Source organism: Dactylosporangium darangshiense (assembly GCF_039537565.1).
Lineage (GTDB): Bacteria > Actinomycetota > Actinomycetes > Mycobacteriales > Micromonosporaceae > Dactylosporangium > Dactylosporangium darangshiense.
Genome location: NZ_BAABAT010000011.1, coordinates 227031 through 280665 on the forward strand (window position 1 = coordinate 227031; position 53635 = coordinate 280665).

At 67.9% G+C, this 53635-nt stretch carries 54 protein-coding genes and 5 pseudogenes (1 of these 59 running past the window's edge); 29 read left to right on the forward strand and 30 right to left on the reverse strand.

From position 1 onward, the window contains the following. The 5 genes and pseudogenes from ABD901_RS22400 to ABD901_RS22420 all read left to right on the forward strand — a co-directional run. Positions 1–149 carry the end of a hypothetical protein gene (locus tag ABD901_RS22400; RefSeq protein WP_345129063.1) on the forward strand. Its footprint begins 676 nt before the window's first position, so 149 of the gene's 825 nt are visible here — the last part of the coding sequence; its start codon lies off the left edge, out of view; the stop codon is at positions 147–149. Positions 150–376: 227 nt separating this feature from the next. Continuing rightward, a pseudogene (locus tag ABD901_RS22405) lies at positions 377–778 on the forward strand (transposase); the annotation flags it as partial. A 157-nt stretch (positions 779–935) separates the two neighbouring features. Then, positions 936–1748 (forward strand): dienelactone hydrolase family protein, encoded by an 813-nt coding sequence (locus ABD901_RS22410; RefSeq protein WP_345129064.1) that lies wholly within the window; start codon positions 936–938, stop codon positions 1746–1748. A gap of 274 nt (positions 1749–2022) precedes the next feature. After that, the gene (locus tag ABD901_RS22415; protein ID WP_345129065.1) at positions 2023–3090 is read left to right on the forward strand and encodes a serine hydrolase domain-containing protein; all 1068 of its coding nucleotides are present in this window, start codon (positions 2023–2025) and stop codon (positions 3088–3090) included. Positions 3091–3304: 214 nt separating this feature from the next. Continuing rightward, complete coding sequence (locus tag ABD901_RS22420; protein ID WP_345129066.1) at positions 3305–3880, forward strand: uridine kinase family protein; 576 nt, start codon at positions 3305–3307, stop codon at positions 3878–3880. Between the two features lie 156 nt (positions 3881–4036). On the opposite strand, the gene ABD901_RS22425 is transcribed toward ABD901_RS22420, so the two are convergent. Then, complete coding sequence (locus ABD901_RS22425) at positions 4037–4606, reverse strand: hypothetical protein (protein WP_345129067.1); 570 nt, start codon at positions 4604–4606, stop codon at positions 4037–4039. 271 nt (positions 4607–4877) lie between these two features. Here ABD901_RS22425 and ABD901_RS22430 point away from each other — a divergent pair, with 271 nt between their 5' ends. Continuing rightward, on the forward strand, positions 4878–5159 hold the full coding sequence (locus ABD901_RS22430; protein ID WP_345129068.1) for a hypothetical protein: 282 nt from the start codon (positions 4878–4880) through the stop codon (positions 5157–5159). Between the two features lie 124 nt (positions 5160–5283). Here the strand turns inward: ABD901_RS22430 and ABD901_RS22435 are convergent, their stop codons facing one another. Beyond that, a complete protein-coding gene (locus ABD901_RS22435) occupies positions 5284–5421 on the reverse strand; it encodes a hypothetical protein (protein ID WP_345129069.1) in 138 nt (45 codons plus the stop codon). Positions 5422–5492: 71 nt separating this feature from the next. Then, positions 5493–5714 (reverse strand): PadR family transcriptional regulator, encoded by a 222-nt coding sequence (locus ABD901_RS22440; protein ID WP_345129070.1) that lies wholly within the window; start codon positions 5712–5714, stop codon positions 5493–5495. Between the two features lie 247 nt (positions 5715–5961). Here ABD901_RS22440 and ABD901_RS22445 point away from each other — a divergent pair, with 247 nt between their 5' ends. The 3 genes from ABD901_RS22445 to ABD901_RS22455 all read left to right on the forward strand — a co-directional run bounded on the left by ABD901_RS22445 (position 5962) and on the right by ABD901_RS22455 (position 8022). After that, positions 5962–6495, forward strand: a complete 534-nt coding sequence (locus ABD901_RS22445; RefSeq protein ID WP_345129071.1) for a SigE family RNA polymerase sigma factor — start codon at positions 5962–5964, stop codon at positions 6493–6495. Positions 6496–6575: 80 nt separating this feature from the next. Next, positions 6576–7676: a hypothetical protein gene (locus ABD901_RS22450; RefSeq protein ID WP_345129072.1), complete on the forward strand. Its 1101-nt coding sequence runs from the start codon at positions 6576–6578 to the stop codon at positions 7674–7676. A gap of 67 nt (positions 7677–7743) precedes the next feature. After that, positions 7744–8022: a sigma factor gene (locus ABD901_RS22455; RefSeq protein ID WP_345129073.1), complete on the forward strand. Its 279-nt coding sequence runs from the start codon at positions 7744–7746 to the stop codon at positions 8020–8022. Positions 8023–8073: 51 nt separating this feature from the next. On the opposite strand, the gene ABD901_RS22460 is transcribed toward ABD901_RS22455, so the two are convergent. The 5 genes from ABD901_RS22460 to ABD901_RS22480 form a co-directional block, all read right to left on the reverse strand. Further along, positions 8074–9621 carry a PH domain-containing protein gene (locus ABD901_RS22460; protein ID WP_345129074.1) on the reverse strand — a complete coding sequence of 516 codons (1548 nt, stop codon included), beginning with the start codon at positions 9619–9621 and terminating at the stop codon, positions 8074–8076. Beyond that, positions 9618–10118 (reverse strand): PH domain-containing protein, encoded by a 501-nt coding sequence (locus ABD901_RS22465; RefSeq protein ID WP_345129117.1) that lies wholly within the window; start codon positions 10116–10118, stop codon positions 9618–9620. Before ABD901_RS22465 ends, ABD901_RS22460 begins: the two co-directional genes overlap by 4 nt. Before the next feature lie 393 nt (positions 10119–10511). Next, a complete protein-coding gene (locus ABD901_RS22470) occupies positions 10512–10799 on the reverse strand; it encodes a hypothetical protein (RefSeq protein WP_345129075.1) in 288 nt (95 codons plus the stop codon). 453 nt (positions 10800–11252) lie between these two features. After that, complete coding sequence (locus tag ABD901_RS22475) at positions 11253–11906, reverse strand: response regulator (protein WP_345129076.1); 654 nt, start codon at positions 11904–11906, stop codon at positions 11253–11255. After that, positions 11903–13036 carry a sensor histidine kinase gene (locus ABD901_RS22480; RefSeq protein ID WP_345129077.1) on the reverse strand — a complete coding sequence of 378 codons (1134 nt, stop codon included), beginning with the start codon at positions 13034–13036 and terminating at the stop codon, positions 11903–11905. Before ABD901_RS22480 ends, ABD901_RS22475 begins: the two co-directional genes overlap by 4 nt. 163 nt (positions 13037–13199) lie before the next feature. On the opposite strand from ABD901_RS22480, the gene ABD901_RS22485 reads away from it, so the two are divergent. Next, positions 13200–13862, forward strand: coding sequence for a hypothetical protein (locus ABD901_RS22485; RefSeq protein WP_345129078.1), 663 nt, complete (start codon positions 13200–13202; stop codon positions 13860–13862). Between the two features lie 94 nt (positions 13863–13956). On the opposite strand, the gene ABD901_RS22490 is transcribed toward ABD901_RS22485, so the two are convergent. Continuing rightward, a complete protein-coding gene (locus ABD901_RS22490; protein WP_345129079.1) occupies positions 13957–14844 on the reverse strand; it encodes a fructose bisphosphate aldolase in 888 nt (295 codons plus the stop codon). A 406-nt stretch (positions 14845–15250) separates the two neighbouring features. Here ABD901_RS22490 and ABD901_RS22495 point away from each other — a divergent pair, with 406 nt between their 5' ends. The 4 genes from ABD901_RS22495 (at position 15251) to ABD901_RS22510 (ending at position 18769) form a co-directional block, all read left to right on the forward strand. Beyond that, positions 15251–15901: a cysteine hydrolase family protein gene (locus ABD901_RS22495; protein WP_345129080.1), complete on the forward strand. Its 651-nt coding sequence runs from the start codon at positions 15251–15253 to the stop codon at positions 15899–15901. A 5-nt stretch (positions 15902–15906) separates the two neighbouring features. Next, the gene (locus ABD901_RS22500) at positions 15907–16032 is read left to right on the forward strand and encodes a hypothetical protein (protein WP_345129081.1); all 126 of its coding nucleotides are present in this window, start codon (positions 15907–15909) and stop codon (positions 16030–16032) included. A 123-nt stretch (positions 16033–16155) separates the two neighbouring features. Then, positions 16156–17559 carry an ISNCY family transposase gene (locus ABD901_RS22505; protein ID WP_345129082.1) on the forward strand — a complete coding sequence of 468 codons (1404 nt, stop codon included), beginning with the start codon at positions 16156–16158 and terminating at the stop codon, positions 17557–17559. Positions 17560–17884: 325 nt separating this feature from the next. After that, a complete protein-coding gene (locus tag ABD901_RS22510) occupies positions 17885–18769 on the forward strand; it encodes a GtrA family protein (RefSeq protein WP_345129083.1) in 885 nt (294 codons plus the stop codon). A 357-nt stretch (positions 18770–19126) separates the two neighbouring features. On the opposite strand, the gene ABD901_RS22515 is transcribed toward ABD901_RS22510, so the two are convergent. Further along, complete coding sequence (locus ABD901_RS22515; RefSeq protein WP_345129084.1) at positions 19127–19759, reverse strand: DUF7003 family protein; 633 nt, start codon at positions 19757–19759, stop codon at positions 19127–19129. Between the two features lie 159 nt (positions 19760–19918). Here ABD901_RS22515 and ABD901_RS22520 point away from each other — a divergent pair, with 159 nt between their 5' ends. Continuing rightward, positions 19919–20614, forward strand: a complete 696-nt coding sequence (locus ABD901_RS22520; RefSeq protein WP_345129085.1) for a suppressor of fused domain protein — start codon at positions 19919–19921, stop codon at positions 20612–20614. Positions 20615–21103: 489 nt separating this feature from the next. On the opposite strand, the gene ABD901_RS22525 is transcribed toward ABD901_RS22520, so the two are convergent. Both ABD901_RS22525 and ABD901_RS22530 read right to left on the reverse strand, forming a co-directional pair. Continuing rightward, complete coding sequence (locus ABD901_RS22525) at positions 21104–22984, reverse strand: Hsp70 family protein (RefSeq protein ID WP_345129086.1); 1881 nt, start codon at positions 22982–22984, stop codon at positions 21104–21106. 631 nt (positions 22985–23615) lie between these two features. Beyond that, the gene (locus tag ABD901_RS22530) at positions 23616–24428 is read right to left on the reverse strand and encodes a hypothetical protein (RefSeq protein ID WP_345129087.1); all 813 of its coding nucleotides are present in this window, start codon (positions 24426–24428) and stop codon (positions 23616–23618) included. A 286-nt stretch (positions 24429–24714) separates the two neighbouring features. Between ABD901_RS22530 and ABD901_RS22535 the strand changes: the two genes are divergently transcribed. After that, the gene (locus tag ABD901_RS22535) at positions 24715–25449 is read left to right on the forward strand and encodes a hypothetical protein (protein WP_345129088.1); all 735 of its coding nucleotides are present in this window, start codon (positions 24715–24717) and stop codon (positions 25447–25449) included. A gap of 433 nt (positions 25450–25882) precedes the next feature. Here the strand turns inward: ABD901_RS22535 and ABD901_RS22540 are convergent, their stop codons facing one another. Together ABD901_RS22540 and ABD901_RS22545 are read right to left on the reverse strand one after the other, a co-directional pair. After that, entirely contained in the window at positions 25883–26137 is a 255-nt protein-coding gene (locus ABD901_RS22540) for a hypothetical protein (RefSeq protein WP_345129089.1), read from the reverse strand. A 309-nt stretch (positions 26138–26446) separates the two neighbouring features. Next, positions 26447–26725, reverse strand: coding sequence for a hypothetical protein (locus ABD901_RS22545; protein ID WP_345129090.1), 279 nt, complete (start codon positions 26723–26725; stop codon positions 26447–26449). Positions 26726–27064: 339 nt separating this feature from the next. On the opposite strand from ABD901_RS22545, the gene ABD901_RS22550 reads away from it, so the two are divergent. Continuing rightward, complete coding sequence (locus ABD901_RS22550) at positions 27065–28045, forward strand: helix-turn-helix transcriptional regulator (RefSeq protein WP_345129091.1); 981 nt, start codon at positions 27065–27067, stop codon at positions 28043–28045. A gap of 192 nt (positions 28046–28237) precedes the next feature. Here ABD901_RS22550 and ABD901_RS22555 read toward each other — a convergent pair whose 3' ends face one another. Next, positions 28238–28507, reverse strand: a complete 270-nt coding sequence (locus ABD901_RS22555; protein WP_345129092.1) for a hypothetical protein — start codon at positions 28505–28507, stop codon at positions 28238–28240. A 72-nt stretch (positions 28508–28579) separates the two neighbouring features. Continuing rightward, a complete protein-coding gene (locus ABD901_RS22560; protein WP_345129093.1) occupies positions 28580–29425 on the reverse strand; it encodes a hypothetical protein in 846 nt (281 codons plus the stop codon). A gap of 771 nt (positions 29426–30196) precedes the next feature. Between ABD901_RS22560 and ABD901_RS22565 the strand changes: the two genes are divergently transcribed. The 7 genes from ABD901_RS22565 (at position 30197) to ABD901_RS22595 (ending at position 38028) form a co-directional block, all read left to right on the forward strand. After that, complete coding sequence (locus ABD901_RS22565) at positions 30197–30766, forward strand: hypothetical protein (protein ID WP_345129094.1); 570 nt, start codon at positions 30197–30199, stop codon at positions 30764–30766. Positions 30767–31070: 304 nt separating this feature from the next. After that, positions 31071–31364 carry a site-specific integrase gene (locus ABD901_RS22570; protein ID WP_345129095.1) on the forward strand — a complete coding sequence of 98 codons (294 nt, stop codon included), beginning with the start codon at positions 31071–31073 and terminating at the stop codon, positions 31362–31364. Then, a complete protein-coding gene (locus tag ABD901_RS22575) occupies positions 31364–33052 on the forward strand; it encodes a tyrosine-type recombinase/integrase (RefSeq protein WP_345129096.1) in 1689 nt (562 codons plus the stop codon). Before ABD901_RS22570 ends, ABD901_RS22575 begins: the two co-directional genes overlap by 1 nt. A 78-nt stretch (positions 33053–33130) precedes the next feature. Beyond that, positions 33131–34285: a tyrosine-type recombinase/integrase gene (locus ABD901_RS22580; protein WP_345129097.1), complete on the forward strand. Its 1155-nt coding sequence runs from the start codon at positions 33131–33133 to the stop codon at positions 34283–34285. 18 nt (positions 34286–34303) lie between these two features. Beyond that, positions 34304–34636 (forward strand): helix-turn-helix domain-containing protein, encoded by a 333-nt coding sequence (locus tag ABD901_RS22585; RefSeq protein WP_345129098.1) that lies wholly within the window; start codon positions 34304–34306, stop codon positions 34634–34636. Between the two features lie 1588 nt (positions 34637–36224). Continuing rightward, positions 36225–37067: a hypothetical protein gene (locus ABD901_RS22590; RefSeq protein WP_345129099.1), complete on the forward strand. Its 843-nt coding sequence runs from the start codon at positions 36225–36227 to the stop codon at positions 37065–37067. After that, a complete protein-coding gene (locus ABD901_RS22595; protein ID WP_345129100.1) occupies positions 37054–38028 on the forward strand; it encodes a nucleotidyltransferase domain-containing protein in 975 nt (324 codons plus the stop codon). Before ABD901_RS22590 ends, ABD901_RS22595 begins: the two co-directional genes overlap by 14 nt. Before the next feature lie 175 nt (positions 38029–38203). Here ABD901_RS22595 and ABD901_RS22600 read toward each other — a convergent pair whose 3' ends face one another. The 8 genes and pseudogenes from ABD901_RS22600 to ABD901_RS59075 all read right to left on the reverse strand — a co-directional run bounded on the left by ABD901_RS22600 (position 38204) and on the right by ABD901_RS59075 (position 41691). Further along, on the reverse strand, positions 38204–38377 hold the full coding sequence (locus ABD901_RS22600) for a hypothetical protein (RefSeq protein WP_345129101.1): 174 nt from the start codon (positions 38375–38377) through the stop codon (positions 38204–38206). Between the two features lie 148 nt (positions 38378–38525). Further along, positions 38526–38915 carry a hypothetical protein gene (locus tag ABD901_RS22605; RefSeq protein ID WP_345129102.1) on the reverse strand — a complete coding sequence of 130 codons (390 nt, stop codon included), beginning with the start codon at positions 38913–38915 and terminating at the stop codon, positions 38526–38528. 164 nt (positions 38916–39079) lie between these two features. Beyond that, positions 39080–39550, reverse strand: coding sequence for a hypothetical protein (locus ABD901_RS22610; protein ID WP_345129103.1), 471 nt, complete (start codon positions 39548–39550; stop codon positions 39080–39082). Beyond that, complete coding sequence (locus ABD901_RS22615; RefSeq protein ID WP_345129104.1) at positions 39547–40011, reverse strand: hypothetical protein; 465 nt, start codon at positions 40009–40011, stop codon at positions 39547–39549. Before ABD901_RS22615 ends, ABD901_RS22610 begins: the two co-directional genes overlap by 4 nt. Positions 40012–40103: 92 nt before the next feature. Next, positions 40104–40697 carry a hypothetical protein gene (locus tag ABD901_RS22620; protein WP_345129118.1) on the reverse strand — a complete coding sequence of 198 codons (594 nt, stop codon included), beginning with the start codon at positions 40695–40697 and terminating at the stop codon, positions 40104–40106. A 125-nt stretch (positions 40698–40822) separates the two neighbouring features. Continuing rightward, a pseudogene (locus tag ABD901_RS22625) lies at positions 40823–40947 on the reverse strand (IS630 family transposase); the annotation flags it as partial. Positions 40948–41116: 169 nt separating this feature from the next. Beyond that, a complete protein-coding gene (locus ABD901_RS22630) occupies positions 41117–41305 on the reverse strand; it encodes a hypothetical protein (protein ID WP_345129105.1) in 189 nt (62 codons plus the stop codon). Between the two features lie 71 nt (positions 41306–41376). After that, positions 41377–41691, reverse strand: coding sequence for an immunity protein Imm33 domain-containing protein (locus ABD901_RS59075; RefSeq protein ID WP_425556708.1), 315 nt, complete (start codon positions 41689–41691; stop codon positions 41377–41379). Positions 41692–41878: 187 nt separating this feature from the next. On the opposite strand from ABD901_RS59075, the gene ABD901_RS22635 reads away from it, so the two are divergent. Further along, positions 41879–42145: a hypothetical protein gene (locus tag ABD901_RS22635; protein ID WP_345129106.1), complete on the forward strand. Its 267-nt coding sequence runs from the start codon at positions 41879–41881 to the stop codon at positions 42143–42145. A 231-nt stretch (positions 42146–42376) separates the two neighbouring features. Here the strand turns inward: ABD901_RS22635 and ABD901_RS22640 are convergent, their stop codons facing one another. Beyond that, on the reverse strand, positions 42377–42595 hold the full coding sequence (locus ABD901_RS22640; RefSeq protein WP_345129119.1) for a hypothetical protein: 219 nt from the start codon (positions 42593–42595) through the stop codon (positions 42377–42379). Between ABD901_RS22640 and ABD901_RS22645 the strand changes: the two are divergent. Then, a pseudogene (locus ABD901_RS22645) lies at positions 42528–42746 on the forward strand (IS21 family transposase); the annotation flags it as partial. The gene ABD901_RS22640 and the pseudogene ABD901_RS22645 overlap by 68 nt on opposite strands. 414 nt (positions 42747–43160) lie before the next feature. On the opposite strand, the pseudogene ABD901_RS59080 reads toward ABD901_RS22645, so the two are convergent. From ABD901_RS59080 to ABD901_RS59085, 3 genes and pseudogenes are all read right to left on the reverse strand, one after another. Continuing rightward, positions 43161–43357: pseudogene (locus tag ABD901_RS59080) on the reverse strand (ATP-binding domain-containing protein); the annotation flags it as partial. Positions 43358–43474: 117 nt separating this feature from the next. After that, the gene (locus ABD901_RS22655; protein WP_345129108.1) at positions 43475–44053 is read right to left on the reverse strand and encodes a hypothetical protein; all 579 of its coding nucleotides are present in this window, start codon (positions 44051–44053) and stop codon (positions 43475–43477) included. Positions 44054–44251: 198 nt separating this feature from the next. Next, positions 44252–44417: pseudogene (locus tag ABD901_RS59085) on the reverse strand (transposase); the annotation flags it as partial. 157 nt (positions 44418–44574) lie between these two features. On the opposite strand from ABD901_RS59085, the gene ABD901_RS22660 reads away from it, so the two are divergent. Further along, the gene (locus tag ABD901_RS22660; RefSeq protein ID WP_345129109.1) at positions 44575–44829 is read left to right on the forward strand and encodes a hypothetical protein; all 255 of its coding nucleotides are present in this window, start codon (positions 44575–44577) and stop codon (positions 44827–44829) included. Positions 44830–44968: 139 nt separating this feature from the next. Here the strand turns inward: ABD901_RS22660 and ABD901_RS22665 are convergent, their stop codons facing one another. Continuing rightward, positions 44969–45262 (reverse strand): hypothetical protein, encoded by a 294-nt coding sequence (locus ABD901_RS22665; protein ID WP_345129110.1) that lies wholly within the window; start codon positions 45260–45262, stop codon positions 44969–44971. Between the two features lie 119 nt (positions 45263–45381). Here ABD901_RS22665 and ABD901_RS22670 point away from each other — a divergent pair, with 119 nt between their 5' ends. Next, positions 45382–51909 carry a polymorphic toxin-type HINT domain-containing protein gene (locus ABD901_RS22670; RefSeq protein WP_345129111.1) on the forward strand — a complete coding sequence of 2176 codons (6528 nt, stop codon included), beginning with the start codon at positions 45382–45384 and terminating at the stop codon, positions 51907–51909. A gap of 122 nt (positions 51910–52031) precedes the next feature. After that, positions 52032–52469, forward strand: a complete 438-nt coding sequence (locus ABD901_RS59090; RefSeq protein WP_425556710.1) for a barstar family protein — start codon at positions 52032–52034, stop codon at positions 52467–52469. Positions 52470–52552: 83 nt separating this feature from the next. Here ABD901_RS59090 and ABD901_RS22675 read toward each other — a convergent pair whose 3' ends face one another. Further along, the gene (locus tag ABD901_RS22675; RefSeq protein WP_345129112.1) at positions 52553–53455 is read right to left on the reverse strand and encodes an ISAs1 family transposase; all 903 of its coding nucleotides are present in this window, start codon (positions 53453–53455) and stop codon (positions 52553–52555) included. Positions 53456–53635 lie beyond the last annotated feature (180 nt).

Genomic DNA, 53635 nt, shown 5'->3' on the forward strand with positions numbered 1-53635 from the left:
TCCAAGCGACCTGGGTGGCCGACGACCGGGCGGTGTCCGTGGAGCAGGGGCCCGGCGCCCAGCAGCCCGGCTTCGGCATGCTGACCCAGCCGGTCTTCACCGACCAGGAGCTGGCCGACCTCGCGGTGTTGCCAGACTTCCGCGGCTGATCCTCGTCGCCGTAGCCGGTGGTGGCCAGCCACGTTCCGTCCGGCGCGACCACCACCGGCCCGACTCCGCCGAGGTGGCCGGAATCGAGGTGGTGAGTCTGCCGGCCGGTGGCCGGGTCCACAGCCGCACACCACCCCACCACCCGCCACCCGAACGTGTGGCCCGAAACCACCGCACAGCCGACCTCCGCACCATTCCATGTAACGACGCCTATCGCTGGAAGCGGCTCTACACCAGCCTGCCCGGCCTCGGTGTGGTCCTCGGTGCTCGGGTGCTGGCCGAGTTCGGCGACGACCCCAAGCGTTATGCCGACGCCAAGGCGCGCAAGAACTACGCCGGCACCTCACCGATCACCCGGGCCTCCGGCACGAAGACAGCCGTGCTGGCCCGCCACCTCCACAACGACCGCCTCGCCGACGCCGTGCACCAATGGGCCCTCGGCGCCCTGCGCGGCTCGCCCGGCGCCCGCGCCTACTACGACGCGATGAGAGCTCGGAAGATCGGCCACCACGCAGCGCTGCGCCAGCTGGGCAACCGCCTCGTCGGCATTCTCCACGGCTGTCTCAAGACCCGCACCGCCTACGACGAAAACACGGCCGGGGCCCACCTCAACACAGCAGCCGCTTGACAATTTGAATCCTGGGATGTCTGCCGCAAGTCGGGTTCGGGGGCGTTACCGCAAGTGGCGAGCCAGCATCAGTGGCACTTCCTCATCTGGCCGCGAGTTGCCCGCAACGATGTCCGGCCGTGGTCACCTACGGTGATCTGCTGTGCGGCGACGGAAAGTGGAGCCGTCGACCGACTGGTTGGATGGTGTCGTGCACCCGGACATCGAGTGGCTTGACGACCAGGTGATCGACGGCGTCATCGAGCGATCATTTCGCATCACGCGGCCGGGCCGCCGCGTTCCGGGCGTGCTGTGGCTGCCGCCGTCGGGATCCGCTGCGGTACCGCTGGTGTTGTTGGGCCACGGCGGCAGCGGACACAAGCGAAGCGTCCGTGTCGTCGAGCATGCCCGCTGGTTCATCAAGCACGCCGGCTTCGCTGCGGTCGCCATCGATGGTCCTTACCACGGCGAGCGGGTCCCGGTCCCGCTGCAGGCCGAGCAGTATCAGGCCCGAATCGCCGAGGTCGGGATCGAGGTGATCCTCGACCGGATGATCGAGGATTGGCAGGCCGCCATCGACGCCGCCGTTATCTCCGGTCGGGTCGACTCCGACCGGCTCGCCTATCTTGGGATGTCCATGGGGGCGCGGTTCGGCCTGGCGCTGGCGGCCGAGATGAACGACCGGTTCCGTTGCCTGGTCCTCGGGAAGTTCGGTCTCCGGCAGTGCAGCGCCATGCACCCCGGCATGGCGGTGCCGGAACGGGTCGCCAGAGACGCGGCCCGCATTACCGCCCCGCTGCTGCTCCACGTCCAGCATGACGACCAGATCTTTCCCCGGGACGGCCAACTGGAACTGTTCGGCCTGATCGGATCCCAGACCAAGCACCTCGTCACCGACGCCGGCCCCCACACGCACACCACGCCCGCGGCGATCACCCGTTGGCGAACCTTCATCGCCGAGCACCTCACCGACGACAGCCGAGAACCCTAGGAATCACCATCAGGCGGCCCAGAGATCACGTGTCGGGACGTGCCGCCCGACCGCGAGCGCAAGGTCGGCGAACTCGGTCACGCCGCGTGACGAGTGTCAGGCATCGGCCGATGCACTGAACTGCCGATGAGCGTGCATCCACAGGCTGCGACTGGACGGACCCGACAGTCCCACCATGTGTCACAGGGAAATCGGGTGGCCGATGTCGTCGGCCGACCGGCATCCTGACGGCGCATGGTGACCCCGACGGCCTCTCGACAGAAACGAGCGAGTGATGACGGCCCCACCCGACCTCGCGGCCTTCCAGGCGAGGCTGGCCCGACTGGCGGCGGACGATCGTTTCTCCGGCGCTGTGACGGCGACCAGCCGCGGCGAACAGATCTTCGCCGCGGCCTACGGGTACGCCAACCGGGCGTGGCAGGCGCCGTGCCGGCTCGACACCCGATTTGACACCGCATCGATAACGAAGCTGTTCACCGCGGTGGCCACCCTCCAACTCGTGGAACGCGGCGAGTTCGATCTCGGCACCTCGGCCGTGGACTATCTCGAACTCGCGGGGACAACCATCTCACCCGCGGTTACCCCGTACCATCTGCTCACCCACACGTCCGGAATCGCCGATGACGCCGACGAGGAGGCCGGTGAGCGCTACGAGGACCTGTTCGTGGCCGAGCCGAGCTACTCGTTCACCGAGACCGCTGACCAGCTCCCCCACTTCGTGACCAAACCGCCGAACTTTCCGCCGGGACAGGGCTGCCGGTACTGCAACGGCGGCTACCTGCTCCTTGGGCTGATGATCGAGCGAGCCACCCAGGCGCCGTACCGGGACTACGTATGCGCGAACGTGTTCGGACCGGCGGGCATGACGCGATCCGGCTTCTTCCGGATGGACGTGGTCGAGCCCGACGTGGCCGAGGGCGTCGAACCGATCCTGAGCGCGGACCAACGGATCATCGGCTGGCGGCGCAACATCTACTCCTATCCGCCGATCGGCGATCCGGCCGGCGGCGCGCACGCGACGGTCGGAGATCTCCTCGCCTTCCATCGCGCCCTGGCGGCCGGCCAGCTTCTCGGGCCGGAACTCACCAGGGCCATGCTGGCACCCCACGAGGTACATACCCGAAAGCCTGGCCTGACCCGGATGACCGGCTACGGCTTCGCGTTCAAGCTCACCGCCGATGGCCGCATCCGCAGCTGCGAGAAGGATGGCGTCAACGTCGGGACCAGCGGCCTGCTGCGTCATTACCCGGACCACGACCTCACACTGGCCATCCTCGGCGTCGGTGAGGACTCGGTCTGGGAGCCCGTGGCGACCTTCGACGCCGCCGTGCCCATCGGCTGAATGCCAATGCCGGATCGAACCCCCGTCCGACCCGCACTACTTTGCCGCCGATCGTGCGCTGCGGCTCACCCGCGATCGTCACGCTCCGTACGCCACTATCGCGGCCTGATCTGCGGGTCGGCGCGCGCGTGCCGCGAAGAGTGCGCCTGTCGGCCAGCGCGTTGGTCCGGTCGGCTACGGTGATCCGTCGGTCGGCGTACGGAAAGGCTCACACATGGCTATCGATGTGGCGCAGACGATCGCCGCCGACATTGCCCGGCGGGACCCGGTGAACGGTATTCGGATCGTCGGCGTCGACGGCCCCAGCGGATCCGGCAAGAGTTTCCTTGCAGCTCAGATTTCGAAACTGCTCGCCGCTCCGATTATCGAGATCGACGACTTCGTATCGTGGGATTGCTTCGCAGACTGGTGGCCACGCTTCGATGCTCAGGTGCTCACCCCACTGCTAGCCGGTCGAGACGCCGTTTACCAGGCCAGGGACTGGAACGACTGGTACGGATCCTCGCTGGGCGCGTGGAAGACCCAGCCGTGGCTCCCCACGATCGTCCTGGAGGGCGTCACGTGCACCCGCAGCGAGACGATAGGCCGCCTCGCCTACGCCGTCTGGGTGGAGGCGCCCGCGGAGCTGCGACTGGCCCGTGGGATGGCAAGAGACACGGCCTTCCCCGGCAAGGCAGCACTGTGGCAGCGGTGGATGCGTGAAGAGGACACCTTCTTCGCCGCCGACGACACCCGCAACCGCGCCGACATCATCGTCGACACCTCGATGTTCGGCGTGGCCACCACATGACAGCCGCGCAGCCGTACACATCTTCCGTGGTCCGCCCATGAAGGCGACCATCACGACGACTTGATCGGATGCGCAAACATGCCGCCGTTCGTGCGCTCGCAGCAGGTCGGAGACGTCCGCAGCCGATAAGCGTGCGCTTCGGAGACGGTATCCGGATCAGGTTCCGCTGAGGCGTCGGTGACGGCTCGTGGTGGAGTTCGAGTTCCGTCCGAAAACGGCCAAGCAGCCGGCCGCCGTCAGGACCAGTGCGAGCACCACGAGGCCGACGCCGTTGAAGCGACTGTCGGGCCATGCTGCCGTAGCCTGGGCCGAGCTCACCCGCGCTCGGCTGTAGCTCGTTCGCGACTTGCTGAGACCGTTGAGCCGCACGTCCGTGATGCGGGTGCCATCATCACCGATGAAGTCCGCATGGCATTCGTTGCGGTCTGCGCATTGGATGTTCTCCACCTGACCTCGGATGCCGGAGTACGAGGCGTGGATGCCGTCGAGTTCGTACGGGACGAGGCCGGCAACTACCACCACAACGAGCGAACCGAGCAGCAGACCTCCCAGCCCGCGGAGGAACCACATGGTGGCGATGTCGATCCTGCCCTCCGACCAGCCGTGCTTCCCCACGCGATCATCATGCGACATCAACGCCACCGCCAGCAGGGCGCATTCGCCGCGAATGAAAGATCCCCCGCTCAAGCCGCCGTTGGTGCGCGTCAGCGGGCGAATGGCCGTCACAGCGGGTGACGAGCTCAGCAAGGTCGACGGCTTCCGGTCCTGCCGAATTGAGGACGGTGGCCATGGCCAGCACACATTGTCGGCTCGACCGCTTGATCAGCTGCGCTCATCTGCCGCGGGTGCTGCGCGCCGACGGGACCGCGGCCGTCACGGCGAGTGAGGGCGCGCCGGCGAGGCTGAGGCTTGCTGTCCTGCCGATGAGCGCGCGCCGCGCGCGGTCGAACTTCAGATTTCTCGCGGGCCGGAGCGAGCTGCCGTAAGCTCGCGGCTCGTGACCGTTGACTTTGCAGCTGAGACCCCGAATGAGAGCAGTGCCGAAGCGTCCTACGAGACCTCGGGCGAGCCGAACGGTGAGACGTCGACCATCTACACCGTCTACCTTTCGGCTGCCGAAGAGCTCATTGAACACATCCGCGCCGCTGACGTGCTCAACCTGGGCTTCCGTGTCGAGTCGTATCTCGTGTCGCCCGATGATGCACCCGACACCACGCAGACCGAATTCGAGTTCACGCTGTTGAACGAACTGCCTGTCCGGGTGGAGGAGCGCGACTGACGCCGAACCGCTCCGTCGGCTGATCCGGTCGTTCCAGCGTCGGGTCTGGAGCGGTTTCAGCGAGCGTACGGGCATGGCGGTCAGTGACGGCCGCGCGGGTTACGGCCGTCTGTGATGCGACCAGCTACCGCCTCTGGCTGACCACCGACGAGAAGGGCTGGCGGCCGATACCCGCGTCGGCCGAACCGTCCTGCGGCCAGCAGCGCTCGCGGTCGCGCTGCGCGGCGGTGAGCTGCTGGCCGGTGTCGACGACGGTACGCACGCAAGGCTGCTACACGCTGTAGTCGGCTGAATCCCGGCGTTATCCTGCGTGGCCGTCGTTCTCAGAAGTTCTCATGCCTGCGCCAGCCGCCGCAGGCCGGTCTTGGCCACCGCACGCGTGGGCAAGGTACGCCGCAGCGTCTCGGCGCCGGCCGGGGTGATCCGGTAAGGGCAGCGGCGGTCGTCGGCCGGCAGGGCCGTGATCAGTTTGCGCTCCTCCAGCCGGCTCAGCGCGCCGTAAAGCGTGCCCGGCCCGAGCGAGATTCCGGCGAAGGACTCGATGCACTTGATCAACGCCCGGCCGTGCTTGTCGCCGTCGGCGGGCTGCTGAGGATCAGCACAGCGGGGTCGCCGAAGCGGCCGAGCGAGAACAGGTTGGTGGACATCGTTACACGCCTGCTATTACGCCACCCGGATCGTCGTCGCACGTAGTACCAGGGTGCGCAAAGGCGAAGCCGTGCAAAGTCCCGGAGAAAAGCGTGCAACCTCCCGGCGGGGTGCGGCCGTTTGAGTCGGGACGCAGGGCGGAAGGGAACGCGGAATGCGCGCGGAAGTGCAGCAGCAGTACACCGAGTATGTGACCGGCCGGCTTCCGGCGTTACGGAAGTTGGCGTACGTCTTGTGCGGCAACGACCACCACGCCGACGATCTTGTGCAGCAGACGATCACCAAGCTGTACATCCGTTGGCGGCGAGTCAGCGATATCGAGCACCTGGACAAGTACGTGCGGACGATGCTGGTCCGCGCCTTCGTCGACGAGAAGCGGCGTCCGTGGGCACGCGTCGGTCTGGTGGCGCAGACGCCCGACCGGGCCGACCCGTGGGCGGCGCTGGACGACCGGGTCGCCGACGCGGTGGCCGTGCGGGCCGCGCTCGCGAAGGTACCGGGCAGGCAGCAGGCGGTGCTGATCCTGCGGTTCCTGTGTGACATGCCGGTGGAGGACGTCGCCATGGCGCTCGACTGCTCGCCGGGAACGGTGAAGAGCCAGAGCTCACGCGGACTCGCCACGCTGCGACGGCTGCTCGGCGGCGCAGACCAGCTCGACCGTAGACAACACGCGCGGAAGGAAGGCTGACGATGGATACCGACGAGCGGTACGGGGAAACGGTTTTCCGGTCGATGGACGGCGAGCCCGGTCCATCCACAGTGGACATCATGCGGGCGGTGGCAGACGGCGAGCGCCACCGTCGCCGAGTGTGGCTGGCCGGGTCGGCCGGCGCCGCCGCGGTGGCGGTCACGATCCTGGCCGTAGGATGGACCGCCGTCGTCGGCGTCGACCGGCACGGCAGCGTGCCCGCGGTGGCTCCGGCGACGGCGCAGGCTTCCGGACAAGCCAAGATCGTTTGTTCGGTACGTCAACTGGGCACGCCGTCGGGTCAGGGCCCGAAGGCGATCGTGAGCGGCGCGGACCCGACCGGCCGGTACATCGTCGGGCGTAGCTACCAGGGCACTAAGCCGTCGACCGTGATCTGGGTGGACGGCCAGGTGCACCAGGCCCCGATGCCGGGCGACGACCCGACGCTGCGCGACATCACGTCGACGGGCGCGGCCGTGGGCGTCAGCTTCATGGGCGACAAGACCGCCGCGTGGTACTACGCCGACGGGAAGTACACCCGGCTGGCCGGCGGCGAGGCGGTCGCGAACGGCATCAACGAGCGGCGGGTCATCGCCGGAGCGGTGGGCAAGAAGCCGGCGATCTGGCGGTCGCCGGGGGAGCAGCCGACGATGCTCGCCCTGCCCGGCCCCGAGTGGTCCGGCCAGGCGACGGCGATCGACGAGGACGGCACGGTCGTCGGCGAGGTGTCGAAGCAGCAGGGTGGTGTGCGCGTCGCCGCCGCGTGGCAGCCGGACGGGTCCTTCCAGCGGCTGCCGGTGCCCGCCGCGCACGGCGGGCCGGCCGACGACTTCACGGCGATGGCGATCCGCGATGGCTGGGTGTCGGGCTGGGCGGCGTACGACCGCGGCAAGCAGCGGACCATCAGCGGGCCCCGCTGGAACCTGCGCACCGGCGCGGTCGACAGCCGCGACGGCGTGTTCGAGTCCGTCAACGCGCAGGGCTGGATGGTCGAAATCACCGCGCTGGTCGCCGGCGATGAGACGGTGCAGTTGCCGGCGCTGCCGGGCTTCCAGCAGGAGCCGCACGCGCACGCCTACACGCTGAGCGACGACGGCACGACGATCGCCGGCCAGATGTCCACGCTGAACGGTAACGTCGACGTCCAGCCGGTGCCGGTGGTCTGGACCTGCAAGCGCTGAACCTTGTCACATGAGCCGACGTTCATCGGTCAGTGAGATGACCGGGCACGACGGAGGAACGTGACAGATGAACGCGGAAGCGAGCTACCAGGCGAGCGACGACTGGCTGGCGCGGCGTTTCGAGGAGCAGCCAGGCCAGCTGCGCCCGGTGGCGTACCGCATGCTCGGCTCGCTCACCGAGGCCGACGACGCGGCGCAGGAGACCTGGCTGCGGCTCAGCCGGACGAACAGCGGCGAGATCGAGAACCTGGGCGGGTGGCTCACTTCGGTGGTCGGGCGGGTGCGCAGAACATGCTGCGCACCCGCCAGGCCTGGCGCGAGGTCCACGTGCCCGACCCGGTGGTGAGCCTGGAGTCGGGTGCCGACCCGGAGCAGGAGGCGCTCGTCGCCGACTCGGTCAGTCGGCGAGGAACTGTTCCAGCAGGCCAGGGACGGCGGTGCGGGCCACCCGGATCGCCTCGGCGTCGGGGACGTCGAGGATGGAGTACCGCTGCCGGCCGCCGGCCGTGGTGGCGACCAGAGTGGTCAGGCCTACCCGGCGCTGGAACAGGGAGGTGGTCATGTTCCAGCCGATCACTGCGTCGGTGCGCAGTTCGTAGCGGCGTCGTACCAGGCTGCCGTGCCGGCTGACCAGCCAGTCGGCGGTGAGTGCGTGGCCCAGGGACCCGGCCCGGTCCAAGGCCAGGAGCGCGCCGATGGGCAGCAGCGTCAGCGCCGTCCAGAACGCCCACCACGGGGCACTGGCGAGGAGCACGAACGCCAGCACGATCAGAATCAGAATAGTGCTGACTGTGACGGCGCGGGTGAACCTGCGCAGGCCGGCTCGGGGGCCGTGCCGGGTCAGAGCCACGGCCAGCGGGCCCGCGTCGCCGATGACCGTGCCGGCCACGTCCGCCGCGACGGCGCGGGGCGCGGGTGGCAGCAGGACCGAACCGCCGCGGTCGGCGCCCCGGCCGACCCGCAGGCCGGTGGCGATAGCCAGGACCCGGGCGCCGCGCACCGCCCGCAGCAGCAGCGGTTCGCTCAGTTCCACACCGCGTAGCCGGCGTTCCTCGATGGTGGTGTTGCGGGTGGTGAGCAGGCCACGCCGCACGTGCAGCGTGCCACTGCTGTGCCGGCTCAGCCGGAAGTTCCAGAACGTCAGAACGTATCCGACGGTCGACGCGATCGCGGTGAACACGACCACTGCGGCGGCCACCAGGAGGATCGCCACCGGCAGCGGCCTGTCCCGCAGGTAGTCGATCGAGTCGTGGACGAAGCTGATCTTCGCGAGGTCGATGTGGCTCTCGTTCACCAGGCGGGAGCCGATACCGAACAGCACACCGATCGTGACCAAGCCGGACAACGTGAACGGGCCGTACCTGATCCAGGCCGGGTCCAGAGCCGCCAGCAAGGTCTCGGACGCGGCTTCGGCGGGCTGTGACCGCGTCGGCGAATCGACGCCCGGGATCGGCTCGACCGCCGGGCGATGCAGCAGCTCGCGGTGCAGGTTCTCGGCGGCGGCGGCGCTCAGCCCGTCAAGCTTCACGCCGTCGTTCTTCTTGTCGGTCTGGCCGGTGCCGACGGTGACCCGGGCCAAGCCGAAGATCCGGTGCAGCACGTTCGACGTGACGTCCACGGTGCGGATCCTGTCCCGCGGCACGGTCAGCGTCCGGCGGCGGAACAGGCCCCGGCGCACCTGCACATAGACCGGGGTGATCCGGAACGAGGTGGTGAAGTAGCGCAGGAAACCGAGCGCGATGCCGATGCCGCCTATGCCCAGCGCCCACCAACCACCGTCGCCGCCGTCGTTGTTGCGCAACCCGATCAGCACCGCGACCAGCGGGAAGATCAGCCGCCGCAGCTCCATCACCGGGTGTACCGCCAGCATCCGGGGGCTCAGCCGACGCCAGCCGTCACCGGCGTCGACCACCGCCTCCTCGGCAGGGCCGAGCGCGGTGGTCACGTCGCGTCCCCGATGGTCTGACCGACCCGGGCGGTCAGATCGGCGACCAGCTGGTCGGCATCCTTCGCAGCCAAGCCGTCGATCTTGATGGGGCCGGCCGCCGACGCGGTGGTCACGGTGACGTTCGCCAGCTTGAACAGCTGCTCGATCGGCCCGCGTTCGCTGTCCACGGTCTGCACCCGGGAGATCGGGGCGATCCGCCGTTCCTGGCTGAGCCAGCCGGTCTGGGTGTACACCGCGGTGTCGGTGGCTTCCCAGCGGTGCACCCGGTAGCGCCACTGCGGCATCACCGCCAGGTGCGCGGCGGCCAGCACGAGCCACGCCACACCTACGATCAGGTGGGGGAGCCTCGCGCCGTCGCTGTCGGCAAACCACCAGATCACCTGGGGTACGAGCAGCACGACCCACAGCACCGCGGCCTTGGCCGCCCAGTACCACAAGGCGCGGGGGCTGACCCGGTGCATGGGAGGCCGTAGCCGCACCACATCTGCCGTCATAGTCACGCCTTTCACCTTCGCATCCGGAATCCAGTCATCATCGGCCCGTTCGTCGTGCGATCGGCGGGACAAATGTCATGGGTGGGCGGCTGATGGGAGACGTCACCCATCGCACACCGCCGGCCCCGGTGCAGGTGTACGGCGAGCAGAACCAGGTCGAGATCGTCGGGTCCAGTGGTGCTCGACGAGCTGGTCCCGTCGGCGTGGCATCACGTCGAGCGCTATGCCAAGACAGCACAGGTGATCATCACCGGACACGCCTCCATGCAGAGCCTACGCCGCGGACACTACGCACTCGGCCACGACGCCCCGCCCGGGCTTCGCAGCATCGACCACGAGCACCTGCTCGCCCAGCTCGGCGGTCGCGGCGAACCGTGGATGATCCGGGCAACGTCATCCGCGACGATCGGGCCGCCCATGCTCGGCGAAGACCTTGCGGACCTCCTCGGCCCAGAACGTGAGCGGTTCCGTGAACCGGTACCCGAGGTTGCGTGCCTCTGTGAAGAACGCCGAACTAGGCTCCCGGTCGCCGTACTTGACCGTGACGATGGACGTCAGCGCCGGGCCGCCGGTGGCGTACTCGTCCTCGAACACCGCTGCGAGGAGGTCGCTCATCAGCGACGATTCCGGGTCGAGTCTGATGATGTCGACCTGGTTGGCGATCTCCGCGTGCCAGGTCATCCGCCGTTCGTACGCCGCGTGACGTATGGCGCTGCGGACCTGATGCTTGGCGGTGGCCCAAGTGTCTTCGGTGATTCCGGACTGCGCCGCGGTACGCCTCACGCATGCCATCCCAACTAAACTGCACGGAGTCGATCTCGGCAACGCCACTCCTGGACGTGTCGAGTCTGCGCTCCTGAACCCGCGCAGGGAACGCCCATTCCGTCAGGACCGACTGGTCGCGCGGTCGCAAAGTGAGCACGGAGCACGTACGTCACCTGCGCCATGTCCCGGCCGAGTACGTCAGGCAAGCCCCTACAGGTCATTCACGACGGACACGGAGACGACGTCCACCTGCCTGCTCAGTAGCCGCAATTCGCAGCGCATGTGCCGTTGCCTGTACTAGGTTGCTCGCCTGTTCAAGTGGCCGTCCGTCCGCATTTGCCCGAATTCATCCGGTTACACAACACTCTGTCAGTCGAGCAGGCCGGACTGGTAGGCGATGACCACCAGCTGCGCCCGATCGCGGGCGGACAGCTTACTGATGATGCGGCTGACGTGGGTACGCGCAGTGGCTGGGCTGATGACGAGGCGGCTGGCGATTTCGTCGTTGCTCAGGCCCTCGGCGACCAGGATGAGCACCTCGCGTTCCCGGTCGGTGAGGGCGGTGAGCGACGGATGTGGACGGCGCGGACGCCCGCGCCCGGCCACGAACTCGCGGATCACGCGGCGGGTCACCGATGGCGACAGTAACGCGTCCCCGGCCGCGACCCGGCGCACGGCGTCCAGCAGTTGCGCGGGCTTGGTGTCCTTCATGAGGAACCCGCTGGCCCCCGCGTGCAGCGCCGCGAAGATGTACTCGTCCACCTCGAACGTCGTGAGCACGATGACCCGCGTCGCCGACAGGTCCGGATCGGCCATGATCCGCCGGGTCGCCTCGATGCCGTCGATGCCCGGCATGCGCACGTCCATCAGCACGACGTCCGGCCGCAGGTGCCGGGCCAGCTCGACCGTCCGCAGCCCGTCGGCGGCCTCCCCGGCGACCTGCATATCGTCCTCGTTGTCCAGCAGCACCCGCAGGCCGAACCGGACGAGATCCTGGTCGTCGGCAAGGAGCGCCCGGATCATGACGACGGCTCCGGCACGGGCAGCCGGGCGCACACCTGGAACCCGCCGCCCGGTCGCGGCCCCGCGGTGAGGTCACCGCCGAGCGCGACGGCCCGTTCCCGCATGCCGGGGATGCCGTGGCCGGGCCGCTCGGCGGCCGATGGAGCGCCGCGCCCCTCGTCGGTCACTTCGACCAGCAGCCGGTCCGGCCGGTGGTCGAGGCGGACTGCGGCGGTCGGGCTGCCCGCGTGGCGCAGCACGTTGGTGAGCGCCTCCTGGACGATCCGGTACGCCGCCAGGTCGACCGCGGCCGGCAGCCGGCGCGGCGCCCCGGTCACCTCGACGGTCACCGCGAGGCCCGCGCCTGCCATCCGGCCCACGAACTCGTCCAAGCGAGCCAGCTCCGGCTGCGGCGCCCGTTCGCCGCCGGCCTCGCCGGAACGCACGACCGCGAGCGTGGCGCGCAGCTCGTCCAGCGCCTCCTTGCCGGTGCGGCTGATCGCCGTCAGCGCCGCCTCGGCCTGCTGCGGCTGCTTGGGCAGCACGTGCAGGGCGATCTCGGCCTGCATGGTGATCGCCGCCAGGCCGTGCCCCACCACGTCGTGCACCTCCTGCGCGATACGCAGCCGTTCCTCGTACGCGAACCGCTGCGCCTGCAGTGTCCGGTCGCGCGCGGCCGACTCGCGGGCGGTGCGCACGATCCAGCCCACCGCGAACGGTACGACCACCCACGCCGCGGCCGACGCAATCGCACCCGGGACGCTCCCGCCGCCCGGCAGCAGCCCGTGCACGGCCAGCGGCGCCAGCGCCAGCGCGCCGGCCAGCAGTGCGCGGGGCATGACCAGCCGGGACGCGGCGGTGTACACCGCGACCGCCAGCGCCGCGAGGATCAGGCCGTACGGATACCCGCGCACGAGGTACACGGCGGTCGAGCCCGCGATGACGAGCAGACTTGCCAGCGGCCACGCGCGCCGGACGGCGAGGGGCAGCGCCGCTAGGACGACGAGCACGGCGCCCGCCACTTCAGGGCTACGGTCGTGGTTCCCGGCCCATGGCGCCGCGAGGCCGGCGACGCCGAGCACCATGAGCGCCCCGGCCAGCAGGAGGTCGGCAACCGGCGCCCGCCGCACGAACCACCGGATCGACCGCATCACCCGATCATGCCCGAACCGGCACCCACCGTGCTGCGTCGGCCGCCGGATCCGGGTGTACCGCGTGGAGCGTACCGCCCGCCGCCGCGTACGCGCCCTGACGTATGTGAAGTGCCGCGCCCGCTCGGACGGCACACAACGGCCGGGCCAGCACGATCGCAGTATGACGAAATGGGGTTGGTTCGGCCCGGTGTTCGTGATCGCGTTCGTCGGTAGCATCGCCGCCGGCAGCGCGCTGACCACCGGCAGAACCCTGTACCTGCCCGGCGCCTCGGTCGCGGACCTGCGCGCCTTCTACAGCGGCAACCCAGGCACCGTGCTGGCGCAGAGCGCGCTGCAGGCGCTCGCCGCCGCCGCCCTGTACCTGTTCGGGCGCGGACTGTACGCCACCATGTGGCCGGACCGGCCCGGCCGCCTCGGGCAGGTGGCCGTCTGGGGCAACCGGGCCGCGGCCGGGTTCCTCCTGCTGTCCGTGCTCACGTCACTGGCCCTCGCCGCCGCGGCGGGGTCGGCCAGCGCCGACGTCGTGGCCGCGCTGGGCAAGGCCACGCTGCTGTGCGGCGGCGCCCTGCACCTCGGCGGCCTCGCCGCGCTCGTGACCGCGGCCTCGCTGGCCGGCCTGCGCGGTGGTACGCGTACGCGCTGGGTGTTCCACTACGGGCGCTGGGCCGGGCCGGTGATCGCGGTGTCGCTCGTGTCTATCGCATGGCCGCCGGTGGTCAAGCTCGAGCCGCTGTACCGGCTGCTGGGCATCGTCTGGATCGTCGGCGTCGCCGTCGCTGCCGTGCGGCACCGCCTCGACCGAGTGCCACGCGCGGGCGACTGAGGGTCCGTTGCGTTGAGCGTTCCCAGGTCAGGCAGGCTTGACCGGTGTACCGCGCCGTCGAGCAGCACGGCCAGCACCGTTTGATTCCGGTCCTTCACGTGGTCGAGGCGCGGTAGATGCCTGCGATGGAGGTGTCGAGCGCCCGGTTGAACTCTTCGTCGGTTTCCTGGCGCCGCAGATCCTGGGTCAGCGCTCGAGAGAAGCTGGCGATCAGGCCGTGGTTGCGAGCGAGCCTGACGTCGGCATCATGCTGGGAATAGCCGCCGGACAGGGCGACCACCCGCAGGACCTTCGGATGCTCGATCAACTCGGCGTAGAAGTCGTCCTGCGTCGGAATGGAAAGCTTGAGCATCACCTGCCGCCCGTCCGGCAGTGCGGACAGGTGGTCGAGGATGCCCTGCCGCAGCAACTCCTCGGCCGACTGCTTCTCGTCGCTGTGGATGTCGACCTCAGGCTCGATGATCGGCATGAGGTCGAGGTCGAGGATCCGCTCGGCGTAGCCGAACTGTTGATCGAGCACCGCGCTGACACCGGCCGGATCGGCCCGGGCGATGAACGAGCGCATCTTGGTGCCGAACACGCGGCGGCCGGTGGCCCGCGCCAGCAGGTCGTCCAGTTTGGTGAAGGGCTTCATCAGCCGCACGCCGTCCTTCTCGCCGGCGAGTCCCTCGTCCACCTTGACGAACGGGACGACCTGCTTGTGCTCCCACAGGTACAGCGGGGCGGCCGTGCCGGCCAGGTCGCGGTCCATGGTCTGCTCGAACAGGATCGCGCCGAGGATGCGGTCGCCGTTGAAGGGCGGCGCGGTGATGATCCGCGACCGGAACTCGTGCATGAGGTCGAACATCTCGTCCTCGGTCGCATAGCCCGACTCCGGCACCCCGTACTGCGCCAGCGCCTTCGGGGTGCTGCCGCCACTTTGGTCCAGTGCGGCGAGGAAACCGCGGCCGTTTGCGATCTTTGACCGTTGCTCCTGGTTCATGCCCCGATCCTGGCACCAGCGCCGCCCGGCCGGCGACGTTATGGCGCACCACCAGACCGCGATTTTCGGCGGCGCGCAGCTCATGACGTGGGCGTTGAAGCGTCTTGGGGTGGTCGCGGAACGCTGGGCGACCGCACGAGCTCGATTCAACGGTCGAAGGTCTCCGCGATTTGGCTCGGCATGTTAAAGGGCCCTTGCGGCACCTGTACATGTGGTGGTCGATGTAGTGCGGGCGTACCCGCTTTGCCGGGCCATCCGTACGATGCGCCAAGCCAAGGGCCTTCCGGGGCGGCGACCCGCGGGGTGGTTACGGCAACCCGCAATGGGTATCCGAGCCCTGGAGCTACGCGAACCACAAAAGCTTTACGGCCCGGCGCCGACACGCAGAATTCACGGAGCGGTAACGATGGAGATCCGACAGGCTGACACTGCAGTTGTGTACACAGATCCTCAAAACGACGTACTGAGCGAAGACGGCGCAAGCTGGGCGGCGGTCGGGGCCAGCGTGACGGAGAACGGGACCGTCGAAAACATGGAGCGTATCTTCAAGGCCGCGAAGCAGCACGGCTACAAGGTGTTCATCTCACCCCACTACTTCTATCCCTCTGACCATGCTTGGCAATTCAACGGCCCGCTGGAGACCGAGGAACTCGAGACGCGCACCTTCGACCGGCCCGGCCCACTCGACTTGACCGGTTTCGTGAATTCTGGAGCGGACTGGCTGGATCGTTTTAAGCCCTACATCGAGGACGGCAAGACGGTCGTCGTCAGTCCACACAAGGTGTTCGGACCACAAAACAATGACCTTGTACTGCAATTGCGCAAGCAGGGCATCAATAAAATCGTCCTCGGCGGCATGCTAGCGAACATGTGTGTCGAATCGCATTTGCGCGAGTTCCTCGAACAGGGCTTTGAGGTCGCTGTCGTCAGAGACGCCACCGCAGGCCCTCGGCATCCGGACTGGGGTGACGGCTATCAGGCTGCCGTCATCAACTACCAGTTCCTTGCCCATGCGGTGCTATCGGCCAATGAGGTCGTCGACAAAATGGCCCGATAGCCGTGGTGAAGAACCGACTCAAGCGCATCCAGTACCGCCCCGACCCCCTGACCAGCTTCCTCACTCACACCGGCATGGTCAGCGTCACGCGGTCGGCAGGACCCGGCACGAACGGCCCGCTCGCCGGCTGAGCATAGTTACTTCGACCTGAAAAAGTAGACCGATGGTTTTCGGCGTGTCCGGCCGTGCCGGACACGCCGGGTTGCCACAATGGCTGATGGCAGGAAGTCGTTGACGCGCAAGGGATTGCGGTCATGCTACGGACGCGGAACGTGCAGCCGTCGTTGTGGGAGTCGGTGCTGCCGGAGGTGTGCCTGCGGCTGCCGGCGGAGCTGGAACGGGTCGATGCGTGGCTGGACGACGAGCGGTTCTTCGTCCCGTTCGTGCCGTTCTTCTCGGCCCAGATGGGCCGGCCGAGTGTGCCGATGGAGACGTATCTGCGGTTGATGTTCCTCAAGCATCGCTACCGCCTCGGTTACGAGTCGCTGTGTGCGGAGGTGTCGGACTCGATCTCGTGGCGGCGGTTCTGCCGCATCGACATCGACGGCCGGGTGCCGCACCCGACGACGCTGATGAAGCTCACCACCCGGTGCGGGGAGCAGGCAATCGCCGCGCTCAACGATGAACTCCTCGCGAAGGCGGTTGAGGCGAGGGTGGTGAAGACGGGAAAAGTCCGCGCCGACACCACCGTGGTGTCGGCGAACGTGCAGTACCCGACCGACTCCGGCCTCCTCGCGAGGGCAGTGGTGAAGATCGGCCGGCTGGTGCGGCGGATCAAGACCGTCGGCGCAGCACCGCGCACGAGGTTCCGCGACCGTAGTCGCGCCGCCGCCCGGCGGGTCCGCGCGATCGCCATGAACCTGCACCTGCGAGGTGCGGCAGCCCGCGAGGAGACCCACCGGACCATCGCGCGGATCACCGGTGAGCTGGCCGGTCTGGTCGAGCAGACCGCCGTCGAAGCGGCCGCAGTCCTGCGCAACGCCCGCCGGTCGCTGCCGCGCACTACCGGCCGGGCTCGGGGCCGTCTGCAACGGGCCGTCAACGAGCTCGACACGCTCCTCGCACGGGCCGCGCGGGTGACCGCTCAGGCCCGCACCCGGCTTGACGGCGGCAAACCGGACTCGGCCACCCGCCTGGTCAGCCTCCACGACCCGCAGGCCAGACCGATCCGCAAGGGCCGTATCGACCGACCCGTTGAATTCGGCTACAAGGCTCAGGTCCTCGACAACACCGACGGCATCGTCCTGGACCACACTGTCGAAATCGGCAACCCGGCCGACGCCCCGCAACTGGAACCGGCGATCCGACGCATCCACCAACGCACCGGCCGAGTCCCCCGGGCCGTCGCCGCCGACCGCGGCTACGGTGAAGCCGCCATCGAAACACGGCTGCACGACCTGGGCGTCCACACCGTCGCGATTCCCCGCAAGGGCACCACCGGCGCCGTCCGCCGCCAGCACGAACAACGCCCAGCGTTCCGCAAGCTCGTCAAATGGCGCACCGGCTGCGAAGGCCGCATCAGCCACCTCAAGCACCGCTACGGCTGGAACCGCACCCGGCTCACCACCCTGACCGGCGCCCGGATCTGGTGCGGACACGGCATCTTCGCCCACAACCTCACCAAAGTCACCCGCCTGGCAACACCCCAGGCGGCATGACCAACCCCGCACAGCCCACACCCACCGCTGCCCACGGACTCAGCCGCGGGCAGCGCACCCACACCTACTTTTTCAGGTCGAAGTAGTTAGACCCCCTGAACGTTGCTCCCCGCGTTCGCCCGAGTTAGGCCCTCACTCGTCTGCCGAGTAGCGGACGCGGTCAGTGACATGTATGCCCAATTCGAGTGTGTTCGCCATCTGCTCGGGATCCGATCCGGACGCGCGGGTGCCGTCGGCGCGGGCTGAGCAGCTCCGAGTGGCGGGCATCAACGCTACTCGCTGACGACTCGCCGCTCAGCTTTCCGCAGGTGCTGCCAAGGACTCCGTGGAGCAGGTCGTCGACGCGTGCGGCTTGATGAAGCCGGCGCCGATCCACGCTGCTGCCATCGCGCTGACGCGGGCCGCGCGTGCGTGTCAGCGCGCTGATAAGGCGGTGTCAGCAGCGGCAGCCATGGTCAGTTTGCCGGCGGACGTACGGGCCGCCGAGACCGGATGGCGACGCTCGATGGAGAGCATGATGCAGACGTTCGACACTCCCGCGCCGACCTCCGCTGTCGTCGCGAGGAGAACTGTGATGAGCGAGCAGACGGCCGGCGCGGTGGGGCTGACCGGCACCGGCGCGGGTTGCCTGGCACGGCGGCGCGGGCAGGCCGGTCCAAGACGTTGCTCCGGCTCGACCGTACCGCCGATGCTGAAGCCCGCACGCCGCCGTTCTGGTGTGGAGCGCGAAGGCGAGCCGATCGCGTCGCTACTATCGACGAAGCCGGCCAGAGCGTCACGGACTCGACCGGCGGGCCGGAGCCCATTCGCCTCGTTCGCCAGGTTCGTTCTGATCGGCGGTGGTGTCGGGCTCGCTTCCTGTGCTGCGGTGCCGCTGACAGCCACGCTCATGCCATGGGTGACCGCGAACGCGTTGATCACCGTCGTGTCCACCCTGCTGGGCACAGAACTCCACGCGCGGTTCACCTTCGGCGCTCGTCGGCGCGCGCAATGGCATGAGCACCTGCAATCCGCCGGCTCGGCCACGGCCGCCTACATGATTACCTCAGCTGCCGTCCTCGTCCTGCACGCGGTGCAGCCATCCGCCAGTATGTGCTGGGAGCAGGCTGTTTACCTCAGCGCCTCCGGACTCGCCGGAGCCGGGCGGTTTCTGATGCTCCGCCTGTACGTCTTTCGCACGCAGCGGCACCCTCGGCATCGGCCTCGATGATTCCGGTCCCTCGATCGCATCGAGTCGGTACAACGCGCTGCGCGGCACCCGGCCGCAAAGTCTGACAGTTTTGCAGCGACGCACGCTTCTGCCGCGACTGGATCGCTACGGAATGTCATGGGGAGTTGGTCGCCGGCTCGCGGACATCCCGATGTGGGCGCAGGTGATCATGGCTGACCAGACTTTGCCCACGGACGGCTCTCCGTCCGGCTCAAGGACCTGGTGGGGGTATGTACTGGACCTTGGCCTCCAGCTCCTGGTCGCCCACTGTTGGAGGGGTTCTGGCCAGTCCATCCAGGAGATGAGCATCAACCCTGCACGCGAATGTTGCTGGCTGTCGGTGGGTGTCTGGCTGGGTTACAGGGTTCCGGATTCTGGCCAATGGAACCAATGTGTGTTGGGTGGCGCGTCCGGTGCGTAGCGTTCCACGTCTCCGGTGGTGAGCACGTCGGCGAGTTGGCTGAAGGTCGTTGACTCGCTGGGGAGCCCGCCGTCGGGGTGATGCCATTGGTCCAGCCGTATGATCTCGGGTAGGTCGGCCGGGATTCGCCGCCGGAGTTCCGATTCATCGGCCAGGAGCAGTTCTCGGTGGTCTGGGACGATCCGTCGAAGCACGTCGATCAGTTCCTCGCCATGCTCGGCGGGTATGTCGAGCCGGTGGCCTCGGATCACGATCGAGGTTCCGCAGTACGTCTCGGGCTGGTCTTCGTCTTCGATCTCATCCCAGTTGTCGATCCGGTCGAGGAAGTCCGCGTTCTCGAAGCCCGGTTCGCCGCTGGTCAGGCAGTTGCCGAAGATGTGGAGTATGTCGGTGAGGTTGCCGGCCCGGGGTGAGTAGCCCACCGTCTCGACGATTAGCGCCCACCGCCGCGCGTCGCGGTATGCGTGGAGGCGGGCGTCGACAGCGTAGTAGTAGCCGTTGTTCAGGTCTGGAAACGCGTACCGTTCGGCCGCGGTGTCGAGCTGGCTTAGGATCTCAACGGAGTCCATGACCGTGCAGCGTAACTGCGCGCGCTCCGCTGCGGGCGACCCGCGCACATCTGCCGCTGACAGGGCGCGGACCACACGTTCCGACGCCATGATTGCGTCCGCGCGCCCATGGTGCGTTGGCGGTCATGGCGCCGAGTGGTGTCCGGTACGCTGTGGATCATGGCGGGGAGTGAAGGATCGGGCATCCTGCGGCACGAGGCACGGCATGACGGGTGGGTCCCGTCGCAGGGGCAGCGTCAGGAGGTCGCCGATGCCATCGATCGCCATATCACCGAGCACTTCGGACCGGTCGAGGGTGTGCTCCACGAGATGGTGTCGCACCTCGTTGCCGTGCACATCTACGTCATCGAGCCGACCGATCGGCGACCGTTCCGCACGCTGATCACGTCGGGGATGAGCGAACTGCCGATGACGGTGCCGCAGGGGCACGGCATCAGCCCTTACGCGGAGCTCGCGATCTGCCTGCCTGCCGACTGGCCACTCGATCAGGAGTCGTTCCGCGACGAGAACGTCTACTGGCCGGTGCGTCTACTCAAGCAGGTCGCCCGACTTCCCCATGAGTACGGCACCTGGGTCGGTCCATGGCATTCGGTGCCCAACGGTGACCCCGCCGGTCCGTATGCGCCGGCCACACCGTTCGCCGGGGTGGTCGTCGTGCCGATGCTGACCGTGCCGGAGGAAGCGCAGACCGTCGACGTCGGCGGAGGCACTCGCATCGAGCTGCTCGCCCTGCTGCCGCTGCACCCGGCCGAGATCGCGCTCAAGGTGGAACGCGGGACGAACGCGCTCGTTGAGGCGCTCGACCGGGGCCACATCACCGAGGCATTCGACCCGAACCGGCCTCCGCTCGTTTGACAACCCCCACATCCGGCCGGCGCGTTGGCTGCTGATGCCGTCACAGCTCCGCAGAACCTGACCACCGGTGCGCGCTCATGCATTGCTCCCGCGTTCGTGCGTCCTTCCCCAGCGAGCTGCAGCGGTGGCACCCACGCGCAGGTGTGGCCGGCTGGCCGTTGTCGAAGTTGGCCGCGACGGCGCGCAGTCGCCCTGCTGGCGTCAGGTCCTCAATCCTCGATGTTCGTCAGGGGTGGTCGTCTACGGATTGCGTGCTCGTTCGACTGAGGCCCTCAGCGCGCGGAGGGCTGCCAGGTGGTTCTCTACCCTCGGCCAGGCGGCGCCGGTAGTAGGCCAGGCCGGGTGTGTCGTGACGCAGTTGGACGATGGCCATGCCGATCCTGAATGGCCTGATCAATGAGTACGAGAGAGCCGCATAGCGCCTGCACGAAGCAGCAGGTCACCACAGTTGTCGGAGTTTGATCCCCTACACGCTCCGTCCTGGTGTCGTCACAGATACTTGCCGCACGCCTCCAGGAGTTTCGTCTCATCGGCGTCGTCCACGCTGTCCGCCAGCTCGATCAGCGCCCCCGTCGGGTGCGGGTAGAGCGACTGGTTAGACAGGAACTGGTCCCGCCGTCGATCGTCGCCGGCGGGCCGCCGATAGATGCTGCCGAACCCCGGTATCGAGGCCATCTGGTACGCCTGAGTGCTCTGCTGCCACATCTTGAAGCTGTTGTCCAAGCTGTCGAACAGGATCAGCACCAGGCTGCGGAGTTGTGCCGACCGGCCGCGCTGGTTCGTGGAGCAGTAGACGATTTCCTGGGCGCCGGCTGGTGGAGCCGTCAATCGTTCGGCCCAGTCGGTATCCAGCTGCGCCGACCCGTTGGCGAGGTCGACCGGGTGGCACTCGGCGAGGATCGGATCGAGATTCGTCATCTGCTCCTGCATGAGGGTGCTGACCGTACCGTGCAGGACCGGTTTGCTGGTGGACAGACGGTTCCACACGAAGATCCCAGTGACGACCACCAGCAGCACGGCCACGCCGACCGCGACGAGCGCCCGCACCCGGGGACGACGCCGGCGGCCCGTCGCCGACGGTGGTCCGGGCGGGTGGTGGGTCACGCTGGGAGGCGGCACTGGCGGCCCGGCGACCGGCTGACGTGCCGACACTGGGGCGGTGACCGAGGGCGTGGAGACGGGGAAGGTGGGCGCCGCCGTATAGGCCGTGGCCGGGGGTACCGACGCGGGAGCGCTGACCGGAGGCGTGGACAGGGGGGCCGAGGGCGGCCCCGCGGGGACCGGCGCCGGGGGTGCTGGCGCGGGGGAGGTTAGGTGCACCGCACCTTCGGCGACGACGATCTCGGGCTGCTCCAGCACGGTGGGGGGCACGCCGAGCCGGGCGTGCAGCATCCGGGCGACCAGCGGTACCCGCGACGAACCGCCGACCAGGAACAGTCCGGCCAGGTCGGGCGGCCGGCAGCCTGCCGCGGCGATGATCCGCCCGGTCTCGGCCACCGCCCGCTCCACCAGCGGCGCCACGACCCGTTCGAACTCGTCACGGGTCACGTGCAGCGCCGGCTGCCGGCCCGGAATCTCGATCGGCGCGCTCGAGTTGCGCGACAGCGACTCCTTTGCCGCCCGAACCTCGTCCCACAGCCGCCGGCGGGCCAGGCGGGCGTCGGCATCGGCGCCCTGCGCCAGCCGGCGGCTCTGCTGCGCCCAGTCCGGCCCGAGCAGCGTGTCGAGATAAGCCACCACGGCCGCGTCCAGGTCAAGGCCGCCCAAGTCGGCTAGCCCGCCATTTGCGAGCACGTCGTAGCCGTACCCCTGCCGGCAGACCACCGCCACGTCCAGCGTGCCGCCGCCGAAGTCGAACACGCACACCGGCCGCCCAAGGTCGATGCGGTGGCCCAGCACCACCGTGAAGTACAACGCCGCCGCCACCGGTTCGGCCACCAGTTGCGGCGTGCCCAGGCCCGCGGCAAGCGCCGCGTCCAGCAGCACCTGCCGCCGGGGAGGCCCCCAGGCCGCCGGATGGGTGAGCACGACGGTGCTCGGCAGACCGCCGGCCACCCGGACCGCCTCTGCAGCTGCCCTGCGCAGCACCGCCGCCACCAGGTCCACCGTGCGGTACTCCGCGACGCCGAGCAGCAGCGTCGCTTCGTCTACGCGCTGCTTGGGGTGGGGCTCCAGCCGGCTCGGGTCGCTCGCGGCGCGCCGAAGCGCCTCACGGCCGGTTAGCAGCTCGCCGCTGACGTCGGCGAAGACCGCCGAGGCCAGCAGCCCTGTCCCGCTGTCGAGCAGGAGGATCCGTGACCGGCCATCCGGCTGCCTCAATGCGGCCACCGTGTGCGACGTCCCGAAATCCACTCCCAGCCACCCGTCCATCGACGGGACGCTACCACCGGCGCCGTCGTGTTGGCGGATCGGCGACAGGGCCTCTGCAAGGTAGGTATTTGAATGTTTTGCCCTATGGTCCGATGCCGAGAAGGTGGAGTGGGCGTGGAGGTCTCTGGCGTTGTGGGGTGAGGCCTGGGCGATGTTGGTGGTGCCGGCCAGGCGGAGGACGCTGACTGCAGCGTTGCGGAGTGTTGCCATGGCGCGTGGGGCGATGCCGGTGCGGACTTGGCTGGCGTCTTCGGCGTATCGAGATACCGTGCGCCGGTCGGGTCCACGAGATCGGACCGCCCTCGCACCTGTCGATGCGGGACGACTTCGAGATCACCGTCCCGGAGGTGGACGCCGCGGTCGAGGAGCAGTGCATCTTGGCATGCGAGCGCCGACCGATCGTATAGACCGAACGCTCTCGGACGAGCATGGCCGGAACAGAGGGCGTCGTGCTGCCGCAGCCCTCTGTTCCAGCCGCCCTTGTCGTTGAGGCGCTCAGGGACGGTCGTGATCAAGGTGTCCCTGGCAAACTGCCGGTCAGTGCTGGTTGAGGGACACCCGGGACACCAGGGACAGCTACGCCCACGTGCTCCGTGTCCGGCAGGGGCCAGGCGTACCAAGTCGCCTGCTGTCAGGCGGCGGTGTATACCGCGACGGGTGGGGGTTCCTCGTCGGGCCGGCGGCGCCGGAGTGCGTGGACGAAGGCCCATTGCACGGTCGTGGACGTCGGGTGTACCTCCTCGCCGAAGTGCTCGTAAAGGCGGCGGCGATCCCTGAACGCCTCCATGACGAGGGCGAGCATGGACGGATCGTCGTCGAGGCCGTGGGACGTAGCCAGGCAAACGCGCACGCCCCAGTCCTCGTCGTGCAGCAGCATCGTCGGTACCGCGCCGAAGCGTCCCAAGGCCAGCGCGATCGCGGCCCGTTCACGCCACGGCGACTCGGCCGCCAGCCGGAGCAGTCGGTCCTGGGCTGCTGCACGTTCGGCTTCGAGGTCCGCAGCGGCCAGGAGTTCGGTGCCGGCGATGATCGCTGCGGTCCGGACATCGGAGTCGGGGTCGGTCAGGAACGGCGCAACCGCCTGGTAGATGGCCGGCCGCGCCGCGAGCATCGCGTGAACCGGCTCGGCGGCATCGCCCCAGGACTCCGCACCGTCGACTGCGATGTGCTCCTGCGACTCGACCGCGTCGGAACTGGCACAGTACATCCACTGCAGCACCTCCGCGCGGACGGACGAGTCCATCCGGCAGTCGCCGAGGAGGGACGCCAGGTGTACCGCGAGCACTGGCACAGCCGACCACACGGTGCTCGCGTGCAACGCCTCGTCCAGGAAGCGCACAGCCGCGTCACGGCGCTGCGACTCGGGGCCAAGCAGCGCCTCCAGGTGCAACGGAGCGTTGGTGGCGTCGCCCACGGCAGTCTGCAGGCGGGACCAGTCGACCATGAGCCACATCCTCGCACTGGCGGCGACTCCGCCAGCGGAACTCCGGACGGCTACCGCCATGCCGCCCCGGCGCGCTCGGTCAGCGGCTACTTGTCCGGACGGCAGCCGGGCCGGCTCGGCGTTACGCTGGGTAGCGCGCGGATCGCGGCATGAGCAGGTGCGCGTACGGCTGGGCTCGCTAACCCCGGACAAGGTCTCAGTTCAGCTGATCATCGGCAGGTGCGGCGTTCCACGTTGGTCTTGCTACCGTGGGCGTCCTTGATCCGGTGCGTAGGGTTGTTTGACGATGATCAAAGTTCTCAGGCTGATCGGATATTGGGACGGTCGGGCGGCGCCGGAAGGGCTGCCCGATGTCTGCGACTTCGTCAGCACCGACGCCGATATCACAATGCAGCGGTCCGTTGCGGCGTATCTCCGATCCGGCACGGTCTTCGTCGCCACGGCGGGCAGATCCGTCTGCCGACTGTGTGGTGCCGCAAACGGCAGTACCGAGCAGACCGACGGAGAGCATTTCGTGTGGCCCGAGGGCCTGGCGCACTACGTCGAGGAACACGGTGTCCGTCTACCGGATGAGGTTGCCGCTGTCGCCGTCCGCGGCGTGGCCCCAGTCGTCGACCTGGAATGGTTCACGCCCGCGTTGCTGGAGACCGGTGAGCTGAGGATCGATGCGGACTGGTGGTGCAGCCTGGCCGGGGTGGGCTCCACCGGTCCCGCTGTCGAACACCTGCGCGGCTGCAGACGCAGCGGGTCGGTGGCAAGCTGGGACCTGCCCACCACAGCCGACATCCATGTCGACCGGGTACCGCCGGACGCCGTTGCGATCCTGGCCCAGATCCGACGACTGCTCGGTGCCCCATGGCCGTTCTCTGGCCTTCGCGACCTGCTCGGCTCCCAGCCGTTCCTCGCCGCCACCGGCAACCCGTCCAGGCTGTATCACACACTGACCTCGTCACCCGAGCTACGGCCATACCTCTTCTACGGCACGGACGGTGAACTCATGCCAGTGTGGTCCGACGCCTGACCATCGTCAGACCCTGCCGTGCGACCGCATACGCACATCGGCAGATCAGTGAATTGATCAAGCGGTTCCACTGGCGGACCATAACCCACCGTAGTCGTCTCATCTCGACGAATCTGGATGCTGGCGAGACTGCGGAGCCCGTGCGGCCGTGGCCTCCACATGATCGGTTGCTCGCTGGTTGCTCGGAAGTTCGCCACCTGGCACGGATGGAGCCGTACGGCTCAGGAGCTTCCGCGTCCCATCCACAGCCTGTGTGAGCTGGGCGTTTGCAGGATCACCACCAGGTCGCTCACGGCACAGAGTCTAGGCGCGGACCTCGGTGCGCAGCTCATTGGCGCCGTCGGGGCGGGTTGTCTCGTAGTTCGGCCCGCCCGACAGCAAGGCGGGAGGAGCCCGGCTGACCGGGCCCCTCCCGCTCGTCGCCTGCAGCCGATCAGCCGCAGGCGGGCAGTTTCCGGGCGACATCGCTGGGCACGAAGCCCTCGCAGATGTCGCCGCTGCCGACGTTGAGCGGACGCCAATGGGAGTTGGCGGCATCGAAGCCGAAGACGATCTGTGAGGGCTGGGGCGCTTCGTCGTAGACGGTGCCGGCGGTGGCATATCCGCTTGCACAGGCCACGTCGCGCAACGCAGCGGGCCTCGCCTCGCCATGATAGAAGTCCGGACTGTCGCGGAGCGCGCTCAACAACGTCGCGACGGTGACGGGGCAGGGATCCGCGGTCGATCTCGTCGGTAGGGTGGCAGTCCCGGACGGATGGGCGGTGGCTTCAGTGCCGGTGGGGGTGGCAGGGACGGCCGGCGCCCCCGACGCCCGTGGGGTGGTCACGGTGGTCGTGGCATGTGCGGAGTCGACGGCCGGCCGGCTGCCTGATGAGCACCCGGCGAGGGCGGACAGGGCGACAACGGCCATGGTCATGCAGGCGGTACCGGCGAGGGGTCGCAGCGAGGTCGACATTGAGCGCTCCAATTCGTGCGGGATGGAATGCGGGTTGAAGGTTCAGGAATTGCCCTCAGCGAGTCGCCAACCTGTGAACGGCGGCTGACTTTTAAAAACATTGCGGCAGATGCGGTGCGCGTTTGTTTCGGCTATTTCGCGATCGAGCGCCCGGCAGAACAGCCCGACCTGGAGACCACCCGGCCCGGCCCGTGCGCTGACGTGTTCCAAGCCGTCGTCCGGTGCCGCTCCCGCCCTGAGCGCCTTGACCACCAGGTCCGGCTCGAGGACCGGAACGACGGCTTGGGCTGTCCGCTCGATTGCCACAGTGACCAGGAACATCACTTCACCCCTGGAGCGCTGCGTCGGGATGCGCGACCCGGCGTACTGAAAAAGACATGTCTTCGCCCCGTTCGATAATGTTGATTGGCTTGCGCCGGGGCGTTTTCCCCTCCGGTGAGGAATACTTTTCCTGATCCGGAAGGGGACGGGAAGACCTTCCGGTTGTCCCCTTCCGGCCTGGCCGGAACCGTCCAGGCGGGGAACTCATGCCGGCGAAATGCCAGGCTTCATGAAGAATGCCGGAATACTCCCCGACCTCTTGCTCTGCGCTGACGGCGATGGGACGATCACGTCGCTCGATCGGCGCCTGGACGCCGCAGGCAACAACGGGGGCACTACATGCTCGAATTTTTCGGTCTGGGCACGTCCGCAGAGGATGTCTACCGCCTCATGCTGACCAAGCCCTCCTGGGGTGTTGCCGAGCTGGCCGAGGAGCTGGCCATCGGGCAGGACCAGGTGCGCTGCGCGCTCGACGAGCTCTTCGAGCTGTCCCTGCTTCGCCGGTCGGTCGAACAGGAGGGCCACGTCCGCGCGGTCAGCCCCAGCGTCGGGCTCCAGTCGCTGCTCGCCAAGCAGCAGGCGGAGCTCGACCAGCGCACGCAGCGCATCGCCGCCGGTCAGGCCGCCATGGCGGCCATGGTGGCCGAATACGCGGACCGGCAGTCGCCGCGGAGTTCGACCGAGGCCGAGCAGGTGCTCGGTATGGACGCCATCCTTCAGCGGATAGAGGAGCTGTCCGACTCGGCCCGCGTCGAACTGCTGAGCATCATGCCCGGCGTGCAGGCGCCTCAGGCCGTGGAGGCAGCCCAGCGCAACAATGCCGAACTGCTCGCGCGCAACGTCACGATTCGCACTGCGATGCAGGAGGCTGCCCGCAACGACAAGGGCACGCTGGCCTACGCGCAAAGCCTGACCGACGCCGGCGCCGAGGTTCGCGCCGCGCCGTTACTGCCTCCACGGATGCTCGTCTTCGACCGCAGCATCGCGATCGTGCCGGTCGACCCGGTGAACACGACGCATGGGGTGCTGCAGTTGACCGGGCGAGGTGTGGTGGCCTCACTGGTCGCGCTGTTCGAGCAGGTGTGGGCCAGCGCCGTCCCGCTGGGAGCGAGCAAGGCGCCCGACCGTCAGGGTGTTACGCCGCAGGAGAGGGAGCTGCTGAAGCTGCTCGGTCAGGGCCATACCGACGACTCTGCCGGCAAGCGGCTCGGCGTCTCCGAACGGACCTGCCGCCGGATGATGGCCGACCTGATGGAACGTCTCGGCGCGCGCAGCCGCTTCGAGACGGGTCTGCTCGCCGCGCGCGAGGGCTGGCTCTGAGCAGGCTCGGCCGAGGGGACAACGGTCGCCGGCCATCCAGCATCCGTGACCAGTTCGGCGGAGGGCTCTGCGCTCAGGTGTAGGAAATCGCCGGGGGCCTGCCGCCGCGCAGCGCTTGGCCGATGAACGCGAAGGACCGGTCGGCCTCGGACCCGAAGGGGTTGTCGGCGACCTGGCGCGGGGCGGCGTGCGTTATCGGTCGTGGAGCTCGTCGGTGCCCGCGCGGCGCCACAGCAGGATTATCGCGACGATGCCGAAGTGGACCAGGAGCAGCGAGCCCTCGGGCGCTGCCGCTGCTCGCGGCCGGACGCACTCGTACATGACCTCGGCCCGGCAGCCCCACAGCGGCGAGAACGCCATGACCGCGTAGTGGTGCCCGTAGAGATAGTCGGGTGCTCGCCACATCAGCTCCGTCCAGCGCGTGAGCCGCTCCTGCAGGTCAACGCCCTGACCGCGGGACATGCTCAGCAACCAGACCCAGGGCGTGGGGTCGTCGGGGAAGCCCGGATGGCGTCGCGGCAGCTCCGCACCGAATCATGGCTTGTCGAGGTGCCACGACGCTTTGACGGCGTCGTAGACCGCGATGCGGTCGACCTGCTGTGGGACTGGATGAGACAGCATCCAACGCTCCGATACGGCGGACAGGTTCACGGTGACGGTGGTGGGGGAACCAGCACCCAGGACGCCGGTCCAGTGCCCATGCTCGCCGATCACGGCTTCGACGAAGCTGTCATCGGGCTCCGTCACCTCCACATGCTCGGCCGTGACCAGAGCCGAGCCGGCCATCAGGGCCAGTAGGCGCCTGAAGACGGCCCGAGGAACATGCCGATTGGTTGATTCCAGCCAGACGTAGCAGTCGTCGTGTCCGGAGTACCACAGGCAACAGCCTGGAAGGGTCGGCAGGATCGGCCGACTGAAATCGGCTGTTCCGATGGCGAGCGCCATCTCGTCCAACTGCTCCGCGTCCGGCGTATCTCGCATGGCGACCACCGTCAACTCGTACGGTGACCAGCCTGAGAGAAAGCCCGACAGATCTTCGCCGTGCATGATCAGCGCTTCGTCGCCGAGACCGGGGACGCCTCTCGCCAGCGCACTCAGGTCGTGCGGCGAGCAGCCGATGCCCTGATGCGCCGCGATGCGCGACGGCGTCCACTGCACGTACTGGTCGTCAAGGAAGCTGTTGGTCGCCACGTCCATCACGGCCACGGTGTCCATCGCGTTGCCGGCCAGGATGTCTGCGAGTTCGCCGGCCTGTGCCGCCGTCGCGTGGACCACCCAGCAGCCGGGGAGCTCGCGCACACTGAAGCTCAGCGGAAACGGCGCACGCTCGATGCCGACGCTGTTGACCGAGAAGGCGCCATAACGCTCGACGTCGACCACCGCCACCCCCTCCGATGCGATGCGATGCGGCGGCGGCTTGGCGCCGTCGTACCGAGGGCGATGTCCGCCGTGCGATTGTGCCAGGAGCAGCCACGCCGACGCGCGGGACCGGCTGCGCAGCCGCGCACACCATCCGTCACGTCCCGGACTGCATTGGTGCACGCACATGCCGCGAGTCGTGCGCGGCCTCCGGGTAAATCCATCACCCTCCGTGCGGGGCTGAATCGCCGAGCGACATGAAGAAAGCAGGCCCCGGCCGCGAAGGCCGCCATCCGGCAGCCAAGGCCCGGCTGATGCAGGCAGCCACCGTTCCAGGCAGCACCGGTTGGCTTGGTAACCCGAACCAGTTACCGGGATGGGCAGACGGCAGCGATATGGCCAGCACAGAGCCCCGCCCTTCTGCTCGCTCGACCACAAAGGTCAGTGGCGCCCACCCATTGGCTTGGCAGTAGGTCGGCTTGCGACGCACCAACCAGCGGAATGCGACGCCGTCGACGACGATCCGCCGGGAGCCCTTACTGGCCAGCGTCATCCGTACCCTCTCGCTTCCGACCGCCCGTACGGGGAGGACGGTAGCGAGAGCACAACGTCAGCGCTATTGATTAGCGACTCTTCGAACGTGCTCGGATGCACGGATCTGCCGCGATGCGGGCGTTACGCACCGTCATAACGGTGGGGCCGCCAGCCGATTATGAGCCCGTACAGTGCGCCGGGATGCTGTAGCGCTCGAGCCTGCACCGACTTGAGCCGAACTCTGCGAGACTCGCTGCCGTGGAGACTGACGACGAGGACGAGCTACGCATCGACGACCTTGTCCCTGCTGCGGGCGGTGAGTGGTGCGGACTGCTGTTCGACAACCCATCCCTGCATCTGCCACCGCGCCTGACATGGTCCTTCACCTTTCCCTTTGAGGACGTGTCACGCGAGGACGACGACAGTCCGCTCAGCCTCAGCGTGGAGTGGCTTCCCATCCCAGCGGACGGTTGGCGCCGCATCGCCGGACGCCATCTCACAAGCGCTGCCTTCGGGGAACCGGCTGAAGCCAGTGTCTACTACTACATGCACCACCGCTTCGAGACGGTCGACCTGCAGCTGATAGACCAACGCGGCCCTTCGCTGCGGGCCGTCGCCGCTGTGTCCGGCGACATCGATGGCCTCGGTATCGATCCGGTACGCATCGAGGCCTGGCTCACGTTCACCGGGATACTCGTCTCGCGCCACGACGAGACTTCGCCCGATATGGCCCTGGCCCGTCTCGGCCAGTTCACTGACACGACCGGCCTGGCATTCGACCCCGACAGCGGGGACGCAGCGATGCGATTCATCGCAGAACCGGACTGATCGCCAAGCGCGGCGAACACGTGCGGACCGGTGAGGTCACCTGCACAGGAACGTCATGCACCAGGGCCATCCCCACCAAGCTCAGGTGCACGCATCTGCCGCCCGTCGCGCGCCGACCATCGGCAAGGCGTCACGCTCGGTGGTCATGCTGCGGGCCAGGGCGGCGCTCTGATCTGCTTGATATGCAGGTAATCCTCGTTCACCTTCAGCGTGTCGGCGCTGGTAGGTCGGGCAGAGAGGTGCCTGCATGTCCTGGAGTGGTCTGCGCGTTCACCGGTCGCGGTCGGCGGCTGGTGATCTGGTCGTGAGGTTCGGTGTCGCGGTACTGGACGCGTATCTGGAGTTCCTGGCGGTGCGGTCGCGGCCGAACACGGTCGTGGCGGTCGCTTACGACCTGAAGGTGTTCTTTACCGTGGTCGGCAAACCGCCACGGGGGGTGGTCGCGGCGGATGTGCTGGCGTTCGTCACCGCCCAGTACGCCGGTGGCCCGGCTCGCCGGCTGCAGGTCGCCGGCGAACGTGACGGCGTGTCAGCCCGCACGCTGCGGCGTCGGCTGTCGAGTGTCAGGGCTGTTCGCGTTCCTGCACGCCCGCGGTGATGTCGCCGCGAACCCGGTGCCGCGGGGGTTGCCGACCCGCCGGGAACGGCAACGGCCACGCCAGGGCGTGCCGCTGGTCCGCACCCCGCGGACGCTGCCGCGCATCCTGGACCCGGGGGCAGGTTGATGCGCTGCTGGCGGCGTTGCGCACGCACCGGGACCGGGCGATGGCCGAGGCGATGGTGCTGGGCGGGCTGCGCCGCTGTGAGGTGCTCGGGCTGCGGCTGACCGATCTGCAGGTCGCCGCGCGGCGGGTGTTCATCGCTGAGGGCAAGGGCGGGCATCAGCGGCAGATTCCCGTGTCCGGCCGGTTCTTGGCCTCCCTCGCGGCCTACCTGGACGGCGAACGGCCACCGGATGCCGGCACCGATCAGGTGTTCGTGGTCCTCAAAGGCCCCCGGCGGGGGCCGCCGTTGTCGCCCGCGGGTCTGGACCAGATCCTCGACTCCGCCCGATCCAGGGCTGGGTTGGTGCAGGCGACCTGCCACCAGCTGCGGCACACCTGCCTGACCCGGCTGCGGGAGGCCGGGATGGCGCTCGAGGCGGTGCAGGCCCAGGCCGGGCATGCCTCGATCGAGTCCACCCGAATCTATCTGCGCCTCGCCGACGACTGGCTCGCCGCACAATACCGGCGGGCGGCAGAAGCGATCGACGCGCAGGTGCGGCCCGCGAAACGTTGCCGGACAACGGTTTCCTGGGCGGCGATAACGTGGTGTCCGTTGTGGACAGAGGCCGGACATGAACGGCGGGCCGCGCTGCCCGGCTGGGAACAGCTCGACACCGCGGTCCCGGACCTAGTCGCCCCGATGCGCCGCTATCTGCAGCAGTTGGACTGCATCTTGCGTCCCGGCAGCGTCTCCGGCGCTGGCCTGGCTCTGCGGTCCTTCGCCGCGTTCCTCGCCGAGCGGGCTCGCGACGTCCGGTTCGTCAGCGACATCCGCCGCCACCACGTGGAAGAGTTCCGCAGCTGGCTGGCGGCCAGACCCGGCCGCCGCACCGCCCGGATCACCCCGGCGACCCTCGCGCACCGGCTCGGCACCCTGCGGATGTTCTTCGTCCGGATCAGTGACTGGGGCTGGCCCGAGGCACCGGCCCGGGTGCCGATCATCCCCGCCGACCTGCCCCGCCAGGACCACCCGCTGCCCAAAGCCCTCGATGACGCCGCCGCAGCGAAACTGCTGCGCGCCGCGCAGACCCAACCCCGGATGCTGGCGCAGGTCGTCGTCGAAGTGTTGCTGCGCACCGGATTACGGGTCGGTGAGTTCACCGCACTCACCGCCGACGCGGTCGTGCTGATCGGCGCGGCGCACTGGCTGTACGTCCCGGTCGGCAAACTCCACGAGGACCGCTACCTGCCGCTGCACCCGCACCTGATCACCCTGATCGGCGACTACCGCGCTGCGCACGTCGCAGCGGACAACCCGCTGCTGCTACCCCGGGAAAGCGGCCGGGCACTGGACCGGCACACCGTCACCCGCCTGATCAACAAGGCCGGCGCCGCCGCCGGCCTGCCCCACATCCACCCCCACCAACTCCCGCACACCCTGGCCACTCAGGCCATCAACCGCGGCATGAGCCTCGAAGCCATCGCCGCGCTGCTGGGCCACCGCAGCATGGACATGACCCTGCGCTACGCCAACCCTCGGGAAATGCATCAGACGGGCGAGAATTCGCTGGTCGCCTGCTGAGGCTATCGCTGGAGTTCACTGCCGATGCCTCTGCGTGAGGCTTGCTGACCTGCGCCGCTTGCGCCTATATCCCGTCTGATGCATGATCCCACCTTCAAGCGGTTGCGGTTCGCGAGGCTGGAGGGCTGGTTGGGGCGGGGTGATCTCGCGGCCGCCGCACGTCTGGAGTTGGTGTCCGGAGTCGTGCATCTGCGCCCGGAGGACGCGATGTTCGAGGCGATGCTGCGCGGCTGGCAGGCACAACAGGTTGCTCGTGGCCTGCGGGAGGACACGATCGCGCCGAGGGAGAGACTCGTGCGCCGGTTCGCGGCGTTCGCCAACGCGTACCCGTGGCAGTGGGGCCCTCAGCACATGGACGAGTGGACTCTGTCTTTGACTGGCGAGCACCACTTGGCGCCGTCGACCATCCGGGGCTACCAGACGGACCTGCGGCTGTTCAGCGAGTACGTCACCGACGGCCGGTACGGCTGGGCGACCGCCTGCGAGGAAGCGTTCGGGCCGGGCATGCACCCGGTGGCGATCTGCCACGAGTGGAACACCATCGCCCACCTCAACGAATACGAAGGCCGACCCGAGGGCCGCCCGATGACCCGGGAAGAGCTGCAACTCTTCCTCGACTTCGCCGACGACCAGGTGGAACGAGCCGTCAGCAGCAAACGCAAGGGCGCGCTGGCCGCCTACCGCGACGCCACCCTGTTCAAGGTCGTCTACGGCTGGGGGCTGCGCCGCACCGAGACGTCGAAGCTGGATCTGGTCGACTTCGGCCGTAATCCGGCGGCGCCGGAGTTCGGCCGGTACGGGATGCTGCATGTTCGGTACGGCAAAGCGGTGCGGGGCCAGCCGCCGCGGCGGCGCAACGTCGCGGCCGTGATGGGCTGGGCGGTGGAGGCCCTCGTCGACTACGTCGAGAACATCCGCCCGCGGTTCGGCTGCGGCGACCATCCGGCGTTGTGGGTGACCGAGCGCGGTGGACGGGTGAAGCCGGCCGAGATCAACGCCCGGTTCGTTTCCTACCGTGACGCGCTTGGCCTGCCCAAAGAGCTGTCGCCCCACTCGCTGCGCCACTCTTATGTGACCCACCTGACCGAGGACGGCGTCGATCGCCGCTTCATCCAGGAGCAGGTCGGCCATCGCTGCGACACCTCGACGGCGATCTACACCCATGTCAGCGGGGACTTCATGAACACCGCCCTGCGCAAGGCGCTGACCCCGGCCTTCACCAGGACAAGCTGAGCGGGAAAGGATGCGGCGATGACACGCAAACTCGACTACCGATGGCACCTGCGGCAGGTGATGGCGGCCAAGGGCATGTTCTCCACCACCGACTTGATCCCGCTGCTGGCGCAACGCGACATCGACCTGTCGTCCAGCCAGGTCTACCGGCTCGTCGTCGAGCGCCCGGAACGGCTCAGCCTCAAGATCTTGATGGCGTTGCTCGACATCCTCGACTGCACGATGGCGGACCTCATCGAGCCGATCGCCGTTGCCGCACCAGCTCGCCGGAAGAAGGCCGCCAGCGGCGAAGAGGCCGGGGTCGGCGAGCTGCGGCCGAAGCGAGCTCGCATCGCCCCGGTCAACGACTGACCCGTGCCCGTCTTCGCCCCGACGGTGCTCGCCGACCCGCTCGGCGTCATCGTCGACCTCGTCACCGGCATCGACCCGTCGCTGGACGCCGCGACCGTTCAGAAGATCGTCGAGGCGACCGCTGGGGGCCGGGCCAAGCGACGCAAGCTCGCACAGGCCCTACTCGACAAGCCGGCGCTGCTGGTCGACGGCCGCTCGCCAGCGCCGCGAGCGGTCGGCGACCTGCTCATCGCCCTGCGCCGGGCCGGTTCCAGCGCCGTGCCGGCACCCATCTGCACCGAGTGCGGAAAACAGCTGCGCACCCTGCAACGCCGCGGCGAGGACTGGTACTGCGATGTCTGCGGCCCGATCCAGGAACCCTGCACCGGCTGCGGCACGGTCCGACGAGTGCACTCCCGCGACCGCAACGGCCGGCCACGATGCGTCGCCTGCCGACCCGACAGCCAGGACGCGACCGACACGGTGGTCGGCATCGTCGCCCGCATCGACCCTGCTCTGCCGGCCGACGTGGTCACCGCCGCGGTCATCGCCGCGGTGAGCCGGCCTGGGCAACGCCAGCAACTTGGCTGGGCGCTGCAGAACCGGCCCGACCTGCTGACCGGCGCCGGCGCCGAAGCACCCGTTCCGTCGGTGCTCCGCCTCATCGACCTGCTCTGCGACGCGGGTTCCACGAAGGTCGTCCGGCCACCCTGCCCACCCTGCGGACGCGTGCTGGCCCTGGTCAAACCCCGCGACGGGCTGCGCGTTTGCCGCAACTGCATCGCCAAGTCCCGAGCCGAGCCCTGCGCCGGCTGCGGGGTCATCCGGGAAGCCGCCACCCGCGGCGAACACGGCGAACCGCTGTGTCCCCGCTGCCTGATCACCGACCCCGCCAACCAGGAAATCTGCCTCGACTGCGGCCGCCGCCGGCCCGTGAGCATCCGCACCCCGGACGGGCCGATCTGCCCCTCCTGCCGAACCGAACCAGTGCTGACCTGCGCCATCTGCGCACGCACAGCACCCTGCGCGATCAACCAGGCAACCAGCGCGCCATGGTGCAAGGCATGCCGACAGTGGTGGGCGCGATGCAGCCGCTGCGACCAGGTCCGCGCCGTCCGCGGCGGCACCCGGGCCCAGCCTCTCTGCGCCACCTGCACCCGACCGGAACCCGGTTTCTGGCGCAGCTGCCCAGGCTGTGGTCTGGAAGGCCAGTTCGGCGCCGGGCCATGCACCCGTTGCAACATCGACGCCAGGCTGCGCGAGCTCCTCGACGACGGCACCGGGAGCATCCGGCCCGAGCTGACATCGCTGCACCACAACCTGCTGCACGCCGAACAACCCGACACCGTCTGTCCTGGCTGGCCAAGAACTCCGGCGCCGCCATCCTGCGCCAGATCGCCGCCGCCGACCGCGCGCTCACCCACGAAGCGCTCGACGAACTGCCGGACACCAAGCCGCTCAAACATCTGCGCGCGATCCTCGTCGCGACCGGCGCGCTTGCCGTCCGCGACGAACACATGGCCAGGCTGGAACAGGCGTTGCCCGCGCTATCGGTCAGCGCGACAACGCGGACGAGCAGCACCTCCTGCGTCGCTACGCGATCTGGCACATGCTGCGCCGCCTTCGCAGCCGCAACCGCGGCGCCGAGACGACCTCGATCCAGGCCGCGAACCTGATGCGGCATCTGCGCGGCGCGCTGCAACTGCTCGACTGGCTTACCGAGCGCGGACTCACCCTGCGGACGGCCCGTCAGGGCGATCTCGACAGATGGCTGACCAGCGACGGAGCCAACCTGCATCGAGAGGTGGGGCACTTCATCCGCTGGGCCAGGGCCCAGAAGCTCACCGACCTCGAGCGTCCCGCCGTCAAGTGGGCCGGTCCCCAGCAGGCCATCGACAGCGAAACACGCTGGGAGCACGCCCGCCGGCTCCTGCACGACGACACGCTCAAACCTGAGGACCGGGTCGCCGGCCTGTTCGTCCTGCTCTACGCTCAATGGCCCGCGGCCATCTGCCGACTCACCACCGACCACGTCACCACCGACGGCCAGACGGTCCGGCTGCTCCTCGGCGACGAGCCTGTCGAACTGCCTGAACCTCTCGCCGGTCTCGTCCTGCAACTCGTCGCCGCCCGCCGCGGCCACGCACGGCTCGGTGACCAAGGCACGTCTCGATGGCTGTTTCCCGGAGGCCAACCCGAGCGACACGTCAGCTCCGACCGCCTCACTGAACGGCTCCGTCAACTCGGGCTGCGGCCCGGACAAGACCGATCCACCGCGCTGTTCCACCTCAGCACCGAACTCCCGGCAGCTCTCCTCGCCCGCATGCTCGGCATCCACATCACCGTCGCGGTCGCCTGGCAACGCGCCAGCGCCGGCGACTGGACCACCTACGCCGCCCACGTCAGCCGCCGTCCCAACAGACAAGGAGCCCAACCCGGTGAAGCCCACTGACCGGTGGAAACAACTGCTCGACGAACGACTCCACGAAGCCATCACCGTGCTCGGGAAAACCCCGGGCGTCCACGGACTCATCGTCGCCGGCAGCGTCGGCCGCGGCGAGCCCTGGCCCATGTCCGACATCGACCTGCTACCCATCTACGACGACTCCACCGACCCCGCAGAATCGGCAGCCCAGCTCGACCAACGCCGCGCCGCACTCGTCGACTGGTGGACCGGATCCGGCCGCGCCCAAGCTCTCGACGTCGGCTGGCTGGCCTTCACCACCACCGAGATCCGCGACGCGGTCGCCGCCGGACCGGACCACGCAGTCGCGCGCATCGCCGAACCGCGCTGGTTCCACGGCCTGGACAAGGCATACGGCGGGCACGCCGCCGACCCCGAGGACGAACTCGGCAACGCGTTCGCCACGTGGATCCGCACCGTCCGGTTCCACCCCACGGTCGTCGCCGCGCGCATCAACATCTGGCGTCAACAAGCCACCGATGCCCTCGCCGAAGCGACCCAAGCCCAGACCGAAGACCCGGCCAAAGCCACGCACCTGCTGCGTGTCTCCGCTCGCGCGCTGCGCATGGTCCTCATCGAACGGTGGGGTGAACGACTCGGCTCCCTGGGCCGGGAATGGACCCGGTTCGAACGCATGGCAGCACGCCACGGCCAACAGGCTGTCGCCGCCCGGATCGCCGCCTTGGCCGCCGCTGACCCGCCGGCCGCGGAGCAACGCGCCGAACTCGCCCCAGCATGGCTGCAGGAACGTATCGACCTGTCCTACGCCGCCCGCATCGCGGTCGGCGAGGACGTCAGCTGGGCCGAGAACGCCCGCGACCAGATCGCCGCCTTCACCGACCTCGTCTCCCGACGGCCCCACTTCCGCGGACCCTGGACCGGCACACCCGACCCCGCCCTCGACGCCCACCTGGCCGAACTCCGCGAACTGATCACCCAACACGGCTGATCCACACCGCGGGGGCGGGAAGGCATTCGGACAGTTGTGATATCCGACGTCGCCAGAGAAAATCGCCAACCGCACCGTCGCCGACGAATACTTCGCCGTCACCGAGAAGGTCGAATCCCTCTACCAGCAAGGAAAACCACTACCCGCCGACACCATCGGCCCTCGCATGGCACGGCTACGCCGCGAACACCACCGCCTCCTCGGCAACGGCTACTGCACCCGACCACCCGAACTCGACTGCGCCTTCGAAGCCATCTGCGAAACCTGCACCTTCTTCTAGACCAGCATCGAGTTCCGCCCCACCCTGCAACGGCAACGCGACCACGCCACCCAACACCACCCGACCCACCGCGCCGACCTATTCGACTGGCTCCTCACCCGTGTCGACAACCAAGCATCATGATCGACTTGACACGGATCACCTGCATAATGCCGATGAGCGCCCACCCGATCTTGCCAACACAAGCTTGCCGCGATCGGCACGACGGTCTGCAACCTCAGGCCGGATCCGGCCAGATTCCGGGACCGGCGACGGGGTCGCCGAAGGTCGTCCCGTTCGGTGTCGGTTCGGCCGTGGGCCCGTACCGCGGCCAGTCGGTCAGCGTCCATGCGGGGCTCGGGGTCATGCACTCGCGCGCCCGCCGTCCCCGCATTGTGATCTCGCGCGGGGCGGCGGTGTGCCCTGCAACGCAGTCGTCGTCCTCCGGGATGTCGTCCACGTCCGCGGTGAGCCGACCGAGGCGGTCCCGCAGCGCGGCCTCCATCACGTCCTTCTGCACCTTGTCACCGAACCGTGCCCGGCACCGCGCGACGAAGGTCTGGATCTCCTCCATCCGGACCTGCGGGCCGAACCGGCGCTTCGCGACCACGGTGAACACGGCATCCACCAGCCCGAAGAATTCGTCCTCCCCCGTCGCGTTCGACGCAGTCGTCCCGCATCACCTTGGCCTGCTGCAATTCCTCCAGCACGCACGCGCGCAGGTACGCACCGACCATCGTGCGCACCCCCGTGCCCTCCCCACCTCGTTGCAACTGGCGCGTGCCGCGGCGGTCAGGGCTCCAGCAGCGGCAGCGGATGCAGGCCCCGCTCCTCGGCCAATCGCTCCGCCTCGACGATGAGCCTGTCCAGTTCCGGACCGCCCCCGCGCAGGCCGAGCTCGGCCACAATCTGATCGATCGCAAAGATCTGCTGGCGGAGGGTGTCGTCCTCGGTGATGTCGTCGACGGCGACGCCTGTGTCGTCAAGGCGGAAGCGGATCAATGCCTCCATCTCCAGGCCCAGCACCGCAGGCCGGCCGTACCGCGTGCGGCAGCGTGCCGCGAACTGCCGGATCTCGCGGACGTGGCCGGCTGGGTCGAACCGGCGGCGGACCAGCACGGTGAACATGGCGTCGGTCATGCCGGCGAACTCGGGCTCCTCGCGATCGTAGATCTCCGCCTTCAGCGCTTCGACCTCCTCGGTTCGGCTCACGGCGCTGCGCAGGTAGGCCCCCATGAGAGTGCGCGCCGGGTCACCACTCACCGCAGTTCCTCCGCGTCGGCAATCTGGCGCCGCACTGCTACCCAGTCCACGGTGCCGTCCGGGCCCGGCGCCAACAGGTGCCGGTGGGGCCACCATTTCCGGGCCTGTCGCACGGTCTCGGCCACGATCCGGTCCACGCCGGCGGCGTCGAGCCCCAGTTCCTCGACCAACAGCCAGCCCAGGGGCAGCGCAACGGCCGCGATGTCGTCGTCGTCCAGATAATCGCGGAGCTCGACCTCTCCCAGCAGCGCGGCCAGCAGGGCCTCCGCCTCCCGGCGCCGGACCGTGGAGCCGTGCCGCGCCGCCGCCCGAGCGACGAAGGCCGTCACCTCACGGCCGTCGACGTCGTCAACGAACCGGCGCGCGGCCAGTTTGCCGAGCGTCCCGGACAGCAGCGCGGCACCCATCGCGGCATCGGCCCGCGGGGGCTTGGCCGGCGCGCTGATCAGCAGGGCACGCACCTCACGCCGTGCCAGCCACCACCGCAACCCAGTCCCGAACACCTCTTCACCAGCACGGCATAGGAGTATGCGCACAAGGTAGCGGACGCCAGCTATACGGCCACCTGCGCAACCGGATCGGGGCACTTCTGCTCGTGGACGGCCCGGACAACGGAAGCTACGGCGGAATGCTCCTCGAAGACAAACTGATGCTCTATTGGAAGCCACTGGACCGCGCCGCCGACCGCCGGGTCGTTGCCGGGGAGGGCGGCATTGCCACACAGCTTCAGGTAGCCGATTTCGACCGGGGTCAGTGGGGTCGTCCCGGTCGAGTTGGCCTCGCACCGGACCGAGTACACGACCTGGTGGGCATGCTCGACGGTGAGCCGTCCGGCGGCGGTGCCGGGCTGGTCTGTGAGCGTCGGCATGTTGAGCGTGTGCGTGCCCGAGGTGTTGACCCACTCGGGGCTCGCGGTGAAACGCTGCGCCTCCATCAGCTGATCGAGCGTGACCGGCAGCCGCCGAGCCGGGTCACACCCGTAGTCGTGCAGGTCCAAACAGGACGACCGGCTCGGGGCCGGCGACCGCGGCGCAGCGTCCTCGGCCGCCCGCTCGGCCTCCGCTTGATGGCCGGAGTACACCTGGATGCCGATGTAGACTGCGGCGAACGTGAGCACCACGAACGCGACGGCACCGGCGACGAGCAAGATGGGAAAGGGCCGCCCGCCGCCCGGAAGCGGCTCGTCGTCGTTGTCGCTGTTTCGATGATCTCCGGTTCCGCCACGGTGCAGTTCAAATCACGGCCGCCGCTGCCATGATGTCCCTCGGGTCGTGAGTCGTTCATGCGAGTGCGGTAGCGGCGATGGATTCGAGGATCTGGTCTGCGGTCTTGGTCCAGACGTAGGGCCGTGGGTCGTCGTTCCCGGTTGCGATCCAGGCGCAGATGTCGGCGTTGAGCAGGAGTAGCGGTGCCGTTCGATCCATGAGCTGCGCTGTGTGTGCCAGCCAGCAATGGCGAGCGACTAGCCGACGCGCCAGCCGAACCGATCATGGGTGTGTGAATAGCGAGCGATCGGCGGCTACTTATCTGACTGAGACGCTGCAGCACCGGAGTCGGAACGGGTAATCACCGAGCGTTGCGGCCTTGGGGTTGCTGCGGATCGTAAGCGCCCTCGAGGTACGCAATGAATCGCTCGGGATGCTGGATGTAGGTCGCGATCGTGCTGGGCCGGTGATTGCCGGCTGCGATGCGCTCTTGGTGGTACGTCGCGAGTTCAGCACGTAGCTGAGCAGCCGTCCATGTCGGCTCGGTCATGACGACATAGTGCCGCGTGATGCCGATCTTGCGGACGAGGGCGCCGGCGGCAGATCAGGGCGACTGACGTGTTAGGACTCGAGAAATGCCTCGTCGTACCAGACGTCCTCGTATCCGGGAGCAAGTACCACTCCCCATCCGGCTGGCAGGGCAAGATACTGCAGCAGGTCCGGAAACTGGTCCGTCGCATGTTCTAGAGGCCGAGTCGTGGCGACGCGCCATCCGGGTGCCGAAGCGCATGCCGCGACCGCGCGGTGAAGTTCTCCGAGGCCAAGCCGCGACCGCTTCCGATCCGGCACTCCTGGCTCATGGCGGCCGCCCGGCTCACCCCGATCCGTTGGTGAAGCTTGTGCCGCGGCGAAGTTCTGCAAGCGCTTGGCGATCACCGGCTAGTTGGCGCGCTGCGCTGGCCGGTTCGCCTCCGACGGCGGGCCGCTTGTCGTCGACGGTGTGTGGGCGATTGCTGGCCCGCCGCGGGCGCCGTCCGGGGCTGGATGGGCAGCCCGGAGGACTGGGACTTGGCGACGGCGGGATGAGGCTGACGCCAGCGAGGGATGGTCGGACGCGGTCGGCGTGCCGGTGGTGGTGCTCGACTATGCCTGGTCCGGCGCGGGGCGGCGCACGTCGCTGGTCGTTGAGCTCGTCGGTGCCCGCGCGGCGGTGCCGCAGTACCACGATCGCGACGATGCCGAAGCGGACCAGCGGCACGCCGAGCGCCATCCGGATCTGGTTCACGCCGCCGGCGCCGAACTCGTCGTGGTGGATCGAGGGAGTGCCGGGCGCTCGGAGCTGGTGCGTTGGCCAGGGTGCCGGTGCGGGGCCTGCTGGTCCCGGAAGTAGTCCGTCATCAGGCCGTCACGATGGCCAAGGCGGCGATCGGCTGGGGCGGATCGAATCGTCCCCGCTGATGATCTTGTGCTCCCCGTTTGCTCCCCAGATAAGTCGCAACAAGCAAATAGCCCGTTACCAACAACTCCGGTAACGGGCTAGCTAGGCTGCGAATACATGCGGTGGACCATACGTGGCAGAATCCGAACCGCATTCCAGCAGCTCACGGCACGATTGTGACAGTCAGGCCAGTCGGAACCCAGCGGTCATAGGATCGGCGGCCGCCGGGAGGTTAGCAGCAAGCGGTTCGAGCCCGTCAGCACCGAAGATGTCGAACGGGCTCGAACCCGGGTGAACCGAAGTTGGCAGAGAGATCACGCCTTCCTTGTCGGAGTGGCCTTCGATGCCGACGACGGTGATCGCGGAGCGGGTCGGCCGGCAGCGGTCGATGACGGTGTTCAAGGATCGGGTCCGGCGGTTACGGCCGTTGTTTCTGGCGCCGGACCCGGCGCAGCGCACCGAGTATCTGCCGGGCGAGCTCGCACAGTGCGATCTGTGGTTCCCGCCGGTGGACGTGCCGTTGGGGTTCGGTCAGTTGGGCCGGCCGCCGCAGAGGGGTCCAGAGATTTAGCCGCCGTTGACACCTCGGCGGAAGCTATCCGAAAACTGCTCCCCTTGGGGCTGCTTGGCCATGTCGGCTGACCTGCTGATCGGCTCATCCGCCGGTATGCGTCATCGTTCCCATGTTCGGCGTGGCCCCGGCGGGAGCCGTCAAATATGGGAACGGCTTGCGTCGGCCAACGGACCTGTTGTCATCACGGCGGTCTGGCAGCTGGACAAGGCATGACACTTCCTGTGTCAACCTCAGGCGGCGAGCGGTTCGGTTTGTCTGGGTGCAGGCCCATCGGAAGTGCACGGCGCGGTGTTTGCCGGATTCCTTGGTTACGGGTGTGACGCCGGCGAGGCGCACGGCTACCTGCTAGAAAGGACAGGATGAGATGGCCGGGTCCAGCGCTGCCCGGTCCAAGGTGGTCAGCGGGATGACGACGGCGGGGTATTCGGAGCCCTGGGAGCGGTGGATGGTCATGGAGTAGGCGTGGGCAGGTTCGTCGAGTTTCGTCGAAGTCGTAGTCGTAGTCGATGGACTCGTCCTCGTCGGTCCACGGTGAGGGTCTGCGCCTCTGGGGAGAGTGCGGTGATGGCGCTGAGGGTGCTGTCGAACACGCTGTTGGGTGCCAATACTCGGCCAACCTCGCACTCAACCGGCGGTATCAGGGCCGTCGCCGCTGAACTGGGGCGGTCCGCCGCAGCCCGCGCCTCGATCACCGACATGCCGGCGTGTCAGCCGCGGCGCACGGCCTTGGCCCATGGGACCACCGGCGGTGCGTCGGGGTCCTGGTACTCGTAGAAGTCGCGTACGTCGGGTTTGCGCAGTACAAACAGCAGACGGGCGGTCAGCGCGGCGAGCAGCCCGAGGGCCAGTGCGTGGCCACCGGTGTACCACAGCGGGAACAGATGGTTGAACGCCGCCTCAGTCTCGGCCAGGTCGGCCGGCGACACGCCCTTCTGCTGGGACCCGATGTTCTCGGGGCCGTAGACGACCGTGAACAGGTTTACGACGACGCAGGCAGGCAGCGAGTAGAGCACCGCAAGTCGCGTGCCCGGCCGCGCCCGGGTCAGCAGCACCGCCGCGGCGAGCCCCACAACGGCGACGAGCACGGCGACCACCAGGCAGAAGACGAACCGCTGACGCGTGCCATCGTAGGGTGGCCCACCGATCACCCAGCCGTAGCCGTCCACACCGGTGTCGAACCGATACCGCCCCAGCGCGACGATCACGGCATCACCGACCGTGACCAGCGCGGCCGCAACCGCGAGCCAAAACGCGCCGGACACCGGGCTGCGCAACGACTGAGACATCAGCACACCTCGCGGCTCGCCGGATGAAGGGGTCTCATCGTAGACCCCGGGCCGGGCAGCCATCGGCCGGAAGTCGAGCCGAGGTCCCCGTCGCATCCCAACCTCGTGCGTACATCGCGACGCCCGGCGGCGATGTTACCCGCTCGCGGGCGGTCCGTAGACATCCGGCCGTCCTCAGCCCTGGTCTTGTCCAGCGCAGGTCGAACCCTTGACGTGTAACGACAACACGTTCTCGTCGACTCCGGACAACCGGCGCTGCCGCTTACCCACGATTTGCGCTCGACGTGCCGGCCCGGTGCCGTGGTGCGTCGACACCCGGCTCCATTGTGGATGTCACCGTACCGGCGCCTGCTTTGTGGTGTTTTGCCACTTCGGGCGCATTCAACCGTCGGTGATCTCCTCTGTTGTGGTGGCCTCACCGTGGGCGGGGTCGGCCGCAGGACGACGGCGTCGCCGAGGTCGACCGCGTCGATGTCGCGTGGGGTGTCTGGTCGCATGAACGCCGCCTAGGCAACCTCGCCGTGACCGGCGTGGGCCAGTTCGTCGCCATCGTGAAGAACCGGCTCAAACGCATCCAGTACCGCCCCCCTCCTGACCAATTTCGTCACCTGCACTGGCACGACCCTCGCCCCGGAATCCTCGTACCGCTAAGCATGAAATCCCCTGTATCTGGTTACTTCGGCGTTTTGTCGGCTTTGGTGCATTGCACCGTCGGTGATGTCCTCTGTTTGTTACGCCCGCGCCATGTGCGGATTCCTGCGCTGGTCGGCGGGTGAGCGGCTGGCGGTGTTGTCCTGCTTGCGAAATGACGCTGAGTAATTGATGGTGACCGATTCTTGCGCGCAGTTGATCTTTGGTTGTAGCGTCCCGTGCTGCCGGTCCGGCCAGGGCTGGTGCTGCGCGTACGGGGAGGCGTCACATGCCGACGTTGTCGTTGTCCGGGTTGGTCCGTCGTCGGCGCGGCGGCAGGCTCCTCGTGACGCCGGGTGGGCGGCGGGTATTGGCCGCGGCGTTATGCGGTGTGGTGGTGGGTGGGGTGTTGGTGGGGGTGCCCGCGCAGGCGGCTCCGTCGTGGCCGACACCGCCGCCGCCGGCCGTGTCGGTGCCGTCGGTGCCGTCGCAGTTGTTGCCCGCTGCGCCGGCGAAGCCGGTGTTGCCGGCGATGTGGTCGGCGACGAAGACGGTGTTCCCGGCGGGTGGGTCGGGCACGGTGGCCGTCGACGGGTCGGTGGACGTCGTCGATGTCGGCGGAGTCAGCGGGTTCGGCGGCTGACACGCCGGCTACCCGGGCTGGTGGGTTGGCAGTGCGGTTGTACGGGGCTGGGGTGGTGGGCCCGGAACCGCGGACGTATCAAGCGTGGGAGGCGGCGCAGGCGCAGGCGGCGGTGGAGGGGCCGACGCAGGCGGCGGTGTCGGTGGCGGATCGGGAATTGACCGATCAGGCCGGGGTGAAGGGTGTGCTGTTCACGTTGACCCGGGCCGATGGCGGTACCGCAGCGGCGCCGGTCGGGGTGGATATCGACTACACGGATTTCCGTGACGGCTATGGGGTGGCGGGGTTCGGGTCGCGGTTGGTGTTGGTGTCGTTGCCGGCGTGTGTGTTGTCCACGCCGGAGCTGCCGGCCTGTCAGGAGCAGACCCCGGTGCCAGGAGCGACGAACGTGGAGACCTCGTCGATGGTGTCGGCGCCGCAGTTGACGATCGCGCCCGCATCGGCGGGATCGTCGCCGTCGTCATTCTCGGTGGATGGTGCGGCGGGGGTGGTTGAGGGTTCGGTGTTCGCGTTGGCGGCGGGGAATTCGTCGCAGGCGGGGGATTTCCGGCAGACGTCGTTGTCGCCGGCGGGGTCGTGGACGTCGGGCGGGCAGTCCGGCGATTTCACGTATGCGGTTCCGCTGCGGATGCCGCCGTCGCTGGGTGGTCCGGCGCCGAGCCTGTCACTGGGGTATTCGTCGGGTTCGGTGGACGCGCGCACGGCCGGGACGAACGATCAGCCGTCGCAGATCGGTGAGGGCTGGGACCTGCCGATTCCGTACATCGAGCGGTCGTATCGCGGCTGCTCGGCGGATGGTGGCAGTACCGGGGATCTGTGTCAGATGTCGCGGTACAACGCGACGTTGTCGTTCAACGGTGTGTCGGCCCGGCTGGTGCGGGACTCGAACAGCCAGGTGTGGGTCGCCGAGAGCGACTCCGGGTTGAAGATCGAGTCGTTGACCGGAGCGGTGAACTACACCGCTGATGGCGCGTACTGGCGGGTGACGACGCAGGACGGCACGCAGTACTACTTCGGGTTGAACCGGCTGCCGACAGCGAAGTCGGACGGTTCGCAGGACACGTTCTCTACTGCGGTGGTGCCGGTCTACGGCAACAACCCGGGCGACTACTGCTACACCGGCACGTTCGCCAGCGCGTGGTGCAATGTGGCGTACCGGTGGAATCTCGACTATGTGGTGGACCCGCGCGGGAACACCATGACGTACTTCTACGACAAGTACGGCAACGGCTACGGGGCGAACAACAACACCCGGGTCGCTGGTTATGACGCCGCGGTGTACGTGAAGCGGATCGAGTACGGCACCCGCAAAGACCAGGAGTTCGTGGGCCACGCGCCGGTGCAGGTGATCGTGTCGAACGTGCGGCGGTGCGCGGACGCGCCGACGTGTTCGAGCTGGCCGGACACGCCGTGGGATCTGTCGTGTGCGGTGACCGCGTCGTCGTGCCCGGGGGCGGGACAGAAGTCGCCGACGTTCTGGAGCCCGATGATGGTCGATGCGGTGCTGACCCAGGTGTGGGACGCCGCGTCGAGCACGTACAAGGCTGTCGATCGGTGGAATCTCACGCATGATTTCCCGGCCAACAGTGACGGCACCACCCCGCAGATGTGGCTGCGGTATGTACAGCATGTCGGTCTGGCCAACACCACGGCCGCATCGGAGCCGTTGCAGGGTTTCTACGGCCAGGAGCTGGACAACCGGGTCGACTACAGCACCAGCCTGGGGGTGCCGAAGGCGAAACACTGGCGGCTCGGCACAATCCTGACTGGGCCGGGCGGCCAGATCGACGTCGCCTATTCGGCGGCCGAGTGTTCCCCGTCGTCCATCCCAGCCGCGGCGGATGACAACACGCATCTGTGTTTCCCGCAGTACTTCGCTCCGGATGGCGGCACGGCCGGCTTCGGCTGGTTCCACAAGTATGTGACGACCTCGGTCACCACGCGGGACAACGTCGGTGGGTCGCCGCCGGTGGTGACCAGCTACCTGTACGACAACGACCGGTCCAACGTGAAGGCGTTGTGGCATTGGGATACCAACGAGATCGCGTTGACCACGACCCGGACCTGGTCACAGTTCCGCGGCTACAGCAAGGTCACCACGATCGTCGGCGGGGCCGGCCCGACCACCACCAGCAGCAACCTCTACTACCGGGGCATGGACCAGGACCTGCTGGCCAGCGGCAGCCACCGGTTCGCGAAGATCACCGACCTGTGGGGCGCTGACCTGCTCGACCAGGACCCGCTGCGCGGGTTCGTGCGGGAGAACACCCGCTGGAACGGCACCCTACAAGCCGCTGGTGACCTGCACACCCCGTCGCTGACCGCGCGTGGTACCCGGGTCGAGAATTGGCCGGACGGCACGTTCACCGCCTACCGGCTCACCGAAACCACGACCCAGCACTACGACCGGGTCGACAGGGTGCCGACCAACGTGTGGAGCGAGACCGACACCAGCTACGACAGCTACGGCCTGCCCACCGACGTTGTGCACAAGGGTATTGCCGGGAAGGAAACCTGCACCCGGACCAGCTACACCCAGGATGCGGCCAGCAACAAGGTCGCCTACCCCTACCAGGTCGCCACCTACGCCGGCACCACCTGCGACGGCAGCAGCAGCCTGCTCAGCAAGTCACAAACCTGGTACGACAGCCACGCCAACCTCACCGACCTGCCCGGCCTCGGCCTGCCAACCAAGACCCAAACCCTGGTCACCACGACCCCGAGCACCGTGTGGTCAACCGCGACCGCCGGCTTCGACAGCAATGGCCGGCCGGTCTCCTTCACCGATCCCCGCGGCCACAACGTCACCACCGCCTACACCCCGGCATCCGGCGGGCCGGTCACCCAGATCACCACCACCGACCACTTCTTCACCAGCGGCAACACCGTCACGGCCACGATCGACCCGACCGTCGGCCCGACCACGGTGCTGGACATGGACGGGCACAAGGCCGAGGCCACCTATGACGCGCTCGGCCGGGTCACCGCGGTGTGGAAGCCCACCGAAAACCGTGCCACCGGGGCGCCAGCATCCGTGCTGTACAGCTACGAGATCAACGCCACCGCACCGTCGAAGACCACCACACAGGTGCTGCAACAGATCAACGGTCCCGGGAACAGCAACCCGGTCTACCTGGCCGGATACGCCTACTACGACGGGCTGCTGCGCACCCGGAACACCCAGGCGCCGGCGCCGGGCGGCACCGGCCGAATCGTGGCCGAGACCAAGTACGACAACCGCGGCAACGTCGGCACCGCCACCGCCGTGTTCTACAACAGCGGTGCGGCCGGGTCCGGCCTGGTCAACACCACCACCGGCGTGCCGTCGCAGACCGTGTCCAGCTACGACAACCAGAACCGGCTGTCAACCGTGACGCTGCAGGCTTCCGGCGTCAGCCAGTGGTCGACCAGCTACAGCTACGACGGTGACCAGAGCACCGTCGTGCCACCCGACGGCGGCGCCACCCGCACCTACGTCGATGCGTGGGGGCGCACCAGCCGGCTGGAGATCTACCCCACCAGCACCGTCACCGGCAGCCACGAAACCACCACCTACGACTACGACACCGCCGGCAACCTCGCCACGGTCACCGACCCGGCCCTGAACGCCACCAGCTACGGCTACAACCTCGCCGGCTGGCGCACCACCACCAGCGACCCCGACACCGGCACCAGCAGGAACACCTACAACACTGCCGGCGACGTGACCGCCACCATCGACAGCCGAAACCAGAAAATCTCCACCGACTACGACCAGCTCGGTCGGCCCACCACCCGGTGGGAGGGCGACAGCGGCACCGGCATCAAACAGGCCACCTACACCTACGACTTCCCCGTCAAGGGCCTGCCCACGTCGTCGACCCGCTACACCGGCACGAATGGCGTCAACCAGTACACGACCGCCGTCACCGGCTACGACGCCCGGAACCGGCCCACCGGCACCGCCTGGACCATCCCGATGGTCGAAGGCGCGCTCGCCGGTGGCAGCACTGCCTACACCGTCAGCTACGACTACGACCTCGCCGACCACCCCACCAGCATCAGCTACCCCGCCGGCGGCGGGCTGCCCGCGGAAAAGGTCACCAGCGGCTACGACACCCTCGGCTACCCCACGACCCTGACCGGCAGCACCGACCAGTACATCACCGCGACCAGCTACACCCAGATCGGGCAACTCGCCCAACGGGTCTACGGCACCAGCGGACCCGGCCAGCTCACCCGCGACTACACCTGGCAATCCGCCACCGGCCGCCTGAGCACCGTCATCAGTCAACAGCCCAACAGTGGCGGGACCGGCTGGACCCAAATCCAGAACGACGCCTACACGTACACCGCCACCGGCGACATCACGCAGATCTTCGATGACACGGACAAGCAGTCGCAGTGCTACAGCTACGACGGCCAGCACCGGCTCACCGAAGCGTGGACCGCCCTCAACGTAGTGGCCGCCAACGCGTGCAACATAAACAACCGCACCACTAGCGCCATCGCCAGTTCCGGCAAATACCCCTACTGGGACAGCTACAGCTTCGACACCGCCGGTCGGCGTAGCCAGGACGTGCACCGCACCAGCGCCACCGCGATCACCACCCGCACCTATAACTACCCAACAACCGCGACCCCGGCACAACCGATCCACGCCCCCAGCTCGGTGCAGTACACCGGCACGACCCGCACTGACTCGATGAGCTACGACAACGCCGGCAACACCCTGCAACGCACCATCAACGGCGTCGTCACCGACTTCCACTTCAACAGCGAAAACCAGTACGACAGCGCGACCGTCCAGGCCACCGGCGGCAACCAGACCACCACCCATCTCTACGACGCGGGCGGTGCCCTGCTCATCCGCAATGACCCCAGCGGCGCAACCCTGTACGCGGCCGGGCAGGAATACAAAGCCGTTGGCGGCACGGTCACCGCCACCCGCTACTACACCCACGGCGGCGCCACCGTCGCCGTACGCAACAGCAGCGGCAAATACTGGCTCGCCGCCGACCACCAAGGCTCCGCCAACCTCACCGTCAACTCCACCACCGGCGCCGTCCAACGCCGCTGGTACACCCCCTACGGCGACGACCGCGCCACCCAAGGCACCTGGCCCACCGACCGCGGCTTCCTCAACAAACAAACCAACACCTCAACCGGACTGATCGACGTCGGCGCCCGCGAATACGACCCCAACCTGGGCACGTTCATCAGCCCAGACCCGCTCGTCGCGCCGGCTGATCCGGCCACCTTCAACGGCTACGCCTACGCCAAGCACAGCCCGGTCTCCAAAAGCGACCCCAGCGGCTTGTCCACCGACGACAAGTACTACGGCGCCTGCGGCAAGGGCCACGAATTTTGTAACACCCCTCAGCGCGGCCATCAGAATGACCCCGACACGATGCCCTCCCACAGCGTCACCGACGGCGCCAGCCTGGTCATCGAGAAAGAAGCCGCCAACGGCGACGTACTCCAGGTTTACGACAACGGCGTCATCCTGTGGAACGGCGCACTCGTAGGAACCAGCACCGGAGACCCGGCAGCGTTCAAGAAGTGGGTCGAGAAGTACTGGGACGGATACGCCGGCGGCAACGAACGATTCCGAGTCCGGCTGGTCACCATGGCCGCCTGCGAAGCCGGCGCAGCATGCACGGATGCGAACGCCTGGTACGTGGCGCAAGGCGCCCAAATGCAATACGAACTCTCATTGGACCACGATCCTGGATGCGTCAGCGTAAGTTGCGGGATCCATAAATGGCTGGCCGACAACCCTGGAAGCTGGACCGGCGACGGACCAGCCGGCGTGAGCCTCGGCGAAGAGGCGGGTCACGCGGGTTCGAGCGCAAGCGTGAGCGGAGGCAAGACCGGCTGTAGCTTTACAGCGGACACAGAGGTTCTTCTACCGGATGGCAAGAAACGCATCGCGGATGTCAAAGTGGGCGACGTTGTTGTCGCCACAGACCCGCAGACAGGTAAGACGGCTTTCAAGATCGTTACGGCAGTACATGTAAATGACGACACATCCTTTACCGATCTGATACTGGCAGTACCTGGTCTCACCGCCGGTGCACTGCATACGACCGCCGACCATCCCTTCTGGAGTGTCACTCGCCAGCGATGGATATCCGCGGGTGAGCTACGGGTTGGTGAGGCACTACGCGCTGAGGACGGCACCTCCGTCCTAGTTGCTGGAGTGCACAGCTTCAAGGGCCGTGCATGGATGTACAACCTCACGGTCGATAGCGTTCACACGTACTATGTGCTCGCAGGCACCACATCCGTCCTCGTCCACAACGTGTGCCCAACGTCTGTGAGATTCAGGACTGGCCTGTCTGAGGAGGCAGCAACGGAGGTGTCGGGCGCGGTTTCACGAGCGGCAGAAGGGAGGGTGCGATTCTATGGTCACGACGGGAAACCATTCCATAATGATGACGACATCTTGCCTGTAATGCCAGATGGCTATTATACGGAGTGGGTTGCGGCATGTCCGACCTGTAAGCGTGGGCAACATAGGGTAATTATTGGTGGTGACCCTGCGAACCCGAGCGGTATCTGGTATTGGGATCACGGTTCAACTTACGTTCAGTTGCAGTAACAAGGAAATGAAGGTAAGTGATGGCTGACATCCCTCGACTTAAACAGAATGCGGTGGCGATACATATAGGCTATCCCGCTGACGTCGCGGAACAACTCGAGGCGGAAGCAAGGGCAGTTGATATGAGTGTTATACGGCTTGACGTTGGACTTGTAAAAGACGAGTCGTCGCTACTTGAGCTACTCGCGCAAGAGTTTCTGTTTCCTGGAAAGACGGGCTTTGATGGGGCAATAAGCTATCTGGCCGATCTGGAATGGTTCGGGACCGAGAACGGATTTCTCATAATTGTTACAGGGCTCGATGTGTTGATGAATGCTGCCACGCGGTCGCTTAATAGACTAATCGCGATTTTACCTGCCGTTTTGGATCGAATGCGAACTAGGGGAACTCGCTGCCACTATGTCTTGGTGGGGTCGCATTCAGTCCTCCAATCTTGTCGAAAAATCTTGCGCGAGGAGAATCGGAAACTACTAGAAGCTGCCGAGCGATACCCATGGCTCCATGACGTTAGGGACGTGCCATTAGTGGAGTATGGAATGCGTGACTGGGTAGGTGATTAGCCGGCTCCAGCGTCCGTTGTGGACGATGGTAGATTGACGGTCGTGTCCGCCGAGTCGGTGCTGTCGTCGTATGACGACCAGGGTCATTGCGTTGTCGGGTAACTGCTGGTCACGTCAGTGATTAGGTCGAGCGGGCGTCGGGTGGCGCGGGCGATGTTGGTGTCGCCGTTGGTGCGGTGATAGCCGATCGCGGTGTTGCGCAGGGTGGCGATGACGGCAGGGCCGGTGCCGGTGCGGGCTTGGTGGAGGTCCTCACGGAATGTCACGTCTCGGACGTGATGGACCATGTTCTCGATGTGCCAGTGGCGGCGGATCCAGTCCTGCAGGTCGGTGGGCTGGGCGTGGATGGCGGGCAGTGACACGGTGAGGTAGGCGGTCTCGCGGCTGGTTTTGCCGCTGGTGGTGGTGCGCGTGCGGGTGACCCGGACGGCTTGCTGGGCATGCGGGAACGCGATGCCGCCGGGGGTGTGCAGGGTGACGGCTTTAACGGTGCGTGTCTCGCGGCGGCCGTGGCCACGGTCGCGGGTTCGGTCACCAGCGGGGATCTGGGGCCAGGGCAGGGTTTTGAGCTGGCCGTAGAGGGTGGGTTGGTTGCGCTTGACTTGGACCAGCAGGTGGGCGCCGCGGGCGGCGATCTCGTTGGCGTGGCTGGTCTGGGTGTGCAGGGCGTCGGCGACGAACAGGATGTCGTTCAGGCTGCCCAGCACGGTTTCGACGGCGTCGAGCAGCGGCGCGAAGGCGGGGATTTCGTTGCTTTTGGCGGCGATGGTGACCTGGGCCAGGACGATGCCCGTGCTGGTGTCCAGCGCGGACAGCAGGTGGATCTGGCTGCCGTCTGGCTGGCGGGCGGCGCGCAGGGTCTTTCCGTCGACGGCAATCACGGTGCGGTACCGTGGTGGACGGCGTGCTGCGGCAAGCCGGGTTCGGCTGCGTAGCCAGCCGGCCAGGACGGTGGCAAGGAGCGCGGCGTCCAGTCGGGTCAGCAACCGCCACACCGTGGTACCCACGGGCACGACACGACCGAGTCCGAGCCGGGATCGGGCCTTGACCCCTGATCTTGGACACGGGGTTTACGCGGCTCGGGTGAGCGTAGTCGATGCTGTGTGGGTGGTGTTCTCGTAGTTGATCGGGGATTGGTGTCCGAGCCGGGAGTGGCGGCGGACGGT

Coding starts and splice junctions, on each gene's coding strand:
- ABD901_RS22530 (WP_345129087.1), bottom strand. CDS start 24,428: ATGGTCGACTGGTCCCGCCTGCAGACTGCCGTGGGCGACGCCACCAAC.
- ABD901_RS22525 (WP_345129086.1), bottom strand. CDS start 22,984: ATGGACGGGTGGCTGGGAGTGGATTTCGGGACGTCGCACACGGTGGCC.
- ABD901_RS22655 (WP_345129108.1), bottom strand. CDS start 44,053: ATGTCTCAGTCGTTGCGCAGCCCGGTGTCCGGCGCGTTTTGGCTCGCG.
- ABD901_RS22450 (WP_345129072.1), top strand. CDS start 6,576: ATGCGGGCGGTGGCAGACGGCGAGCGCCACCGTCGCCGAGTGTGGCTG.
- ABD901_RS22475 (WP_345129076.1), bottom strand. CDS start 11,906: ATGATCCGGGCGCTCCTTGCCGACGACCAGGATCTCGTCCGGTTCGGC.
- ABD901_RS22630 (WP_345129105.1), bottom strand. CDS start 41,305: ATGACCGAGCCGACATGGACGGCTGCTCAGCTACGTGCTGAACTCGCG.
- ABD901_RS22520 (WP_345129085.1), top strand. CDS start 19,919: ATGGCGGGGAGTGAAGGATCGGGCATCCTGCGGCACGAGGCACGGCAT.
- ABD901_RS22545 (WP_345129090.1), bottom strand. CDS start 26,725: ATGTTCCTGGTCACTGTGGCAATCGAGCGGACAGCCCAAGCCGTCGTT.
- ABD901_RS22505 (WP_345129082.1), top strand. CDS start 16,156: ATGCTACGGACGCGGAACGTGCAGCCGTCGTTGTGGGAGTCGGTGCTG.
- ABD901_RS59090 (WP_425556710.1), top strand. CDS start 52,032: ATGAGTGTTATACGGCTTGACGTTGGACTTGTAAAAGACGAGTCGTCG.
- ABD901_RS22485 (WP_345129078.1), top strand. CDS start 13,200: ATGACGAAATGGGGTTGGTTCGGCCCGGTGTTCGTGATCGCGTTCGTC.
- ABD901_RS22515 (WP_345129084.1), bottom strand. CDS start 19,759: ATGGACTCCGTTGAGATCCTAAGCCAGCTCGACACCGCGGCCGAACGG.
- ABD901_RS22590 (WP_345129099.1), top strand. CDS start 36,225: ATGCTGCGCCGCCTTCGCAGCCGCAACCGCGGCGCCGAGACGACCTCG.
- ABD901_RS22420 (WP_345129066.1), top strand. CDS start 3,305: ATGGCTATCGATGTGGCGCAGACGATCGCCGCCGACATTGCCCGGCGG.
- ABD901_RS22490 (WP_345129079.1), bottom strand. CDS start 14,844: ATGAACCAGGAGCAACGGTCAAAGATCGCAAACGGCCGCGGTTTCCTC.
- ABD901_RS22555 (WP_345129092.1), bottom strand. CDS start 28,507: ATGTCCCGCGGTCAGGGCGTTGACCTGCAGGAGCGGCTCACGCGCTGG.
- ABD901_RS22455 (WP_345129073.1), top strand. CDS start 7,744: ATGAACGCGGAAGCGAGCTACCAGGCGAGCGACGACTGGCTGGCGCGG.
- ABD901_RS22550 (WP_345129091.1), top strand. CDS start 27,065: ATGCTCGAATTTTTCGGTCTGGGCACGTCCGCAGAGGATGTCTACCGC.
- ABD901_RS22535 (WP_345129088.1), top strand. CDS start 24,715: ATGATCAAAGTTCTCAGGCTGATCGGATATTGGGACGGTCGGGCGGCG.
- ABD901_RS22585 (WP_345129098.1), top strand. CDS start 34,304: ATGACACGCAAACTCGACTACCGATGGCACCTGCGGCAGGTGATGGCG.
- ABD901_RS22575 (WP_345129096.1), top strand. CDS start 31,364: ATGTCGCCGCGAACCCGGTGCCGCGGGGGTTGCCGACCCGCCGGGAAC.
- ABD901_RS22470 (WP_345129075.1), bottom strand. CDS start 10,799: ATGACCTGGCACGCGGAGATCGCCAACCAGGTCGACATCATCAGACTC.
- ABD901_RS22415 (WP_345129065.1), top strand. CDS start 2,023: ATGACGGCCCCACCCGACCTCGCGGCCTTCCAGGCGAGGCTGGCCCGA.
- ABD901_RS22465 (WP_345129117.1), bottom strand. CDS start 10,118: ATGACGGCAGATGTGGTGCGGCTACGGCCTCCCATGCACCGGGTCAGC.
- ABD901_RS22580 (WP_345129097.1), top strand. CDS start 33,131: ATGCATGATCCCACCTTCAAGCGGTTGCGGTTCGCGAGGCTGGAGGGC.
- ABD901_RS22480 (WP_345129077.1), bottom strand. CDS start 13,036: ATGCGGTCGATCCGGTGGTTCGTGCGGCGGGCGCCGGTTGCCGACCTC.
- ABD901_RS22445 (WP_345129071.1), top strand. CDS start 5,962: ATGCGCGCGGAAGTGCAGCAGCAGTACACCGAGTATGTGACCGGCCGG.
- ABD901_RS22495 (WP_345129080.1), top strand. CDS start 15,251: ATGGAGATCCGACAGGCTGACACTGCAGTTGTGTACACAGATCCTCAA.